The organism is Salinibacterium sp. G-O1, assembly GCF_030063305.1.
Taxonomy (GTDB): Bacteria; Actinomycetota; Actinomycetes; order Actinomycetales; family Microbacteriaceae; genus Rhodoglobus.
The window spans coordinates 1-57,671 of sequence record NZ_JASISV010000001.1 but is presented as its reverse complement, the minus strand read 5'-3'; the positions used below and the strand labels follow the sequence as shown (position 1 = coordinate 57,671).

Here is a 57,671-nt window from a genome sequence, read left to right as displayed (position 1 = left end):
ACGAAAGGCAAAGTAGCGGAACCCCACGCCCTGCACCTCGCCGCGAACGATCGCCTGTTTCCGCACCACAGGGCCATTGTGCTCTCCGGAGGAAGATCCAGCGACTCGACGCGGAGGAACTGCCCGCCCGCAGCATCCAAATGAAGGAGATTTAGCGCGAAATGCTTTTACAGGGAGGGAATTCGGCCCCTGCGCGCGAAATCTCCTTCATTTGGACGGAAGGCGCGGGCGGGGAAGGGCGCGGGGAGCTGCCCGCGGGTGGATTAGCCGAAGAGGTGGATGAGCAGCTGATCTGTGGTGTCGGCGACGGCGATAGCCCCGGACTCTTCGTGCGGCGAGCCGTAGCCCCAGCGCACAAAGATTGACGGAACTCCGTGAGCCGCGGCGCCATGCACGTCGTGCGAGCGGTCGCCCACCAGCACGGACTTGGAGGTGTCTGCACCGATGAGCACCAGTCGCGCGAGCGCCTCCTCGACGACATCCGCTTTCGCGCTGCGCACCTCGTCGTGGGACGCTCCGGTGATCACATCGAAATACTTCAGCAGGTCGTAGTGCTCGAGGATCAGCGTCGCGGGTGCCTCTGGCTTCGAGGTCGCGAGCGACAGCGGCACACCGCTGTGGCTGATGGCCCTCAGCACTTCTTCCACGCCGGGATACACGGTGGCGTTGAAGGCGCCGGCGCGCAGGTACTCGGGGCGATACACCTCGAGCGCGTGCTGCGACTCCTCGATGGTGAACCCTGCCAGATCACGAAACGAATCGAGGAGTGGCGGACCGACGTACGCGACGAGCTCCTCTTGCGGCGGGACCGGAAGGCCGAGCTGCTCGAACGTGTACGCGAGGGTCGCCGTGATTCCCGGCGCGCTGTCGACGATGGTGCCGTCGAGGTCGAACAGGATGCTGCTGAACTCGGGTTTCATGGTGAGTCAAGCCTAGGGCGGCTAGAAGAGACGGTGGTCACTGTCGTCGAGTCCGCGCATCGCGTCGTAATCCAGAAGCAGGCACCGGATGCCACGATCCTGCGCCAGCGTGCGCGCCTGGGGCTTGATCTCCTGGGCGGCGAAGACCCCGGTCACCGGGGCCAAATGCGGATCGCGGTTCATCAGCTCGAGGTAGCGCGTGAGCTGTTCGACGCCGTCGATGTCGCCGCGCCGCTTGATCTCGACCGCGACACTGCCGCCCGTGGCATCCGTCGCCAGGATGTCGACCGGGCCGATCGCGGTCATGTATTCGCGGCGCACCAGCCGGAACCCGTCACCCAGCAACTCGATCTGCTCGGCGAGCAATTTCTGCAGGTGATGCTCAGCGCCGTCTTTCTGAAGTCCCGGGTCGTGGCCGAGATCATACGAATTCTCGTGCATGATCTCGTGGATCGAGATGACGAGCAGGTCGGCAGTCTTGGCCTGGGCCACGCGCCAGATCTGGATGACCCCGGCCTCAGCCTGGTCGGCGTCGGGCTCCATCACCGCGAGGGTGCAGGGTGGGCTCATCCAGTTGAGCGGCTTGTATGACAGCGAATCGGAGTGCACCAGCACGCTGCCGTCTGCCTTCACGAGCAACAGTCGCGTGGCGAGCGGCAGGTGGGCACTGAGCCTTCCGGCGTAGTCGACCGAACACTTGGCAATAACGAGGCGCACGAGCTACGAGCCTAGGGTGCGAGACGCGACTGCACCTGCAGCAGGTCGTCGCGGTTTAGCTCGACCCACGGACCAGCAGGGTTGATGACGAGTCCTGAGAAGTTTTCACCGAGCGCATCAGACACGATGCGGCTCACATCGATGGCGGTCCAGGAATCGGTGGTGCTGCGCACCACAACCTCGGCTGCCGACGTGAACGCGAGTGCCACGTGCTGCCCGTCGGGGTTGGTGGAGGTGCGAACCTGCACGCCGTCGGGTGTCTCATTCACCGCGTAGAGCAACGTGCCACCCTTTGACAGCGCGTCGATGACGGCGGTCTTCATCCAGGTGGGGCCGTCGGTGTCGAGCGCGGTCTTGACGGCATCATTCCTGGCGGTTTTGAGCGCGAACTCGATGTCAGCGAGTTTCACTCCACACGTCGGTCCGGCGGGATCGAGGTAGAGCCATGTGTAGCCCTGTTCCACCGCGAACGCGAGGGTTGCGGCGGCGGGCTGGGCCACGGTCTGCACCGCGGCGGGGGCATCTTCGTGCATCCGCACGACCTCCGCCTGACGGGTGAAGGCGAAGAGGGCACGCTCGCCGTCAGGACCGGTTCCTTCACGGAAGGCGAAAGTTGACCCTTCGGCGATGGATGACCCATCCTCGGTCATCGCAATCTCAGAGCCGGTCGTGTCCAGAAGCAGGGAGCCGTGCAGGATGTTGCGCACGACCTCCAGATAGGTCGACTGGTCGCTCTTCTCGACGAACTGGGCGATTGCGTGCCTGAGGGGAGCGTTGTCTACGAGGTCGGCCATGCACCAAGCCTACGAGAGTCGGGTGGCGGTGTCAGGCACGGCCGGTTCACGCGCCGCGCCTGCCACGAGTGAACCGAGGACGGCAAGCACCAGCACGATGAGCAGCGCGTGCAGAACTCCGACGTACTCACCGAGCAGACCGATCACCGGCGGCCCCACCAGGAAGGCGAAGTAGCCGATGGTGGCCACGGCGCTGACCTTGGCCGCGGCCGTCTTGGGGTCATCCGCCGCCGCCGACATCCCGATCGGGAAACCGAGCGCTGAGCCGAGGCCCCACAACACGACGCCGATCACCGCGACCGGGGTGTACGGCACATAGATGAAGGTCAGCAGGCCGATGACGGCGAGCATGAACGACCCGCGCAGCACGGCGACGCGGCCGAACTTGTCGAGCAGGAACACTCCGCCCAAACGACCGGCCGTCATCGCGGTGACGAAGACACCGAAGATGAGCGCGCCGGTCTCGTTGGGCACACCGTGGCCGTCGACCGACGCGATGGCCAGCCAATCGTTGGCCGAGCCCTCGGCGAACGCGGCAGCGAGCACGACCACCCCGATGAGGAGGATGCGCGGGTCGCGCCAGATGCTCAACCTGCCGCGCCAGGTCATCGAGACGTCGTCGTGGGCGACGGGCTCTCCATTGCCTTCGATCACGTGCTCAGACTGGATGAAGCGCCTGACCAGCAACATCGCTGCCACCATGACGACACCGGCGAGGCCGAGGTGGGTGGCGATCGGGATGCCCGCGAGCTCGGCAAGGGCACCAAGCCCGGCACCGATCATGGTGCCGAAGCTGAAGAATGCGTGGAAGATCGGCATGATTGAGCGGCCGAGGGCACGCTCGTTGGCTGCCCCTGAGACATTCATCGCCACGTCGGTGATGCCGGTGGCAGCACCGAACACCATCAGGCCCACGAAGGTCAAACCAAAGCTCGGACCCAGGGTGACGCTGAGACCCGCGATCAATATGCCGACCGCCGTGACGATGACTCCCCACGTGACGGTGGTGACCGCTCCGATTTTCGCGACGATGTGGCTGGATGCGATGAGCCCCATGATCGATCCCGCTGAGATGCCCAGGATCAGAAGGCCCACCTGTGCTGGGGAGACCTCCAGGATGTCCCGAGCAGCTGGCAGCCTCGACACCCAGCTGGCCAGGGCAAGACCCGGCAGCGCGAAAACTACGAAGATAGCGTTGCGCCATGCCACGATCTGGCGGCGGTTGAGGCCGCTGGCGACAGCGGGAACGTGTGTCATGGAATTCCTTGTGGTGACGAGGTGCTGGGCGTTATCGAATCGATTCGATAATGGCGACTCGACTAAGCTACCCACTCATGGACGGCGAGGCAAGTGCGACGACCCAGCGGCCGACGCTGGCTGCGGTAGCGGCCCTCGCTGGCGTCTCGGGCTCCACCGCGTCGCTCGCTTTCAGCGGCGCTGGCCCGGTCTCCGACTCCACTCGAGCGAAAGTGCTGACCGCCGCGCAGACCCTGGGTTACGCCGGCCCCGATCCGAGGGCGCAGTCGCTGAGACGTGGGCGGTCGGGCATCATCGGCATCGTCATCGAGGAACGGCTTCAGGATGCGTTCCGCGACCCGATGTCGCTGGCCATGCTCGACGGCATCGCAGATGAGACCGGCAACGCCGGGGCCGGGCTGTTGCTCCTCTCCGACATCGGGGGCCCGCAGCTCGACATCCGGTCGGCCCCGATGGATGCGGTCATCCTCGTCGGCTGTTCCACCCGGCTCGACGAGTCGGTCGCGGTTCTCCGTCAGCGGGGAATGCCCGTCGTGGCTATCGAGGCAGACGACATGCCGGGAGTGTTATCAATCAGTCTCGACAACCGGGATGCCACGGCACGGCTGGCACGTCACCTCCTCGATCTCGGGCACGAGAGCGTGGCCGTCGTCGCGCTGCCGCTGGACGCAGCCAAGGAGCAACAGCGGCTGCCCGCGAACTGGGATGAGCTGGCAACCTCGCACACCACACGGGACCGGCTGCGCGGCCTGCGTGACGTGTACCCGGGGTTTGGCGGCATCGTCGCTACCCGAAGTTCGATCGACGCGGGTCGAGCGGCGGGGCTCGAGCTGCTGGAGGGCGCGGATCCTCCGACGGCGGTGGTCGCCCAGAGTGACCTGCTCGCGATGGGGGTCATTCGCGCCGCGGAGAGCCTCGGCATCCGGGTTCCGGAAGAGTTGAGCGTCGTGGGTTTTGACGGGGCGCAGGTCGACGCCATGGGTTCGTATGACCTGACCACGGTCATCCAGCCAGCCGTAGAGAAGGGCAGGGCGGCCGGTCGCGCCGCGGTTGAACTCGTGGAGGGCGGCTCGCCCACACCGATGGCATTCACGAGTGAGTTGCATATCGGCACGACAACGGCGGCCAGGAGTCAGCCTGAGCGCAGCCGCGCTGGATAGGCTTGCGACATGAGCTCAGAATCTCTCCAATCGTCTGGAATCGACACCGGGGAGCTTGACTCCTCCGTACGACCCCAGGACGACCTGTTCCGGCACGTCAACGGCAAGTGGATCGCCCGAACCGAGATTCCCAGCGACAAGGCCCGGTACGGATCGTTCTATGTTTTGGCGGAAGAGGCCGAGCGAGCCGTTCGCGACATCATCATTGAGTCGCAGGCCGCTGAGCCCGGTACCGAGGCGCGCAAGGTCGGAGACCTTTACGCGAGCTTCCTCGATGAGGCGCGAGTGCAGGAGTTGGGCGCTGCGCCGATAGCCGGGCTGCTGGCCGAGGCTGCCGCCGTGACATCCATCGACAGCCTGCTCTCTACCCTGGGCAAGCTGGAGCGAGGCGGTTCCAGCGGGTTCGTGCAGGTGTTCGTCGATAACGACCCCGGGCAGCCGGAGCGCTACCTCGTGTTCATCGAGCAGGGCGGGCTCGGTTTGCCGGATGAGTCGTATTACCGCGAAGAGAAGTCGGCCGCCATCCGGATCAAATATGTCGAGTATCTCGAACGCATGCTGACGCTCGCGGGGCTCGACGATGCCGCAGCGAGGGCCGATCGCATCTTCGAGCTCGAGACCGAACTCGCGTCCCACCACTGGGACAACGTCGCGACGCGCGACAGCGAAAAGTCGTACAACCTGATGCCGTGGTCCAGCGCCGATGAGTTGCTCGGCACTCTCGACCTGAACCTGTGGCTGGGCGCCATGGGTGTTCCCGAGGGATCGTTCGACGAGGTTGTCGTGCGCCAGCCCAGCTTCCTCGCCGGTCTCTCGCTCGTGCTCGTGGACGACAACCTCGACAACTGGAAAGACTGGCTGTCGTGGCAGGTCATCCGGTCGAATGCGTCGTACCTTTCCGACGATTTCGTCGCGGCCAACTTCGATTTCTACGGCAAGACTCTCACCGGCACTCCCGAGCTTCGTGCCCGCTGGAAGCGTGGCGTCTCGCTCGTTGAGGGTGCGCTCGGTGAGGCGGTCGGCCGGATCTACGTAGAACGTCACTTCCCGGAGTCCGCCAAGACCGCGATGGATGTGCTCGTCGCCAACCTCGTGGAGGCGTACCGCCAGAGCATCACCTCGCTGGAGTGGATGGGCGAAGACACCAGGACCCGCGCCATCGAGAAGCTCGAGAAATTCACGCCCAAGATCGGGTACCCGGTCAAATGGCGCGACTATTCAACCCTCGAGATGGATGCCGCCGACCTCATTGGCAACATCCGCGCCACCAGCGAGTTCGAGTTCCAGCGCGAGCTCGGCAAGATCGGCCAGCCGCTCGACCGCGACGAGTGGTTCATGACTCCGCAGACGATCAACGCCTACTACAACCCCGGTTTCAACGAGATCGTGTTCCCTGCGGCGATCCTGCAGGCTCCGTTCTTCGATGAAACATGGGATGCCGCGGCTAACTATGGAGCGATCGGCGCCGTCATCGGTCACGAGATCGGCCACGGTTTCGACGATCAGGGCTCGAAGTATGACGGCGATGGGCGGCTCACCGACTGGTGGACGCCCGCCGACCGTGCCGCATTCGAGGAGCGTACGAGCGCGCTCATCGCGCAATACGATGCACTCGCCCCGGCTCAGGTTCCCGAGCATCACGTCAGTGGCGCGTTGACGATCGGCGAGAACATCGGTGATCTGGGCGGACTCGCCATCGCGTGGCGTGCGTATCTGATTTCGCTGGGCGGCGCGCAGTCGCCGGTGATCGACGGTCTCACCGGCGCGGAGCGGTTCTTCCTGTCGTGGGCGCAGGCGTGGCAGCTGAAGGCGCGAGACGAGGAGGTCATCCGCCTGCTGTCGATCGACCCGCACTCCCCCAACGAATTCCGATGCAATCAGATCGTGCGAAACATCGACGAGTTCTATGTAACATTTGGTGTTACCGAGAACGATTCACTTTGGCTCGACCCGAAAGACCGAGTGACTATTTGGTAGAAACTGCGCGCGTTCGCGAGCGCTGGGAGCGCATACACGCCCCCAGAGCTGCCCGGCACCTGGCAACCGATGGAGCCGAAAACTTCACCGGTACCTTCAGGGCGCTCGGAAAAATCGCGTACTCGGGTTCGCGAGTGTCGGCAAGTGTCGTCGACCTCAACTCGGGCAAGACCCTGGTGGCAATCGATGACCGGATCGTGCTGCCCACCGCGAGCATCGGCAAGATCCTGCTGCTCATCGAGGTGTCAGCCCGGCTCACCGCCCGTGACCTGCCGGGGCTTGGCATCATGGACAAGACGCCGCTGGACGCCATCGGCGACTCCGGGTTGTGGCAGCACCTTCAGGTTCCCTCGTTGCCGGCGACGGACCTTGCTGCCCTGGTGGGCGCGACGAGCGACAACCTTGCGACCAACGTGTTGTTGAGGCAGGTGGGTCTCGCTGCGGTCCGCGCCAGAACCGAATCACTGGGGCTGACACGTACAGCGCTTCTCGACCTCGTGCGTGACAGGCGGGGTCCGGATGACGCTCCCCAGCTCTCCGTGGGCTCCACCGCCGAGCTCAGCTGGCTTTTCGGCGCCCTCGCGCGCAATGAAATAGTCGACCCCGTGACAAGCCAGCGCGTGCTGGGCTGGCTGTCACTGAACTCAGACACGTCGATGGTGGCCGGCGCATTTGCGCTTGACCCCCTGGCGCACCGTGGTGTTGATCACGACACTCTGCTGGTGAATAAGACGGGCACAGACACGGGAGTGCGTGCCGAGGCCGGCGCGTTGCGCGGCAGCGGTCGCGCTGTCGCCTACGCGGTGACTGTGCAATTCACCGACGACAATCTCGCGGCGCGGATGCGCGTGCTCGAAGCCATGCGTGTGGTCGGAGTCGACCTTCTGGAATACGTTCACCAGGCCCGCCCAGAGAAGACGCCGCAGAAACACTAGGTTTTGTACCCTTGCCCCCCACTCGGGGCGCCCTATACTCTTAAACAGCGCCGCTCTGGAGAGAACCCGAAACTTCGATCCAGTACCCCGAAACGGTGCATTCGAGCCTTACCCGGTTCCTGGTACGCATCCCCCGGTGTGTGCCGCTATTGCCGTGGCCCGAACTCCCCCCCCAGGAGATCGAACGTGTTTAAGAAGATCATTGCCATTGGTGGCACGCTTGCCATCGCCGCCAGCCTTTCGGTTATCGCCGTCGCTGGTGCAGCAGAAGCTACTCACCCCGTCGTCAGCGGCACCGCCGCGTGCGACACCAGCGGAGTTCCGTACATCACCTGGCGTGTGACGGGCGATACCCGCTACGCGAACGAGACAGCCACGATCAAGGTCGCTGAGCTCACCTCGACGGGCGGCGATTCACCCTCGCAGCCAACCTCGCTCCTCGAGCAGACGGTGAAGGGTGCCGGATTCGTTGAGGCCACCCAGAGCAACGCCACGGCGGGAACCGGGTACTCCCTCACCGTGAAGGTGCAGTGGACCAACCACAGCACGGGCAACCTCGTCAGCCAGAAGTCAGACGTGGTGACGCCGGCATCGTGTGCCGTGCCGACCCCGGAAGATGCAATGGCATCCCTCACCAAGACTGTTGCCACCTGTGACGTCGCCGCCGAACTCGTTCTCGGAGCCCCCAATAACTTCGCGTGGGGCGACATCACTCGCGATGGCGTCAACTACACGGTTACTGCAACCGCACTCGATGGGCACCGCTTCCCCGCGGGCGATGGGGTTTCCAGCGATGGTCTGACGATGGTGTTCACGGGCACGCTTGACCCGAAGAAAACCGGCGTCGAGTGCACCCCACCACCGGACTGCATCCCTGCCTCAGCGGTTTCGTACACCTACGACGGGCCGAGCAACAGCGGCACGATCCACGTAGAGAACGTGCCGAGCATCTCGGGCGAGCTGTGCGAGGGCTTCTGGGCTACGGCAACCAGCTGGAAGTACAAGACCGACGGGGTGTGGCCACAGACTCTTGACGTAGTCGACTACGTCAACGGCAAGCAGGAGATCACCGCCCCGGGCGACTACCCCTTCCAGGCCGTCATTACCTGCGGACAGGGCGACGTGTACGCATCATTCACCGGGCAGCCCGAGCCGGGACCGATCCTCACCGGACCGAGCACCCCCTACATCGAGAAATTCCTTCATGGAATGGGCTTCACCGGGCCGTTCCCAACCTGGTTCGCCCAGGATGCTGGTTGCAACGTTGTTGTTCCCGTCGCTCCTGAGGTAACGACGGCCACCGAATGTGGCATCGCACCGACTGTCGTCGCCAAGACGACCGAAGGCATCGACTACGTCGTCAAGCTCGATACGACGACCGGTGACTACGTTGTTACGGCAACCCCGAAGGCGAACTACTACTTCGCCGGAGATGACGACCAGGTCATCAAGTTCAAGGGCAACGTCGGCGTACTCGTCGACTGTGTGGAGCAGCCGGATGTCGTTGCGGCATTCGGGGACTGCACCCCAGGAGAGTTCGACGACGGACTGTCGCTGGAGCCGACCCGCTCTGCGACACTGACGTTCGATAACTCGGCGAGCACCAAGCCGGTGCTGTTCCAGGTCCTCGGACTCCCCGAATTCGACACGGTCGTTGCTGCGGGAGAATCCGTGGACGTGGTGATCGAGAATGCGACGGCCACCGGCACGAGCTTCGCGGTCATTGCCGCGGGCCGTTCGTTCGAGATCCCGATCCCTGCGTGTGACCTGCCGCCGCTGGCTCTGGTAACGCCGACATACTCGGTCACCCAGCCCACCTGCACCACTTCTGGTTCGTACACGCTGGGTTCGGTCGTCGGTGAACTCACCTGGACCGTCAACGGTGTTTCGGGAGTTGCCAGTGGAACCTACCCGGCTCCGTCCAACCGCTCGGATGTGACCATCTCGGCAGCACCAGCGGTGGCTGCAGACGGACTTGACCCTGACTGGGTCAACCCGGTCGTACTGACGTTCACCGCACCGTCAACGGATTGTGGCTTCAACCCGCCGACACTCTCGTATGACCCGCCCACACTGGCGTACACCGGGCTCACAGTCGGCACGGGCCTGAGTCTGGCCGGTGGGCTGCTCTTCGTCGGATTCGCCGGACTCATGGTGGCTCGTAGCCGCAAGGTCCAGGGCTAGAACCGAAACGCAGTACTCGGGAACGGGGGGTACAAAAGTACCCCCCGTTCTGGGGTGAGCTTGTACCCTTGTCCTCCAAATAGAGGACAGAATATCCTGTTACCTACGCCGGGCTGGATCTGCCCCCGAAAGTGATCCAGCGACCCGAACGGTGCTCGATCACGCGGTTTCTTGCAGACATATCCCGATTTGTGTGCAAGAGATCGTGGTGCTCGAATTCTCACTCTCGTGCAGGCGCGGCAGCGCCGCGGGAAGCCTTACGCCGACTCTGTGCGCTCGTTCTGCGCCGCCGGCCGTGGCGTGATTCCGTAGACGGCATCGAGACCGGCCGCGAATTCGGCGGCTCGCCCACCGAGAGCCAGCTCCCGACCGCGAGCAGACGGCGCGTGCAGCAGCACTCCCGCCAGGTGCCTGAGCGCCGATTCCGTTTCGTCCCCTGCACCGCGCGCGCGGGCGCGGGCGATCTCAGCCTCGAGCACGTCAAATACGTGCGTCCTCAGTGCGACGATCGCGGGTTCGATTTCGCGCTCAGCGGTGAATTCAGCTGCAGCGGACCGAACGATCGCGGTGGCGTCGTCGTGCGCCGACAGTGCATCAAGCGGAGCGTGCAGGCGCACGGTTTCCAGATCGAGTAACTCGATGCCGTCGAGATCGGCAACGACAGGCTCGATGTTGCGGGGAAGCCCAAGGTCGATGACCAGTCGCCGGGCCGCACCAACGAAGTGATCGGGCCCCAGCACCGTGTTCGCAGTGCAGGCGATCACCACATCCACCTCGAAATCGGTGCTGTTGGTGACGCCATACTTGGCGGCGAATGCTGGCCCGCGACCGGTGCGGCTGAAGACCCGGATGTCGCGGGCCCCACGGTCACGCAGAGCGGTAACAGTTGTTGCCGCATACTGGCCGGTTCCCACGATGAGAACGGATGCCTCAGACCAATCGGCTACCCGACTGGAGGCAAGTTCAAGGGCGAGCCGAACGAGCGAACGATCGCGGCCGCCGATCGACGTGAGGTTCTTTACCCCACGGCTCGTGCGGGTGGCCCGCTGAAAAAGCTGTTCCAGATCGCGGGTGGTCGTGTTGCCGGTTCGTGCCCGGTCGAGCGCGCGCCCCACCTGGCCCGCGATCTCGTCTTCGCCGATCACAACAGACTCGAGACCCGACGTAACAGAGAAGAGGTGCGCCGCGACATCCGGGCCCTCATGGACCGTGATGGAATCGCGCAGAACAGCGGTGCTGAGCCCGCTGGCGTCACTCAACGCGGCGAGAGTGGATGCCACCGCTACGGCCGACGCGGCGGTGAGAGGTTCGTCGATGTCGAGGTAAGCCTCGAACCTGTTGCAGGTGGCCAGCACGACGGCGCCTGTAACGAAATCACTGGAGCTCAGCAGCGCGGCAGTGGCACCGGGGGCAGCGAGTGAGAGGCTCTCGAGTAGCTCAAAGCTCGCGTTGCGATGATTCGAGCTGAGACACAGGAGCACGACCTAATGTTAACCCCGTGCCTCTGTCAAGCAATCATCCACTCATCGACGGCCGAACTGGCTCCTCACCGCTGATCAAGGCGTACCGAGGCGAACGACCGGAAACGACCCCGGTCTGGTTCATGAGGCAGGCGGGCCGCTCACTGCCGGAATACCGCGAAATCCGGGTCGGAAACGCGATGCTCGACGCCTGTCTCACGCCCGAACTCGCCAGCGAGATCACGCTGCAGCCCGTTCGTCGGCACAGAGTGGACGCCGCGATCTTCTTCAGCGACATCGTGATTCCCGTGAAACTCGCAGGAATCGACGTCGAAATCGTCCCCGGTCGCGGGCCCGTGATCGCCAATCCGATTCGCAGCGCGTCGGACGTCGCGGCCTTGCGCCCCATCGACCCTGCCGCCCTCGACCCGATCCGGGAGGCCGTGGGCATGACTGTTGCGCAGCTCGGATCCACACCGCTGATCGGATTCGCTGGAGCACCATTCACCCTCGCCTCCTATCTCGTTGAGGGCGGGCCGTCGAAAGACCAGCAGCGCGCGCGCACGATGATGTACTCGGATCCGCAAAGCTGGGCGATGCTGCTCAACTGGTGCGCCGATGTGTCCGGCGAGTTCCTGAAGGCTCAGATCGAAGCAGGGGCGTCCGCGGCTCAGCTCTTCGACTCGTGGGTCGGCTCGCTCAGCGAACAGCAGTACGTGCGCCGGGTGGCACCCCACTCCAAGCGCGCACTGTCCCACCTGCGCGGTTTCGACGTGCCGAAAGTTCACTTCGGGGTCGGAAGTGGCGAGGTGCTGAAGGCCATGCACAACATCGGCGCCGACGTCATGGGCGTGGACTGGCGCATCCCGCTGGATGAGGCATCGAGAAGGCTCGGTGGTGACGTGCCCTTGCAGGGCAACATCGACCCCGCCCTGCTCGGGGCGCCGTGGCACGTTCTGGAAGCCCACGTGCACGACGTGATGGACCGCGGGCGTTCGGCCCCGTCCCACGTGGTGAACCTCGGGCACGGTGTGCCCCCGGACACCGACCCTGACGTGCTCAGCCGCATCGTCACACTCGTTCACGGTGACTGACTTCACGGTGATCGGCGGCGGTGTCGCCGGCATGGTCGTCGCGCGACGGCTGGCAATGGCCGGACGGTCGGTGACCCTGGTCGAGGCATCCGATCGCCTCGGCGGAACCGTCGCCAGACACACCGTCGGCGGAATCGACCTCGACGCCGGAGCCGAGAGCTTCGCCACGCGCGGCGGCATCGTTGCCGCCTTGGCCACCGAGATTGGTCTCGGAGATGAGATCGTGAGCCCCGGCGAGGCCGGCGCCTGGCTCCAACCGCAATCAGGACCGGCAGTCCCGATGCCCGCCACCAACGTGCTCGGCATCCCCGGAACGCCGCTGGCGGCCGATGTGATCGCCGTGATCGGCCAGCGGGCCGCCATCCGCGCGGAACTGGATGCAATCATCCCGTCGCTCTGGGCCAGGAAGTCGCTCACCCTCGGTGCGCTGGTCAGGCGCAGGATGGGTTCTGGCGTGCTCGAGAAGCTCGTCGCGCCGATCGTGCACGGGGTGCACTCGCTGCATCCCGACGACATTCAGCTCGACCGGGCGGCTCCGGGTCTTCGGGCCGCCTTCGCGAGGGAAGGGTCGCTCGCCGCTGCCGTGAGGTTCATGCGCGATTCGGCCCCGGCTGGCTCGAGCGTGGCAGGAATCCGCGGGGGCATGCACCGCCTCGTCACCGAACTGACGGCGGACCTCGTGACCTACGGCGTGCAGGTGGAGCTCGGTCGTACCGTGCAACCCGGGTCGATCGACGGTGCTGTCGTCATGGCCGCGCCCGTCGACCCCACCGCCGGTCGGAAAATCGTGCTCGCGACCCTGGTGGTGGATGCGCCCGAACTCGACTCTGCCCCCAGAGGGACCGGCCTGCTCATCGCCGACGGCGCAGCCGGAATCAGCGCGAGAGCCCTTACCCATGCGACAGCGAAATGGGACTGGCTGCGCGAACGCGCCGGGGGCCGGCACGTGCTTCGGCTTTCCTATGACGTCGAACCCGAGACGCTGCACGTCACCGCGCTGCAGGATGCCTCGGCGCTGCTGGGTGTGGGCCTCGACGACTCGAGGGTGGTCGACTTCGCGCGCGTCGAATGGCGGAGGCCCGCGGCATCCGGCTCCGTTCTTGCCGTGCCGCAGGTCGGGGAGAGTGTCGCGGGCTCGGGCCTTGCCGGTGTCATCCGTCAGGCCGAGGCCACCGCTGAGGAGTTGCTCGACACCTGCCTCGGGCGGGAGTGACTCCCGCCCGGACGCCGCGACCCGGTCTGCGGAACTCACAGCCGCCTGTGAGGCTGTGGATTCGCTAACCGACGGGGCAGAAGGGAGGATAGAGACATGACTGAGAGCGTTAGCCCGCCCGTCGCAGAAACCGCCTCTGAACCCCTCGGCTACACGCTGTGGGCGGTTCTTCGACGTGATCCTGCGCGCGCGACCGGACCCGTGGATCTTGCCCCCGCTGTTGCGGCCGTCGAGTCGGCGGGTGTCACCATTCGCGGGTTCTACGACGTGTCGTCGATGAGGGCCGACGCCGACCTGATGATCTGGCTGCACGGCACAGAACCCGAAACGCTGCAGTGGGCCCTGCGTGAGCTTCGCCGCGCACTTCCCACGCTGTTGCCGACCTGGAACGCGATGGGTGTGCACCGCGACGCCGAGTTCACCGCCAACCACCTGCCGGCGTTCATGCGCGGTAAGGAGCCAGAGGCCTGGCTGACCGTGTACCCGTTCGTGCGCAGCTACGACTGGTACCTGCTTCCCGACGACGAGCGCAGGGCGATGCTCGGCGACCACGGGCGTAAGGGCAGCGAGTACCGCCAGGTTCTCGCCAACACCGTGGCGAGCTTCGCCCTCGGCGACTACGAGTGGATTCTCGCGCTGGAGGCTCCCGAGCTCGTCGACCTGGTCGACCTCATGCGGCACCTGCGCCAGACCGAGGCCCGCAGGCACGTGCGCGAGGAGGTGCCGTTCTACACCGGACGCCGCATCAGCCTCGACGAGGTAGCGGAAGTGCTGTCGTGACCGTCACCAACGGGCAGTCCGCTCTGGTGCGAAATGCGACTCCCGCCGCCCAGCAGGGTGCGGAGCACGTCGAGGAGCCAGTCGCCTACGACGCGATTCTCCTCGCCAGCTTCGGCGGACCCGAGGGTCAGGATGACGTGATCCCCTTCCTGAGGAACGTCACCCGAGGCCGTGGCATCCCCGAGGAGCGCCTCGAGGAGGTCGCCCATCACTACCGGGCGTTCGGCGGTGTGAGCCCCATCAACGACCAGAATCGGGAGCTGAAGGCGGCGCTGGAGGCGGAGTTGGCCCGGCGCGACATCGACCTGCCCGTGCTGTGGGGCAACCGCAACTGGGATCCGTACCTGCGCGATGCGCTCACCGAGGCGAACGAGCGCGGATTTACGAAGCTGATCGCCATCGGCACCAGCGCATACAGCTCATATTCGAGCTGCCGGCAGTACCGCGAGGACTACGCGATCGCTCTCGAGGAGACCGGCCTCGGCGATGTGCTGCAGATCGACAAGGTCCGCCAGTTCTTCGATCACCCCGGATTCGTCGAGCCCTTCATCGAGGGCGTGCGGCAGGGGCTGGCGGATGTCGCGGCGCAGGGCATCGCCCCCGAGCAGACGCACATCCTCTTCTCCACCCACTCCATCCCGTCCACGGACGCCGAGCGCTCAGGCCCGAAGGAACGCGGATTCGGCCCGGAGGGCGCATACGCGGCCCAGCACCTCGCCGTTGCCGAGGTGGTCGTCGCGGCCCAGGACAGTGCCGTGGGCTGGGACCTCGTGTACCAGTCGCGTTCCGGCCCTCCGACGCAGCCGTGGCTCGAACCGGACGTCAACGACCGGATCACCGAGCTCGGCGCTCAGGGTGTCACCGGCGTGGTCATCGTGCCGCTCGGGTTTATCTCCGATCACATGGAAGTGAAGTGGGATCTCGATACCGAGGCGATGGAGACCGCTGTGGAGAATGGGATCTTCGCGGTTCGCGTCCCGACCCCCGGCGTGCACGCCGCGTTCGTGACCGGCCTGGTCGACCTCGTGCTCGAGCGTCGCGACGGCATCCCCACCGCCGATCGTCCCGCCCTGACCGATCTCGGACCGTGGTACGACGTCTGCCGCTCGGGATGCTGCGAGAACGTGCGGCTCGGCTTCAAGCCCGCCGTCGCAGGGTTGGCCCCGTAATGGCGACCACGCTGCGCATTGGCACCAGGGGAAGCACCCTGGCCCTCGCCCAAACAAACTCGATGGCTAGCGCTCTCACGGCGAAGACCGGAGTCGAGTGCGAAATCGTCCCGATCAGCACCGAGGGCGACACCTCGACCGAGTCGTTGTCGAGCCTCGGCGGCACCGGCGTCTTCGCCAGCGCACTGCGTGAGGCGCTCCGCGACGGCCGCTGCGACGTGGTGGTGCATTCGCTGAAGGATCTTCCGACGGCGGAGGAGCCTGGGCTCTCCATCGGCGCTGTTCCCAAGCGGGTGGATGCCCGCGACGCCCTGTGCGCGCGCGACGGGTTCACCCTCGACACCCTGCCGGAGGGTGCCCGCGTCGGCACCGGGTCGCCCCGCCGGGTGGCCCAGCTGCTCGCGCGCAGGCCGGACCTTCAGGTCATCGATATCCGTGGCAACGTCGACACCCGGCTGCGGAAGGTCGTTGATGGAGAACTGGACGCGGTGGTGCTCGCGGCAGCCGGACTGACTCGCCTGGGGCGCCTCGATGCCGTGACCGAGTACCTCGGGCTGGACGGTTGGCCGACGGCTCCCGGTCAGGGTGCCCTGGCGCTTGAGGTTCGCTCCGGCGACGAGAAGCTCGTGAAGGCACTCGACCACGCGACATCCAGAATCATCGTGAATGCCGAACGGCAGGTTCTGGCACTGCTCGAGGCCGGCTGCTCAGCACCCCTCGGAGCGCACGGCGTCATCGACGACGGAATGCTGTTCCTGTCGGCGCGCGTCTATTCGGCCAACGGTGCCGATCGGCTCACGAGCTCGCACGCGCTGTATGTCTCAGACGCGAAAGATCCGGCGGGGGATGTCGCAGCGCGGGTTGCGAAGGAACTCTTCGATCTCGGGGCCGCCGCCCTGATGGGAGCATCGTGATCATCCGTCCGCGCCGCCTTCGGGCAACTCCTGCGATGCGCCGGCTGGTCGCCGAGACCAGGGTGCATGCGTCGCAACTGATCCTGCCCATGTTTGTGCGCGAGGGTTCGACCGAGCCGATGCCCATCTCGTCGATGCCCGGTGTCGTTCAACATTCGCTCGACTCGATGCGCAGGGCGATCGCCGAGGCGGCCGAGCTCGGCGTCGGGGGTGTGATGTTGTTCGGGGTTCCCGAGCGCAAGGACGCCCAGGGCAGCGGCGCGACAGACCCCAACGGAATTCTGAACGTGGCCACGCGCGCTGCCGTCGCCGAGGCTGGCGACGGCCTCGTGGTGCAGACCGACCTCTGCCTCGACGAGTTCACCGACCATGGCCACTGTGGTGTTCTGGATGCGCGCGGTCGGGTCGACAACGACGCCTCCCTCGAGCGCTATCGAGACATGGCGGTGGCTCAGGCCGAGTCTGGATCGCAGCTGCTCGGGCTTAGCGGGATGATGGACGGCCAGGTCGCCGCGGTGCGAGAGGCCCTTGATTCCGCGGAATTTTCTGAAACCCCCATACTCGGTTACGCCGCAAAGTACGCGTCAGCGTTCTACGGCCCGTTCCGCGAAGCCGTGCAGTCGACGCTGCAGGGCGACCGCCGCAGCTACCAGCTCGAGCCCGGCAATCGCCGGGAGGGAGCCAGAGAAGTGCTGCTCGACGTGAACGAGGGCGCCGACATCGTCATGGTCAAGCCCGCGATGAGTTACCTCGACGTGCTCGCTGACGCTGCCGCCGTAAGCCCCGTTCCGGTGTGGGCGTATCAGGTGTCCGGCGAGTACGCCATGATCGAGGCCGCGGCCGCCAATGGCTGGATCGACCGTGAGCGCGCCGTCTCCGAGTCGGTGACCAGCATCGTGCGTGCAGGGGCCGACGCCGTGCTCACCTACTACGCGAGCGAACTCGCCCGTTCGTTGAAGACACAGCCCCTTTAGCCCGTCCGGGAAGGACCGAACCATGACCACCAATGAAGAGGCATTCGCGCGAGCCAGGGCAGTGTTGCCCGGTGGAGTGAACTCGCCGGTTCGTGCGTACGGTTCCGTCGGTGGCGCACCCCGGTCGATGGTCTCGGCGCGCGGCGCCTACGTGACAGACATCGAGGGTCGCGAATACGTCGACCTCATCACGTCGTGGGGTCCCGCGATTCTCGGACACGCGCATCCCTCGGTGATCGAGGCAGTGCAGGCGGCGGCGGCCCGCGGGCTGAGCTTCGGGGCATCCACCTCGGGCGAAGCGGAACTTGCCGAAATGGTGATCGAACGCGTCGGATCCCTTGTCGAACGACTTCGACTCGTGTCGACGGGCACCGAGGCGACGATGACCGCCATCCGGCTCGCGCGCGGCGCGACAGGCCGGGACCTTCTCGTGAAGTTCGCCGGGCACTATCACGGCCACTCCGACGGCCTGCTTGCCGAGGCGGGATCGGGTCTCGCGACCCTGTCGATCCCCGGCTCGGCCGGCGTGCCCGCTGCGATCGCGGCGCAGACCATTGTTATTCCCTACAACGACATCTCAGCGGTCGAGGAGCTCTTCGCTGCGCGCGGCAGCGAGATCGCCGCCGTCATCACCGAGGCCGCCGCCGCAAACATGGGCGTGGTCGCACCCGAGCCCGGCTTCAACGCCGAGCTGACGCGCATCGCTCACGAGCACGGCGCGCTCGTCATCATCGATGAGGTGCTCACCGGATTTCGGGTTGCACCCGGTGGCTGGTGGGGGCTCGACCCGTCGTACCAGCCAGACCTCGTCACCTATGGAAAAGTCATCGGCGGTGGCCTTCCGCTCGCGGCGCTGGGCGGTCGCGCCGACGTGATGAACCTCCTCGCCCCGCTCGGCCCTGTCTATCAGGCCGGCACGTTGAGCGGCAACCCCGTGGCGGTAGCTGCGGGAATCGCGACCCTGCGGGCTGCGGATGCCGCTGTCTACAGCCACCTCGATGCGACGGCATCCACCATCTCGAGCGCCGTGTCCTCCGCGCTGACAGCGGAGGGCGTCGCGCACAGCGTGCAGCACGCCGGAAACCTGTTCTCCGTTGCCTTCCGCGAGGATGCCCCACTGAACTACGCCGACGTGAAAGCACAAGAGGCCTTCCGGTTTCCTCCGTTCTTCCACGCCATGCTGGATGCTGGCGTTTCACTGCCGCCGAGCGTGTTTGAAGCCTGGTTCGTCTCAGCCGCGCACGACGACACTGCAGTGTCGCGCATTCTCGACGCCCTGCCCGCTGCGGCGGCTGCCGCGGCAGCGGCGCAACCGGCCTGAACCACCTTCATGCCGCGGCGGGAATGCGTACCCTATCGCCGCTCGGCACAGGAGGGAACCCCAGCCTTCTCTGAGGCGGCTGAACGGCACCGGGGCTATGTTTAGAGTAGAAGTTTTCAGATTTCGTACCGCCAACAGAAATGGAGTGTACGTATGAAAGGCAAGATTCTGCTGCTCGTCGGAATGGGCATCGGGTATGTACTCGGCGCTCGTGCCGGTCGCGAGAGCTACAACAAGATCGTCAAGACTGCTGACAAGTTCTGGAACAGCCCCCGGGTGCAGAAGCAGGTCAACACTGCCGAGGATTTCGTCAAGGACAAGGCTCCGGACGTAGCCGACTTCATCGCCGACGGCGCGAAGAGGGTCGTCCGCCAGGTGTCGGGCGCTCAGTCGACCAAGACCTCGACGTCGTCGACCGGCTCGTCGACGTCACCGAAGTAGGCCCGCGATGTCCAGCGAACGCGGCGAGACTCCGAGGCGCTCGCTTTTCACCCTCATTGGCGCCATCCCGACCCTGCTGGTCGACCTCGTCCGCGACGAGATTGAGTCGTTGAAGAACGAGATCTCCGGCAAGCTCAAAGACGCGGGAATTGGCATTGGTCTGCTCGCAGGGGCCGCCGCCTTCGCGTTCTTCGCCCTTATGGTGCTAATTGCGGCCGCCATTTTGGGCCTGGCGACGGTGTTGCCGGCCTGGCTCGCTGCGCTCATCATCGGTGTGGTCATTCTGATCATCGCTGCAGTGCTGGCGCTGATCGGAATCCGTTCGGTGAAGAGGGGCGTGCCACCGGCCCCCACCGACACCATTGAGAGCATCAAAAAAGATGTCCGCACCATCAAGGGAACCGAAAAGAATGTGACCTCATGAGTGACGTTGAAAGCCGCATCCAGGCCTCCAGGGCCGAACTCGAGGCAACCCTCGACGCGATCGAAGAGAAGCTCAATGTGCCCAAGCACGTCGAGGAACTGACCGAGAAGGTGCGCACCTCCTACGAAGCCAACCCGATGCCATGGATCATCGGTGGTATCGCCACCGCTGTGGTGGCGGTCGGTGTCGTCGCATGGGCGATTCTCAGTAACGACGACTGACGGCGTCTGACCTCGATTAGCATGTGCCATCGAGGTCGGGGATGATGGTGCCATGACAGCCAAGCCTCTGCGCGGTTGGCGTGTGCTCGTTCCCCGAGGCGGAAAATGGGGCGACGGAGTCGCGGCGGACCTGAGAACTCTGGGCGCGATTCCCATCGTTGCACCGCTGATCAATTTTGCGAGCGCCGACGATGGCCCGGCCCTCGCCAACGCGATACACGAGCTATCTGACGGCCAGTTCGACTGGGTGGTCATCACGAGCGCGACGACTGTCGATGTCTTCGTAGGGCAGGGCGCAAAAATTCCGGCGGGAACGCGCATTGCGGCGGTCGGCGAAACTACCGCGGCGGCGCTCACGCTCGCGGGTTATCAGGTCGACTTCGTGCCGGCTGTCGATAATTCTGCGCGTGGACTGGTGAAGGAGTGGCCCAAGACAGCGATCAGCGGTCGCGTTCTGGTGCCCCAGTCAGACATTGCGGAGCCCAACCTCGTGACCGGACTCGGTGCCCTCGGGCTCGACGTGCAGTTCGTGGCGGCCTACCGCACGGTGGGTGTGCCGGCGTCCGACGCCGTGCGCGCAGACGTAGCATCCGGTCGCATCAAGGCGGTTCTGGTGAGCTCAGGATCGGTTGCTCGCCAGATTGCAGCCCAACTAGCTCCACTCCCTGAGGACACGGTCGTCGCCTGCATTGGCCCGCGCACCGCGTTCGATGCGCGCGCAGCAGGGCTCCGCGTGTCCGTGATTGCCGACTACAGGTCTGCGGAATCGCTCATCGCCGCGCTCGTCGAGCACGCGACTCCGGACGGCGTCGAATAGCGGCGGCTACAGCACCCCGATCGACAGCACCAGCAGGACAATCCCGATCAGCGGTGCAAGGCCCTGGATGACTGCTGCCCGGGCGAGCCGGGGCGAAGACGCGATAAGCACGATTGCTGCGAGCACCATGCTGGCTGCCGCGAAGATCGACAGGGCGAGACCGGCCTGTCCGAGCGACTCTGAACCGAGCAGGACGAGCCCAACGCCCGCCCCGATCGCGAGGAACACGTTGTAGAAACCCTGGTTGAAGGCCATCGGTCGCACGATGTCTGCATGTTCCTGCGATGCCAGTCCGAATCTCTTCCAGATCGCCGGTCGCGACCACAGCACACTCTCCATGAAGAAGATCATCAGATGGATCAGTGCTGCGATGAAGATGAAGATCGATCCGACGACCGTGAGTGCGTTCATGGCATTAGCCGAAGAGGATTGCGGCCTCGTCGTAGCGCGACTGGGGCACCATGTTGAGCTTGCCGAGCGCATCCTCGAACGCGACGTGGGTGATCGTCGTGCCACTGAGCGAGACCATTCGCCCCCAGCGTCCGTGGATCACGGAGTCGACAGCGGCCATTCCGTAGCGGGTCGCCAGCACGCGGTCGTACGAGGTTGGCGTTCCACCTCGCTGGATGTGTCCGAGGGTGGTGGAGCGCGTTTCGATGCCCAGGCGGGCCTCGATCTCCTGCGAGAGGATGTCGCCAATGCCGCCGAGGCGGGGCCGCCCAAACGCGTCGAGGCCGCGTTCGGAGTGCGCGTCATCCATCGTGTCGAGTTTGAAGCCCTCCGCAACCACCACGAGGGGGGCGCGCTTGCGGTCCATGACGGACTTCACCCACTCGCAGATCTGCTCGATGCTTGTCTTCTGCTCTGGGATCAGGATCGCGTGCGCTCCCGCAGCCATCCCGGAGTGCAGGGCGATCCATCCGACGTGGCGGCCCATCACCTCGGCGACCATGCAGCGACCGTGGGAGTCGCCGGTGGTGCGAAGTCGGTCCATCGCGTCTGTCGCGATCTGGGTGGCCGTGTCGAAGCCGAAGGTGTAGTCGGTGGCCGAGAGGTCGTTGTCGACGGTCTTGGGCACGCCGACGATCTTGATGCCGGCATCCGTCAACCTCTTGGCTGCTGCAAGAGTGCCTTCTCCGCCGATCGCGATGAGCGAATCGATGCCGAGGCGCTCCATGTTCTCGCGAATACGCTCAGGCCCGCCGTCACCCTCGAAGGGGTTGGTGCGCGAGGTTCCGAGGATCGTTCCACCCTGCTTGCCGATGCCCTGGATGTCTTTGCGTTCCAGGGGCATGATGTCGCCGTCGACGACGCCGCGCCAGCCGTCGCGGAAGCCTACGAACTCGCGGTTGTAGATTTGCGTGCCCTTAAGGACGGCACCGCGGATGACAGCATTCAGGCCGGGGCAGTCGCCCCCACTGGTGAGGATTCCGATCTTCATGGAGTCAATCATGGTGCATCCGCGGCGACACAGCGCGCCGGGTACCTCTATCCATCGCTCCGAAGGCGCTCACGCCGCTATAGTCGGGCCACTGAAAGATTTGTTCAATTTATTCTCACCTGAGGAGTGCATCATGACTACCCCGCCACCCGCATACGCAGCAGCCCCCGACACCTTCCCGGGCAAGACCCTCGGAATCGTCGCCATCCCGGTCGCTATCTTCTTCTCCGTCATCGGCATCATTCTGGGCTTCGTGGCCAAGAGCCAGTCGAAGACGGCCGGCCAGAAGAACACGCCAGCAACGATTGCCATCGTGATCGGCTTCGTCATGATCGCGCTGTCGATCATCGGTGGCATCGCGTTTGCCGCAGCCATCGCGGCGGCCTGCTCCAACGGAGCGGCTTCCTGCACCACCTACTAACGAACACCAGCGGCGCCCCGGTTTACGCCGGGGCGTTACTGCGTTAAGAGGGAGTGTTGCTCGCAGTGCACCGGTGATTCGCCGCACGTGGCGCACACGACGAATTGCTCCCGACAGGAGAGCTCGTTGCAGTTCTGCATTCTGTTTGTCGCGTCGCCGCAGGCCACGCACCGCCCGATGACGACGGTGTCCGGGCTGAAGTCGACGGCCATCCGGTTGTCGAAAACGTAGAGCGAGCCGTCCCAGAGCCCGTCGTCCCTGAAGGCGTCGCCGTAGGTGGCGATGCCACCTTCGAGCTGGTAGACCTCCCGGAAGCCGCGGTTGATCATCAGCGACGACAGCACTTCGCATCGGATGCCGCCGGTGCAGTAGGTCACGATCGGCTCGTCCTTAAGGTGGTCGTATTTGCCGCTCTCAAGTTCGGCCACGAATTCGCGAGTGTTGGCGACATCGGGCACTATCGCGTCGCGAAACTTGCCGATCCTCGACTCGAACTCGTTGCGACCGTCGAAGAAGGTCACACTCTTCTCGGCAACAAGCTCGTGTAGTTGTTCAGGGCTGACCCTCGCGCCACCGCCCACGACGCCGTTGTCGTCGACTTTCAACTCGCCCGGCGCCCCGAAGCTCACGAGCTCGTCGCGCACCCGAACGCTCAACCGGGGAAAGTCGTTTCCTGCACCTTCGCTCCATTTGAAGTCGATGCCGTGGAATGGAGCGTATTCGCGAGTCTTGCGGATGTACTTCTTGACCGCTTTCAGCTCGCCGCCGACGGTGCCGTTGATGCCGTCCTTCGACAGGATGATCCGCCCGCCCAACCCCAGCGATTCGCACAGGTCGCGCTGCCACAGCCGCACTGCCTCTGGATCGGCCAGCGGCGTGAAGATGTAGAAGAGAAGGATTTTCGGGACGGCCACCGTTCAAGGGTACGCGGCTCATATCGGTGGGCAGACGTAGGGTCGTCTCGTGACCATCACGACCTTGTACGCGCCCGATCTTCCGGTCGACCTGTCACAGACGCTGCGACCTCTGAGCCGTGGCAGGTTCGATCCCACCCTGCGGGTTGATGCATCCGGTTTCTGGAGAACCCTCCGCACGCCGCACGGCCCCGCGACGATGCACCTGCGGCGGGAGCAGCACGGCATCGGTGTCGCAGCCTGGGGCGCAGGCGCCGAGTGGGCAATCGATGGGGTGCCGGAGCTTTTGGGTAGGGGTGACGACTGGAATGGTCTGGATGTCTCGACCAGCGTCCTTCTCGCCGATTCCCTGCGTCGCAACCCGGGTTTGCGGCTGCTGCGCACCCGACAGGTGTTCGAGATGCTGCTTGCCGCGATTTTCGAGCAGAAGGTTACGAGCAAGGAGGCGCGGCACTCGTGGCGGGTGCTGATCACGAAGTACGGCGAGGCGGCTCCCGGCCCCGCGCCCGACGGGATGATGGTGTTCCCGGCGGCCGAGACCTGGCGGCGGGTGCCGTCGTGGGAGTGGCATCGCGCCGGTGTCGGGCCTGAGCGGTCGGCCACGGCGATCCGGGCTGCCGTCGTCGCTGCCTCCCTCGAGCGCACCATCGATCACGGTCGGGACGGTGCTGCGGTGGCGAAGAAGCTGCGCAGCATCTCGGGGATCGGGGTATGGACGGCGGCGGAGACCACCCAGCGTGCTCACGGCGATGCGGATTCGCCGAGCGTCGGCGACTATCACCTGCCGGCGGTCGTCGGCTGGGCGCTGATCGGCAAGCCCGTTGACGACGACGGCATGCTCGAGCTGCTCTCTCCCTGGGCTGGCCACCGCCAGCGCATCATGCGACTGATCGAGGTCAGCGGATTCGTCAAACCGCGCTTCGGCCCCAGAATGACCATTCAGGACCACCGAGGGCACTGACTCGGGCGCCATGCATTCGTTCATGGCGCGCTCACGGCGCTGGCGGAGCCGTCATCTGTGCGGCCTGCGCGCCTTCGTGAAAACGTTCTGGTAACTCAGCACATTAGGTGCGCCGTGGGCGGAATGTGCTGAGCTGCCAGAGGGGCGGAGGGGATGGGTTGGTCGGGCTCCGAATGTTCCTCCACAGCCCCGGCACGGCTTGGTTTTACACCGAAACCCCAGCGGCGAGGCGGGAGAGGTGGCGATCTACGACCATTGACCCATGAAGGCAAGCGAAGCGCTCGAGCGGCTGGGAGGCTACGCCTCACGCGCCGAACTGATCGCCGCGGGTTGCTGGCCCGAAATGGTCGACATGGGGCTGTATTACCGCCAGATCCTGAGGGTGCGCCGCGGGCATTACGCCTCGATTGACACTCCGCTGCAGGTGCTGAAGGCACTGCGAGTCGGGGGCAGGCTCGCGTGTGTGAGCGCGGTCGACTACTACGAAGGGCACCATCGACCCGAGAGACCCGTGCACGTGCTGGTGCCGTACGGTTCATCGCGGCTCGGCAGTGACCCGTGCGGGCCGGCCGTCATCCATTGGAGCCGCCTGCAACTGGAGGGCAGCCGCACCGTCGTCTCGGAGAGCATCGCCCGCTCGCAGGCGCAGCGCTGCGCTGGGGGTGAGCAACGGTGAGTTAGCGTGAAAGCGTGCACATGTTCTTCAGGACCCTCTTCCAGATGTACCGCAGTCGCGGCCGCTCGGCGCTCGGCGTGCATGACGTGGGGCGGGTGACCATGCGCGTGCTGCCAACAGATCTCGACGTGCTCGGGCACATGAACAACGGCGTGTACTTCTCGATCATGGACCTCGGACGCATGGACCTGATGATCCGCTCCGGGCTCTGGCCGAAGATGCGCGCGAAAGGCTACTACCCGGTGATGGCCAACGAGACCATGACTTTTCGCAAGTCACTGCAGCCGTGGCAGAAATTCGAACTCGAGTCGAAAATCGTCGGCTACGACGCCAAAGCAACCTATGTCGAGCAGCGATTCGTCGTCGACGGTGAAATCTTCGCGAGCGCAACGACGAGGGCGCGATTCCTGAAAAAGAGCGGAGGCACGGTCAGCATGGATGAGCTCGCAGCGCTCGCCGGGGTCGACGTGACCGCCATGCCGCCGCAGCAGTGGATCGCCCACTGGAGCGAGAACATCGCCCTGCCCCCCACACGCGGTCCCGCCCCGAGCGAGTGGGTCTGACGCGGCGCAAGCTGAACCGACTCAGGATGACTCGAGCACGGCCATAGCCGCATTGTGGCCGCCGATCGCACTCACGCCCCCTCCACGTTGGGCTCCGGCACCGCACAGCAGGATGCGCGGGTGAGCCGTCGCCACACCCCACCGCTGAGCCGGAGTCGCGAGCTCGGCATCATCCTCGGCGAACGGCCACGACAGCGGGCCGTGAAAGATGTTGCCGCCGGGAAGGTGCAGCGCATGCTGCAGGTCGAGGGTGGTCTTCGTCTCGATGGTCGGGTTGCCCGCGGCATCCACCAGCAAGAGGTCGTCAATGGGCTCGGCCAACACCGAGTTGAGCGAATCGATCGCCGCACGCTGCAACGCCTCGCGCATCGAGTCGTTGTTGGACTCCGTGACCAGCCGGTCGGGGGTGTGCAGGCCGAACACCGTGAGCGTTTGCGCGCCCGAAGACTGCAACTCTGGCGACAGGATGCTCGGATCGGTGAGCGAGTGACAGTAAATCTCGCACGGCAGCGGGGTGGGGATAGCCCCGGCGCTCGCGGCAGAGAACGCCGAATCGAGTTGCGACCACGTCTCATTGATGTGGAAGGTTCCGCCGAAGGCTGCCGCGGGATCCACGCGTGAGTCACGGAGTTTGGGCAGGCGCGAGACCAGCAGGTTGACCTTCACCTGGGCACCCTCCGGCCGACTCTCTGGCGACTCCCCCATCAGCTTCTGCAGCTGAAACGGCGCGACGTTCGCCAGTACCCAGGTGGCCCCGATGGTGATCTCGGCGTCGTTACGCACGTAGGTCACCTCGCCGTCGGGCGAGATGGCGGTGACAGTCGCATCCGTGATGATCTCGGCCCCCGCGGTGCGGGCAGCCCGCGCCAGCTCGCCGGTGACAGCCCCCATGCCGCCGACGGGAACGTCCCAGTCGCCGGTTCCCCCGCCGATCACGTGGTACGCGAAGCACCGGTTCGCGGCCAGGGATTCGTCGATGTTCGGGGCGAGGGTGCCGATCAGCGCGTCGGTGAGCACAACGCCGCGCACCAGATCATCGCCAAAGGTATCCGCGATGGTCGAGCCGATCGGGTCGTCGATGAGCGACGACCAGATGGCCGCGTCCCCCACGGCTGAGCGGGCCTCAGAGCGGGTGAGCAGCGGCTCCGTCACCGTCGGAAAGAGGGCTCGCGCCAGCGTCGCGGTACCCGAGTAGAAGGTGTTCCAGGCCGCGGAATCGCTGCCCAACGCCTCCGCTGTGGCTGCGGCATCCAAGTTGTCGATGAGCAGACCGCCCGTGCCGCCCGGCTGCGGCGTATAGGAGGAGTAGCGGCGACGGGCCAAGGTGATCGAGAGGCCGAGATCGCGGATGATCCGCTCGGGCAGAAGCGACACGAGGTAGGAGTATCGCGACAGCCGGGCATCCACCCCATCGAACGCCGATGCCGACACCGCGGCGCCACCCACGTTCGGCAGGCGCTCGAGCACCGTGACGCGCTTGCCGGCGAGGGCCAGGTACGCGGCGGCGGCGAGGCCGTTGTGTCCACCGCCGACGATCACGACGTCGCGCGCGTCAGGCATCAGCGCGCTGATCTTCGCAGATGCTCGGGTTCATGGCGCCGAGAAGCTTGCCGGAAATGATGCCGAGCGCTCGCTTCTCGTCGTCATCGAGCACGTCGAAGAAGTGCTCCCGCAGCGCCTGGCTGTGGTCGCCAGAGGCAGCGCGCACCGCACTGCTGCCCTCGGCGGTGAGCATGATCCACACTCCTCGAGCGTCATCGCCGCACTCCTCGCGTCTGACGAGTCCGCGCTGCTCCATGCGCGTGATCTGGTGCGAAACCCGGCTCTTCTCCCAGCCGATGATGTCGCCGATGTGGCCGGCGCGCAGGCCCTCCGCTGGACCCTCGCTGAGCGAAACGAGAATCTCGAAGTCTGCGCTCGAAATGCCGGCATCGGCACTCAGCCGCCGTTCGAGGGTGAGCTCAAGCTGGCGGCGCATCACAAAGAAGCTGCGCCACAGCTCGCGTTCCTGGTCAGAAATGATGCGCTCCATGGCTCAATCATGCCCGGCTCGCTGCCAGCCGGCACTGGCAGGATGTGCATTGCCCCGTCCCCGTCAGGAAGAAGCCCATGACCGTCATCAAGATCAATGCCATCACCGTCGCCGCAGATAGCGGAGATGAACTCGCGAAGCGCTTTGCGGCTCGCGCGGGAGCGGTGGATGGCCAGGCTGGTTTCGAGGGGTTCGAGCTGTTGCAGCCGACGGACGAGCGCAACACCTGGCTGGTCATCACGCGGTGGGCGGACGAAGAATTCTTCCAGGCCTGGGTGAATTCGCCCGCGTTCGGCCATGGGCACCGCAGCGAGGCCCAGCGCTCGGGTGAGAGCGCCGCCGAGCGGCCGGCGCACGTCGGAGTGAGCAGCGAACTGTGGTCGTACTCGATCGCCGGCGGCACCGGTATCCGGCCCAGCTAGGACGCGGGCGGGCCGTTTTCGGAGGCGGCCGGATCCATCCAGAAGGCTTCCCAGATGTGGCCGTCGGGATCCTCGATATCGCGCGAATACATGAAGCCCAGGTCCCGCGCCGGCTTAGCCTCTGAGCCGCCCGCTGCCAACGCCTTCTCCGCCCACTCGTCGACCGCCTCACGGCTTTCGACGTCGATCGCGTTCAGCACCTGAATGTTGGTTTTCGCGTCGATGAGCGACTTGTCGGTGAATGTCTGAAAGAACGGGGTCGTGAGCAGCATCACGTAGATGTGCTCTGACATCACGATGCAGGCGGCATTCTCGTTGCTGAACAGCGGATTCACCGCATAGCCCAGGGCCGTATAGAACGCCGTGGATGCCTCGAGATCAGCGACGGGGAGGTTCACAAAAATGGATGACGTTGCCATAGTTGACAGCGTACACATCGGCGGTCGCAAGCGGTAGGTCAGGAAAACTCGACGGCGCGCGCGAGCACCTCGCGGCATGCCTTGACCGCGGGCCGGCTCGCGCTGGCCTCTCTCGCCGCCGTGAAGATCGTCCGGCGGGGCGCGCCATCGAGGGCGAGTAGCCGGATGCTCGGCTCCCGTCCGGCCCATACCAGGCCGGGCAGCACCGCGACCGCGTGGCCGCTCTCGATGAGCCGGATCTGCGCCTGCAGGTCGGCCGTCTCGAAGCGAACATCCGGCTCAAACCCCGCCTGCCGACACAGCTGTTCGGCCCAGTGCCGTGAGGCCGTACCCCGCGGTTCCATCACCCAGGCGCTGGCGCTGGCATCCGACAGTGTTGTGCCGTCGAAGGATGAGGGCACACCGAGCCTGAGCTCGTCACGAAACAGGCTCACCCTGTCGAGATCGGCCTGATGTGGGGCCGCATGGCCGGGGTATTGTTCGGCGATGACAAGGTCGAACTCGCGCGTCCACGTCTCGAACAGGGCGTTTTCGGGCTCGCGCTGGGTCACCTCCACGCGCAGCTGCGGGTACTCCTCGTTGAACATGGTGAGCGCCTGCGGGATGATGCCGAGCGCCGCCGACTGGAACACCGCCAGCCGCACGGTACCCGTGACATCGGTCAGTGACTGGTCGAGTTCAGACTCCATCAACTCCAGCCGGTCGAGCAGCATTGTCGTGTGGCGAACGAGCAACTCGGCTTGGGGGGTGAGCTGCACCCGCCGTCCCGATTTTTCGAGCAAGGCGACCCCGGCCTCCGTCTCCAAAAGCGCGAGCTGCTGCGACACGGACGACGGCGTGTAGGAGAGAGCAGCCGCGACGGCAGCGATGGTGCCCCGCAGCTTGAGCTCGCGCAGCAGGCGCAGACGGCGCACATCGAGCATGGGGCATCCATTCGTTCATTTCTTCTAATGGATATTGTGCACTAACCATCGCTTTTCCTACCCATACGGCAAAGAGCACACTGAATGCACCAGCCGCATCCACCCGGGAGGAATATCCTCATGAGCATGTCACTCGAGCACTCCAACGCGAGCACCTCACACCCAGACCTCGCGGACGAGACGATTGCGACCGTGCGCCGCTGGCTCACCGAGAGTTCCGCCGTTCAGGCCGACGTCAGCGCCGAGCGTCTTGCCGGAGTGCTGAAAGACCCGAATGGGCTCGCCTTCACCATCGGATTCGTCGACAAAGTGGTGCGCCCGCATGACCTCAGGGTGGCGGGGCGCAACCTCGAAAAGCTGAGTCACGCCATCCCGTCGTTCCTGCCCTGGTACCTGCGCGCAGCAATCGTGGCCGGCGGCGGATTCGCGCCGCTCGTACCGTGGCCGATCGTGCCGATCTCACGCTGGGTGCTTCGCCGCATGGTGTCGCACCTTGTGGTGGATGCGACGCCCGACAAGCTCACGAAGACGCTCGAGTCGCTGCGGGGCCAGGGAGTGCGGCTCAACCTGAACCTGCTCGGCGAGGCCGTCCTCGGCGACGACGAGGCCAATCGTCGCCTCGCGGGCACCCGCGAGCTTCTGGAACGCGACGACGTCGACTACGTGTCGATCAAGGTCTCGTCCGTGGCGAGCCAGTTGTCGATGTGGGCCTTCGATGAGATGGTGGCGGAGGTCGTCGAGCGGCTGACCCCGCTGTACGAGCTCGCCGCGGCATCCCCCACCGCCAAATTCATCAACCTCGACATGGAAGAGTTCAAAGACCTCGACCTGACCATCGCGGTCTTCGAGACGCTGCTCGATCAGCCCCAGCTGCAGAACCTCGAGGCAGGCATCGTGCTGCAGGCGTACCTGCCGGATGCCCTCGCCGCCCTTCAGGGATTGACCGAGTGGGCGACCTCGCGTCGCGAACGGGGCGGCGCAGGCATCAAGGTGCGCGTCGTCAAGGGCGCAAACCTCGCGATGGAACACGTTGACGCGGCCGTGCACGGCTGGCCGGTGGCGACCTGGTCGTCGAAGCAGGAAAGTGACACGAACTACAAGCGCGTGCTGGACTGGGCGTTCACTCCGGAGCGCACCGACGCCGTTCGCATCGGGGTCGCCGGGCACAACCTGTTCGATGTCGCCTACGCGTGGCTGCTCGCAAAGCAACGCAACGTTGCCAGCAGGGTCGAGTTCGAGATGCTGCTCGGCATGGCCACCGGGCAGGCCGATGCGGTCAAGCGCGACGTCGGCGGCCTGCTCCTGTACACGCCGGTGGTTCACCCGCATGAGTTCGATTCGGCGATCAGCTACCTGGTACGCCGCCTCGAAGAGAACGCGAGCTCGGAAAACTTCATGTCCGGCGTCTTTGAGCTCGCTGACAACCCCGAGGTGTTCGCACGCGAAGAGCAGCGCTTCCTCGCCTCCCTCGCCGACATGGATGACGCGGTGCCCGGCTCGAACCGCATCCAGGACCGCGCACACACCCTCGAGGTGCCCACGGGGCGCGGGTTCTTCAACGAACCAGACACCGACCCGTCCATCGCCGCGAACCGGGCCTGGGCACGGGAGGTGCTCGAGCGCAGCGCGCACTCAACGCTGGGTGTGGCATCCATTGATCAGGCCAGGGTCACCGACCTGCAGGTGCTCAACCGTCGCATAGCTGACACCGTCAAAGCCGGAACCCGCTGGGGGTCGCTTCCCGCCGCCGCTCGTGCCCAGGTGCTTCGTGATGCCGGGGATGTGCTCGCGGCGTACCGCGGACGCCTGATCGAGGTCATGGCGAGCGAGGCCGGCAAGACCGTCGCTGAGGGTGACGTCGAGGTCAGCGAGGCCATCGACTTCGCCCGTTACTACGCCGAGCGCGCTCTCGAACTGGACGAGATCACCGATGCCACGTACACGCCGCCGCGACTGACCGTCGTCACGCCGCCGTGGAACTTCCCCGTCGCGATTCCGGCGGGCTCCGTGTTGGCGGCGCTCGCGGCTGGCAGCGGCGTCATCATCAAGCCCGCAGGGCTTGCCCGCCGCTGCGGAGCCGTGATGGTCGAGGCGCTGTGGGAGGCTGGCGTTCCCCGCGACGTGCTCACGCTGCTCGAGGTCGGGGAGCGTGAACTCGGCCAGCAGTTGGTGTCGCACCCTGCGGTCGACCGCGTCATCCTGACCGGAGGGTACGAGACGGCCGAATTGTTCCGTTCCTGGCGGGCAGACCTGCCGCTCGTCGCCGAAACCAGCGGCAAGAACGCAATCATCGTCACCCCGAGCGCCGACCTCGACCTCGCCGTCGCCGATGTGGTCAGGAGCGCCTTCGGCCACGCCGGCCAGAAGTGCTCGGCAGCTTCGCTGGTGATTCTTGTCGGATCCGTGGGCTCGAGCGAGCGGTTCCGCCGCCAGCTCGTCGACGCCGTCACCACCCTGCGGGTCGGATATCCGCAGGATCCCACGACCCAGATGGGCCCGATCGTCGAGCCAGCGCACGGCAAGCTTCTGCACGCCCTGACGACCCTGTCCGAGGGCGAGCACTGGCTGGTGCAGCCGAAGAAGCTCGACGAGACCGGTTCGCTGTGGTCGCCGGGAGTGCGCGCGGGCGTCGTCGCCGCGAGCGAGTTCCACCTCACCGAATACTTCGGCCCCGTGCTCGGTGTCATGACCGCGGCAACGCTGGACGAAGCGATCTCGCTGCAGAACGCCGTCGACTACGGGCTGACGGCGGGCATCCATTCGCTCAATGTGGCTGAGGTGGAGAAATGGCTTGACACCGTCGAGGCCGGCAACCTCTACGTCAACCGCGGCACCACGGGCGCGATCGTGCGTCGGCAGCCGTTCGGCGGATGGAAGCGTTCCACCGTCGGCACGTCGGCGAAGGCTGGTGGTCCGAACTACCTGCTCACGCTCGGAACGTGGGGCGCTGTCGAAGCCGAACCCCGCAACGACATCATGCTTCCCGGGATCTCTGAGCAGGTGGCATCCGTCATCAAGAAGGCACAGTCTGGGCTCGACTTCCCCGAGTTCGACCGGGTTCGCCGCGCAGCCCAGAGCGATGAGAACGCCTGGACTGCCGAATACGGTGTGGCGCGGGATGTCTCGGCTCTCGGCGTGGAACGCAACGTGTTCCGCTACCGCCCGGTGCCCGTCACGATCCGCCTGAGCGAGGGTGAGCCGCTCGGGCACCTCGTGCGGTTGCTCGCCGCGGCCAGCCGCGCTGGATCCGCCGTGGATATCAGCTCGGCAATCCCGTTGCCCACCGCGCTCGTGCAGACATTCGGGGACACCCTCGGTGGCAACCTCGGACCCGTGCTGGTCAGCGAGCACACCGTCGAGTCCGACGAGTCATGGCTGAACAGGGTGCGCACGCTCGACGCGTCGCGGGTGCGCCTCATCGGCGGCGACCCACTGGCGCTCGCCGAAGCACTCAACGGCAGCGTGGATATCGCCGTCTGGAGCGGCCCGGTGACGACATCTGGCCGCATCGAGATGCTGCCGTTCCTGCACGAGCAGGCGATCAGCATCACGGCTCACCGCTTCGGCAACCCGGACCCGGAAATGGCTGGCCTGCGGGTCGAGTAGCGAGGGATCGCCGCACGATCCACTGGTGTCGTGCGCTCTCTCGGTGCGCCATAAAACTGACGACTGTGCCCTAAGCAGGCTCGAGCAGGGAATCCAGCGCACTTTCCTCTTGACAGAAGTGAATGATGTATACAGAATACAATCTATCTTCTGATCACCGAAAGAGGTTCCAGCATGCGCATCTCATCGTCGAGACGCCTCATCGCCGTCCTGTCCGCCACCGCCATCGCGGTCTCACTGGCCGCGTGCAGCGGCACATCGTCCGCATCCGACCCGAATACCGTTGTTTGGTCCACCTGGGGCACCCCGGAAGAGCTAACGCGTTTTGAGGATTTCAACCAGGAATTCATGAAGCGGCACCCGGACATCTCGGTGAAGCTGCAGCCCGTCGCCTCCTACAGCGACTACCACTCGAAACTGCTCGCCCAGCTCACCTCGAACACCGCCCCCGACGTGTTCTATGTGGGGGATGACAAGATCGGCCAGTTCGTGGCATCCAATCGACTCATGCCCCTGACAGCTCTCATGGAATCCGGTGAGAGCCAGACCAAGCCTGATGACTTCTTCCCCGGTCTGTTCGGTGCCGCCCAGACCGACGACGACATCTACGCCGCCCCCAACGATGCGAACCCCGACGTGCTCTGGTACGACAAGGCCGCGCTGCAGGCTGCAGGAATTACCGAAGACCCCGCAACCCTCGCCGCGGCCGGCGAATGGACCACCGCGAAGTACCTCGAGATGAACACTGCCCTCAAGCAGGCGGGGCTGACAGGCTCGATGTTCTGGAACTACTGGGCAACCCACTACAGCTGGATCTCGGCGCAGGGCGGCTCCGCCTTTGACACGTCGGGAACGTTCGACGCCAACACTGACGTGACGAGCGTCGAGGCGATGGATGTCATGGCAAGAAACTTCCAGGACGGCACATTCGTTGTCGCAGACACCCTGCCCGAAGGAGCGGGCGCCGACAGCGTCTTCGTCACCCACAAGGCTGGCTTCTTCTCGCAGGGCCGCTACACGATCGGCACCGTCACCTCGGCCGGAGTGCAGGACGACTACGACATTGTGGCGTGGCCCACGCCGAGCGGAACTCCAGCTCCCACCGGAGTCGCCGCGTCGTACCTCGCCATCAACGCAGGCACCAAGGCGAAGGATGCCGCGTTCACCTTCTGGACCGAATTCCTGAGCGCCGAGGGCCAGACCTTCCGACTCTCCGGCGGCGGAAACGCCGTTCCGTCGATCAAGGGAGCGGATGACGTTGTGCTCGAGGACGGCTACCCCGCCCACGCCCAGACCTTCCTCGACATGAGGGACATTGGCTTCGCGGCGCCGCCGGAGGAAGCCAGGGTTCCGGGACTGTCTGGTGACGTCAGCGACCTGATGCTCAAGCTGTACCAGGGCAACGACGATGCGCAGACCGCGCTCGATGAGGTCGCCGATCTCATCATCAGCAAGTCGCGCAGCTAGCACGATCGGATGACTATCGTGCCCAGCTCACTCGTTGAGCAGCCACGACTCGCATCCCCGCCGCCAGCCGGACCCCGCAAGGAGTCCGGCTGGCGCCGGCGTGACCGACGTTGGGGCTACGTTTTCGTCGGCCCACAGCTGATCGGGATGGCCATCTTCGTGCTCGTCCCCTTCCTGGGCAGCATGGTGCTCGCCTTCGCGTCGTGGGATGGCTTGTCCGAACTCACCTGGGTGGGATTCGACAACTTCATTTCCCAGCTTCAGGATCCGCTGCTGCTGCGCAGCATCCTGAACACTCTGCTCATCGCCGCCATCACCGTGCCGATCGGGCTCGGGTTCTCGGTGGTCATTGCCGTGGCGTTGGAGAAGCTGAAGACCCGCACCCTCTACCTGGTGCTGTTCTTCGCTCCCGTGGTCACCAGCACGGTTGCGGTTGCGATGATCTGGCAGCAGATGCTGCGGGCGGACGGCGTGCTCAGTTCGAGCATCTCGAAAATCTTCGGAATCGCACCGCCCGACTGGCTCGGCGATCCGGGTCTCGCCCTCATCTCGGTGTGCATTGTTTCCATCTGGGCGTCGATGGGACTGAACGTCATCATCTTTCTCGCGGGTCTGCAAAACATTTCACCCTCCGTGATTGAGGCCGCGAAACTCGATGGCGCGGGCGCCCTCGGTATTTTCTGGAGCATTCGGCTGCCGCTGCTCTCGCCCATCATCTTCTTCTCGTCCGTGATTGCGTTCATCAGCTCGCTGCAGACTTTCGACGTTGTGTTCGTGCTCACGGCAAACGCTGGCCCGGACAACGCCACGCGCACCATCGTTTACCACATCTACGATCTCGGCTTCGGTCGCTTCGAATTCGGCCCATCGAGCGCGGCGGCGGTCATCCTGCTGCTGCTGACTCTCGTCATCACGTTCATCCAGTTCGGCGTGCAAAAGAAGGTCGTTCACTACGAGGATGGTGCCGAATGACTCTCACCCAGCGCACACGCACGTTGCTGATCCACACGGCACTGGGGGTCGCGGCTCTCGCGATGGTGTTCCCGTTCATCTGGATGCTGCTGACCTCACTGAAGACGCTCCCGCAGTTACTGCAGGACCCGCTCAGTTTCTGGCCGAACCCCTGGACGCTCAACAACTACATCGATGCCTGGAATGCGGCGCCGTTTGCCCAGGCGTACATGAACAGCGTCTACATCACGGTTCTGGCCGTGGTCGGCACCCTGCTGACGGCATCGATGGCCGGCTATGCCTTTGCGCGGATCAAGTTCCGGGGCAGCCGGTTCCTGTTCATCTTGTTCCTGGCGACACAGATGATTCCCAAGCAGGTCACACTGATTCCGTTTTACCTGCTCATGAGCAGCCTCGGCTGGGTTGATTCACACCTCTCCCTGATCGTCCCTGCCATGATGGTGAATCCTTTCGCCGTCTTCCTGATGCGACAGTTCGTGCTGTCGCTGCCCAAGGAACTGGAGGAAGCGGCGCTGGTCGATGGAGCCGGGCGCTGGCGGACGTTCTGGAGCGTCATCCTTCCAAACCTGCGCCCGGGGCTTGGCGCACTGAGCATCATCGTGGCCCTCGATGTGTGGAATGCCTTCCTGTTCCCACTGGTGCTCCTGAACACGCCCGACCTGTTCACGGTTCCGCTACTGCTCTCATCGTTCCGCGGGCAGTTCGGCTCCATCAACTATGGGTTGGTGATGGCCGCCTCGGCCGTGTCCACCATTCCGATGCTGGTCGCTTTCGTCATCGGACAGCGTCGCATCATCAGCAGCATGGCCGCGTCCGGACTGGGCGGCAGATGATGGGCACCGCCGGCGCGGGGCACCGAGCGCACACCGATGCGCTCATCGAGATGGTCAGCAGTCAGTTGGACCTGGTGGCGGCCCCCTTCACCCTCCCGCGTTCCCGAATACTGGTGCAGCGACATCCGGATTCCCCGGCAGAAGGCGGGCGAGAGCTGCGAGTGAGCCGCGCCGAGTACGAGCGCAGCCTCTCCGACTGCATCGCCATCGAGCGCCTGAGCGTGTGCGACAAGGATGGCGAACCACTCGACATCACGCGGGTGCTTCCGCACCGAATCGAGTTCGGCGGCGGACAGGTCACACTGACCTTCGCGGGAGCAGACGCTCTCAGCATCGGAGTGCGCAAGCCTGGCCCTGCTGACGGCCGAGCGAGCGCTGAGGTTCACCTCGAGCTGCGCGACCGAACGCGGCGGTCGATACCTCTGCTCCCAGGGGCCTCGGTCGTGCTCCAGGCGGCATCCGACGGGTCCGTCACGATCTCACCGATCCTCGAAGCAGGCGAATTCCAGCACGACGACCACCTGCGTTCGACCGCCAGGGTCTGGGCTGAATGGTTCGATCGTTGCCCCCGGGTTCGAGAAGACCTCCAACCGATGACCGCTCTGTGCTGGTGGGTCCTGGGCGCAAACATCGTCGAATTGCCCGGACTGGATGGCGCACGGGCCGTCGTCCCCTCCAAGATCGGCTACGTCGGCCTGTGGCAGTGGGACGCGTACTTCATCGCGATTGGACTTCGCCACGGCGATCCGGAGCTGGCGCGTGAGCAGCTCGACATTGCCTTCCGATTCCCCACCGCCACGGGTCAACTGCCGGATGTCGTCCACGACGAGGGTGTGCTGGCATCCAGCGACGACCTGCCGCCACACGATCTCGAGGTGTTGCGCGCACACGGGTCGAGCATCGCCGACCCGGCCGCTCCGGTTCCACTCACGAAGCCGCCGCTCGCGGGCTGGGCCCTTCGCAAGGTGCTGGAGTCGACTCCTGCCCAGGATCGCACCGCCGTCGCATCCTGGGCGAACGCCGCCTGGGACACCATCGCGCGCTCGCAGGACTGGTGGTTCGTGCACTCAGACCTGGACGGCGACGGCATGCCCGAGTATGGCCACCCATATTCATCCGGGCTCGACGACAGTCCCATCTTTGACGGTCCGTTCCCGCTGGCATCGCCAGACCTCGGCGCGTACCTCGTGCTTCAGGATCGTGAACTTGCGCGCCACTTCACCGAACAGGGCAACGCCGAGCGCGCTGAGGCATGTGGCCGCCGGGCCGATGCGACGCTGGCCGGACTGCTGGCGATGTGGGACGCGGCCACCGGTCGATTCCTGCCCCACGCCGGCGAGCGAATCGTGCGGTCGTACACTGCGGTCAGCCTTCTTCCCCTGCTGACGGGTGAGCTGCCGGCCGTGCGTGCAGAGCTTCTGGTGGCAGCGCTGAGCGACCCCGCTCAATTCGGAACGACCTGGGGGGTGCCAACCGTTGCGGCGAACGACCCGGACTTCTCTGACGAGCGGATGTGGCGCGGACCGGTGTGGGTGAACATCAACGCATTGCTGGTGGAAGGGCTGCGGTCATCCGGATACCCCGCAGAGGCGACCCGGCTCGCCGAGCAGACCGTAGCCCTGGTCATCCACGGTCGAGGCCCGAGCGAATACTTCAACCCCAGCACCGGCCACAAGGCTCACACCGCGACGACGTCGTTCGGCTGGAGCGCCGCGCTGTTCATCGATCTCGCCGTGACTCTCTCGCCCTGACTCCTCGCTATCCGACAGGCGTAGGACCACATTGACGTCATTCTGCCGTCCGTGTACTGTATACAATATTCTGAGCACACAGACGAAGGAGTCACCTTGCCATCCAGAAAATTGCCCGTGCCGATTGCCGCGATGGCTATAGCGGCGCTGCTCGCAGGTTGTGCGGGCGGGTCGGCTGGCGCGCCGGCGGCGCCCATCGATCCACAGGCTGACGTATCTGGCGAGATCACAGTCTGGTCGTGGGATGTCGCTGCAACAGCATTGAAGCGACTCGGATCTGAGTACGAATCGAGCCACCCCGGCACGAAGATCACGGTCGTGGACGTTGGATACGACAACGCGTACGACAAGCTGTCGGTGGGATTCAAGGCGGGAAGCGGCCTCCCCGACATCGTCTCCATCGAAACCGATCGCGCTCCCGGCTACATCACCGAATTCCCGAAAGGATTCGCTGACCTCACGCCGGTGATTGGGGATAAGCAGGCCGACTTCGATCCCTCGAAGTGGTCCGCCTCATCAAACGGCGATGGCCAGATCCTCGTCGCCCCCTGGGATTCCGGAACTGTCGGACTGTTTTACAGGTCCGACTACCTGGCCGCAGCCGGGATCGACCCCGCGAGTCTGAGCACGTGGGACGATCTGGTGGTCGCTGGCGAGAAGATCAAGTCGACGACGGGTCACACCCTCATGTCGATCGATGTGTCGTCGGGCGCAACATTCTCGATGATGCTTCAGCAGCAGGGGGAGGGGCTCTTCAACTCGGACGGTGAGATCACCGTCTCGTCGCCCCGGGCGGTGAAGGCGCTGACCCTGCTCAAGGGGATGAACGACAAGGGACTCATCAAAAACGTCAAGGGATGGGATGGTCGCGTCACCGCGACGAAGGATGGCGACTCCGCCGTGCACCCCGAAGCGGTCTGGTGGACCGGAACACTCACCGGTGAGATGCCGGAACTGGCGCAGAAGTTCGGCGTGACCGAGCTCCCCGGATTTACCGCGAGCGGTGCCCGCACGTCGAACAACGGGGGATCGGGCCTCGCCATTCCGTCGCAGGCGAAGAACCCGAACCTTGCCGCGTCGTTCGTAGCGTGGACACTGGCCGACACCACGAACCAGGTCTCGATGATGAAGACAGAAGGGTTATTCCCCTCGTACCTGCCCGCGCTTGCCGACCCCTATTTCCAGCAGCCAGACCCCTACTTCTCCGGCGAGAAGGTTTACGAGCTGTTTGCCACCGAAACGGCGAAAATACCGTCGATCAGCTACACGAGCGACAACGCGAAAGCCCAGGACATGGTGGCCAATGCGGTCGTCGCCTCGGTGATCAACGGCGCCGATCCCCAGAAGACCCTCGATGATGTCGCGAACCAGATCGCCAACGCGACCGGTCGAAAAATCGCGAACTGACGTGTCGCTCCCATCCCGGGTGACACTGTCACCTGCGGGAGCTGCACGGAGGAACCCCAGGGCGCTCGGCCATAAGCTGCAGCGCCCTGGGCTCTACTTCGCCCTCCCCGCCCTCGCCCTCTTCGCCATCTTTTTCGCCTATCCACTGGCATCGTCGTTCTGGCAGAGCATGACGAAAACCGTCGGAGGCGAAACGGTTTTCGTCGGTCTCGACCAGTACGCGCGCCTCTTCCTCGATCCCCTCATCGGCAAGAGTCTCTTCAACGCCGGAATATTGCTCGTCGTTCAGGTGCCCCTCATGATGAGCCTGGCGGTGGTGCTCGCGTACCTGCTCAACCAAAGCTGGCTGAGGTTCAGGGGCGGCTTCCGTGTGCTGCACTTCCTCCCCGCGGTGACGACCCTTGTGGCGTATTCGGTGGTGTTCCGGGTGATGCTGGCCACCGACGGCGGGGCCGTGAACCAGCTGATCGGTCTGCTGGGTATTGCTCCGGTCGATTGGCTCAACAATGAGACCTGGGCGCGCGTTGCCCTCATCGCGTCAATCACCTGGCGGTGGACCGGCTACAACATGGTCATCATTCTCGCCGGCCTTCAGGCCATCCCAGAGGAGTTGTACGAGGCCGCGCGACTCGACGGCGCAGGGCGGAGGGCCATCTTTTTCAGAATCGTCATCCCACAACTGCGCCCCGTGCTTCTTTTCACGAGCATTACCTCGACGATTGGCGCACTTCAGCTGTTCGACGAGAACTTCATTCTCACCGGGGGTGGGCCCAGCGACGCGACCCTCACGCCCGTGCTCTACCTCTACAAGGTCGGCTTCCGCCAGTTCGACTTCGGCTACGCGTCCGCCATTGGGTGGATGATCGTGGCGCTGACTGCCGTGATCGCCTTCGTCCAATTCAGACTCACGAGGGAGAAACCATGACACGTTCACAGGATGCGACGAGGCTGGGCGCTTCGCTTCGGCACGCGCCGATCTACCTTGTGCTGCTCGTCGGCTCGATCATCAGCCTCATCCCGTTCCTCTGGATGGTCGTCGCGTCAACCCATCGCACATCCGACCTGTTCGGCACGCCTCTACCCGTGCTGCCGGGTGGCGAGTTGCTGACCAACCTGGCCAGACTGCAGGAGGACGTCAATTTTGGGCGAGTGATGATCAACAGTCTTGCCGTGGCCATCGTTTACACGGCGTTCAGCTCGATCGTGAGCATCATGGCCGGCTATGGACTGGCGAAATTTTCATTTCGAGGGCGCAACGTTGCCTTCGGTCTCATCCTGGTCACGATGATGATCCCGATGCAGGTGCTGTTGGTCCCGTTGTTCCAGATGATGGCGAGCATCGGGTGGATCGACAGCTACCAGGCCGTCATTTTGCCGTTTGTCGCGAGTGCCTTCGGGATTTTCCTCATGCGGCAATCGTTTCTGGACTTTCCGGATTCGCTCATCGAGTCCGCGCGGATTGACGGCGCCAACGAATTTCGCACCTTCTATCGCATCGTGCTCCCTGTGGCGAAGCCGCAGATCGCGGCCCTGATCATCTACACGTTCATGACGCAGTGGAACTCGTTCATCTGGCCGCTGCTCATGCTCAATACGGAAGACAACTACACGGTGCCGGTGGCACTGAATACGATGATCGGTTTGTCGCGGGTGGACTACTCCGGGCTCATGCTCGGCTCACTACTGGCAACCCTGCCCTTGCTCATACTGTTTCTGATCTTCCAGCGCCAGTTCATCGCGGGTCTGCTGGGCGGGGCCGTCAAGGGTTAGCTGCGCTCCTGGAGTGCGATGTGCTCGCTGGTGGCGTTCGCAAGGATTCGCCGCGCGCCATTGATCCAGTTGGCCTTCAGCGCCTTCTGGGCGAGCGGGATGTCTCCGGCAATGAGAGCATCGGCGATCTCCAGGTGTTCGGCAGCCACGCGATCGACCATGACCTCATTGGGGACGAGCAGTGACTCATACCGGTGGAACAGGGCGCGCACCCCTTCGATCGTCTCGAGGAGACGCGCATTGGGGCACTCGCTGAGCATGACGCTGTGCCATTCATCATCTCGCTGGGCGATGACGCCGTGCTCGGCGATGTTTTGACTGAAGTCGTCTGCCAGCACCTTCAGCTCACGCCCAATGCTTCTCATCACATCAGCGGGAGTCAGCTCGATTGCGAGGCTCTCCAGGGCCGCCATGATGGGCCCAAGTTCCTCGAACTCTGACGCGCTCAGCTTGACGAAGCGAAAACCCTTGCCGTTCTCGCTGGTGATCTGACCTTCGCTCTCAAGTCCAATCAGTGCCTCGCGCAGTGGCGTACGGCTCACGCCCAGTTCTGAGGCGAGCTGAACCTCGTTGATCCCCTCACCGGGTTGGGCCTCACCCGAGCGCATGCGGGCGAGAAGCTCGTCGCGCACTTGGGAGCGGAGCGTTTTGCGTTCGATTGCCAAGGGGCCCTCCGAGGGTGTGCGTAGTGAGCATAAGTTTAGGTCGCGCTTGGAGTAGCATGATTCGACTACGGCCTGTATACAGAATACAGAGTATTCGCCTTTCGGCACCCCTCCCTGTGAAAGTGAGTTGATGTGACAACGACGCCATCCCGACCCATCCGTCTCGACGCACTTGCTTACGGTGGCGACTACAACCCTGATCAGTGGCCAGAAGAGGTGTGGGTCGAGGATGCCAGACTCATGCGCGAGGCGGGTGTAAACCTTGTGTCGCTGCCGGTATTCTCCTGGCCGCGCATCGAGAAAACTCAGGGAACCTACGATTTCGACTGGCTTGACCGGGTCATCAATCTGCTGTGGGAGCACGGGATCAAGGTGGATCTGGCTACCGCCACGGCGACGCCGCCCGCGTGGCTCATTCGGGAGCATCCCGAGATCTTGCCGCACAATGTTCACGGCCAGCGCCTGGAGTTCGGTTCCCGTCAGGCGTACTGCCCGAGTTCACCGGTCTTCCGTTCCCATGCCCTCCGGCTCACCGAAGCCATGGCGGTGCGCTACGCAGAACACCCGGCGCTCGCTCTGTGGCACATCTCGAACGAGTACGGAGACCACGTGCCGCGATGCTGGTGCCCTGTCTCCGGTGCGCACTTCCGTCGCTGGCTCGAGAGCCGGTACGGCGACATCGACGGCCTCAATGAGGCCTGGGGCACAAGTTGCTGGGGTCAGCACTACCTGTCGTTCGATCACATCGAGCCACCCCGCACATCGATGGGACCCATCAACCCCTCGCAGTTGCTCGATTTTGAGCGATTCGGATCTGACGCGCTGCTTGAGCTGTTCCAGTCGGAAATAGACGTCCTACGACGAGTGACCCCCGACATTCCGGTCACCACGAACTTCATGAGCCTCTTCAAGGAGCTCGACTATTGGGATTTCGCCGCGGTCGAAGATGTAGTGACCGACGATGCCTATCCCGACCCCGGGGATCCACTGGCCCACGTGCCAGCCGCGCTCAACTATGGGCTCATGCGCTCATTAAAGAGCGGCCAGCCCTGGTTGCTGCTCGAGCAGGCCCCGAGCGCGGTCAGTTGGCGTGACGTCAATGTGCCCAAGGCGCCCGGTCGGATGCGTCTCGACAGCTATCAGGCGATCGCGCACGGTTCGGACGGCGCGATGTTCTTCCAGTGGAGGCAGGCCAGGTTCGGGCCCGAAAAATTCCATTCGGCGATGCTCGGACACCGTGGCGAAAAGAGCCGCACCTTTGCCGAGACCGCGGCGCTCGGCGCCGAGCTGAAGAAGATAGACGCTGTACGCGGCAGCAGGGTGTCGGCGCGAGTCGCCCTGGTCGTCGACTGGGACTCGTGGTGGGGCAGCTCCGCAAATGATTCCCTTCCCTCACAGCGACTGGACTGGCTGGAGCAGGCCAGAGCCTGGCATGGTGCCCTCTTTGCGCTGGGTCAGACGGTCGACGTAGTGAAGGCCGGCGGCGGATTCGAGAGTCCGTTCGCCCGATATGACGTCGTGGTCGTGCCGAATCTCTATGTCGTCACCCAGGAGCAGGCCGAGGCTCTCACGTCGTTTGTGGAGGGCGGCGGTCACCTGGTGGTCGGTCCGTTCAGCGGGGTCGTAGACCCGACGGAGAAGATCCACCCCGGTGGGGCTCCCGGTCCGCTCCGGAACCTGCTCGGTGTCGAGGTCGACGAGTGGTGGCCGTTGGCCGATGGTGACACCGGGGCGATCACGCTCGCCGGCTCCGATCACGAGATCGAGACCTGGAGTGAATGGATCGACGTCGCCGACTCCGCAGAGGTCGTCGCGACCTACTCGACGGGGGTGCTGGATGGACGGGCAGCTATCGTGCGCAACGCCTCGGGGGCCGGGGCGGCGTGGTACCTCAGCGCTGCGCTGCGGGAGAACGGGCTCGAGGCGGTGCTCGGCCAGATCCTCGATGCTGCGAGCGTCGATCGCCGCCAGCACCCCAATCGGCTGCTGGAGGTGGTCACGCGAGTCGGTGACGACGAGTCGTTCACGTTCTTCCTAAACCACGGGGCCGACGAGATCCTGGTTCAAGCGCCGGCGGCAGCGGTCGACCTTCTGTGCGGTGCGGATATCCCCATCGGCGCTGACATCCGACTGCCAGGATTCGGCGTCGCGGTGCTCGCTCATCGCACCCTTGACCTGACGCCGACTTCGTTATAGCTTTTCTGTATACAAAATACAGTACTCAGTACTGAACCGACGACAGAAACCGGGGTTGGACCACGTGCCAGATTCCTTTGTCCATCCGTACATCCCGAATAGTGCTCCCGCGACGAAGGCCGCGATGCTTGCGGCCGTCGGGGCAGGCAGCACCGAGGATTTCTACGCGGACATCCCTGCCAGCCTTCGACTGAACCGCCCGCTCGACCTGCCGGCGCCGCTGGTGGCCGAGCAAGACCTGGTTCGCCACGTCGAAGGCGAGTTGAATCACAATGTCTCCACCAAGGAAAGACTGAGCTTCCTTGGCTTCGGCACATACAACCACTTCGTTCCCGCCGTCGTTGACGAGGTGATCAATCGCAGTGAGTTCCTGACTGCATACGCTGGCGAACCCTACGAAGACCACGGTCGGTTCCAGGCGTTGTTCCAGTACCAGTCGCTCATGGCGGAGCTGCTGAACATGGAGGTCGTGAACGTGCCGACCTACGACGGGTTTCAGGCCACGGCAACGGCGTTGTCGATGGCGGGACGCATCACGGGGCGTCGCGGCGTGGTGGTGTGCAGCGACGTGCTGCCAGACAAGGTGTCACGCGTCGACGACTTTGTGCGGCCGAACCTCGACCTCACGTTCGTGCCCACGATCGACGGCACCGCGCACGTCGAGGCGATCATCGCGTTGTTGGGCGCGGACACCGCAGCCGTCTGGGTGGAAACCCCGAGCTGCACCGGAGCCGTAGAGACCGCCATCCGGCAACTTGCCGACGCAGCCCACGCGGTCGGTGCGATTCTCGTTGTCGGTACCGACCCCATCGGTTACGGCGCACTGACGCCGCCCGCTGACCAGGGCGCCGACATCGTGTGCGGAGACATTCAGGCATTGGGATTGCATCAGTGGTTCGGTGGGGCCCACGGGGGATTCATTGCCGTTCACGACGATCCCAGGTTCGTAATGGAGATGCCGTCGCGGCTGTTCGGGCTCGCGTCGACCGATGTCGCCGGTGAATACGGATTCGGGGATGTCGCCTACGACCGCACCTCCTTCGCGCTTCGCGAGGAGGGAAAGGAGTGGGTCGGAACCGCAGCAGCCCTGTGGGGTATTGCTGCCGGCGTCTACCTTGCCCTGATGGGACCGCAGGGCATGGCCGAGCTGGCCGAGACCATTCTTGCGCGCACCACCTACGCGCAGGCACGGCTCGGCGCGCTCGCCGGCGTGACCCTCAACGACAACGCTCTGCACCTGCGCGAATTCGTCATCGATCTCAGCGCCACCGGCGTCGACAGCCGCACCGTTGTCGATCGGCTTCGACCGCTCGCGATCGACCCCGGTGTCGTGGTCGGGGAGTACGAGCTGCTCGTGTGCGTCACCGAGATGACGACCCAACATGACATCGATCGTCTGACGGATGCCATCGCGTCTGCCACAGCGTCCAGCACCACCCAGGAGAAGAGCGCATGAGCCTCCCCATCGCACCCAAGCCAGCCCAGCGCCGTTTTCACCAGGCCAGGTGGGATGAGCCCATCATTTTCGAGCTGACCAATCCGGGCGAGCGCGGGGTTCTGGTTTCGCAGGTCGAATCCGGCATCCGCGATGCGGTGGGCGACGTTCTCGCCGATCTGCCAGCGGGCATGAGACGGGCAAGCCCGCCAGCCCTGCCGGAGATGGCCCAGATGCGCGTACTTCGTCACTACCTTCGCCTCAGCCAGGAAAACCTGGGCGCAGACCTGAACGTCGACGTGGGTCAGGGCACCTGCACGATGAAGTACGCCCCCAAAGTGAACGACGCCCTGATTCGCACGACGAAGCTGGTAGACCTGCACCCGATGCAGAACGAAGCCGATGTGCAGGGGGTACTCGGCCTGATCTGGAACCTCGAAAGGATGCTCGCCGAGATCTCCGGAATGCACAGCGTCTCCCTGCATACGAGTGGCGGTTCGACCGCGATCTGGACCAACATCTCGATGATCCGCGCGTTCCACGAGGCAAACGGTGAAGGTGATCAGCGCACCGAGGTGGTAACCACGATCTTCAGCCATCCGTCCAACGCCGCCACCGCGAAGGCCGCCGGTTACAAGGTCATCACCCTTTACCCCGACGCAGACGGATATCCCGATGTGGAAGCCCTCCGAGCCGTCATCGGCCCGCAGACCGCGGCGATCATGATCACGAATCCGGAGGACACGGGAATCTTCAACCCGGGGGTGACCGAATGGGTCTCGTTGGCACATTCCGTGGGGGCCCTCGCGTCGTACGATCAGGCGAACGCCAACGGCATCCTCGGAATCACTCGTGCCAGGGACGCCGGATTCGATGTTTGCCACTTCAATATCCACAAGACCTTCGGCACCCCCCACGCCTGTGGCGGGCCCGGCAGCGGGGCCAACGCAGTCTCGGAGCAACTGGAGCCGTTCCTGCCCGGCCCGGTCATCACGAAGAACGGCGATCATTTCGCTCTGGACTCTGACCGTCCGAACTCCATCGGGAAGGTTGCCCCGTTCTACGGCGTCATCCCGAACCTGGTGCGCGCCTATTCGTGGATCATGGCCCTCGGAGGCGAAGGGCTGCGCGCCGTCGCCGAGACCGCAGTGTTGAACAACAACTATCTGATGAAGAAGATCCTTGAAATTCCGGGGGCTTCCGCCCCGTATGCCACGGGCCGACGCCGGATCGAACAGGTGCGCTACTCCTGGGAGGAACTTTTCCAGGAGACGGGCATCACCTCCGAGGAAATTGGCGTGCGCGCCTCCGACTTCGGGATGCACTACTGGACCAGCCACCACCCCTACATCGTTCCGCAGCCTTTCACTCTGGAACCGACGGAGTCGTACTCCATGGCCGAACTCGATGAGTACGCGGCCGTGCTCGCCGAGGTGGCGCGGGAGGCCCGAGAGACCCCGGAGATTGTCCGCACCGCACCGCACAACCAGACCGTGCACCACATCCACCACGACGACCTCGATGACCCAGAACGATGGGCGATCACCTGGCGGGGGTACCAGCGCAAGTATTTCGGCGCATGACCCGGAGTATCGGCCTGCTCATCAATCCGGTAGCGGGGATCGGCGGGCCGGCCGGGCTTAAGGGCAGCGACGGCATCGTCGTGCAGGCCACCGCTCGCGAACGGGGTGCGCGCCAGAACGCCAGAGAGCGGGCTCTTCTCGCACTGCAGGTGCTGGCCACCCGTCATCCGGCGGCTGAGATCATCACGGCAGACGGAGCCATGGGTGCCGATGCGGTGAGGCTGAGCGGCTTGCGCCCTCAGGTCGTCTATCGGCCTGCCGGTGCGGCTGCGACGACGGGGGCGGACACGACCGCCGCAACGGCGGCGCTGGTCGACGCTGGCGCGAGCCTCATACTGTTCGTGGGCGGCGATGGCACAGCGCGGGATGTCGCGGCCGGACTCGGCGCGGAGCAGCCCGTTGTCGGCGTACCGGCGGGAGTGAAGATGTACTCGAGTTGCTTCGCCGTGAGCCCGGCAGCGGCCGGAGCTCTGGCCGCTCAATGGGCGGAGGGAGCGCTGCCGCTCGAACAGCGCGAAATCCTCGATGTGGATGAGGACCAGATCCGGGAGGGTCGGGTGGATCCCCGGCTCTTCGCCATGGTCCCCGTGCCGTTCATCGCTGGCCGCACGCAATCCCGCAAGAGCGCGACGCCCGCCTCTGACGCCGCCGCCGTGCGCGTTGCGGCCGCTGGCGCGATTGCGCGGATGACGCCCGGATGGTTGTACCTGCTCGGCCCCGGGGGCACGATGATGGAGGTCGCCCGGCAGCTCGGTGTACCCAAGACTCCGCTCGGCGTCGATGTCGTGCGGTTCGAGGGTGCGGCGGGCAACGCATGCACGCTGCTTCTCGCGGATGCCTCCGAGAAGCAACTTCTGGAGCTCATCGCGACCTTCACCCGAGCTCGCCCGACTGAATCCACCTTGCGAATCAGGGCGGTCGTCACTGTCATCGGCGGCCAGGGTTTTCTGCTGGGCCGCGGGAACCAGCAGATCTCGGGGCGAGTCATCGAAGCCCTCGGTACTGATCCTCTCCTCGTTGTCGCGACCGAGGGAAAACTGGCGAACCTCGCCGGTCGCCCCTTACTCGTCGACACCGGCAGCCGGGATGTCGACCTGCGGCTTTCCGGCCACATCTCTGTCATCACCGGCGCTCGAAGTTCCGGCGTCTACCCCGTAACAGCCCCACAATAAGAAATGGAAACTCACATGCGTCTCGCGAACAAGAATGCAATTGTCACCGGCGGAGCGGGCGGCATAGGCCGTGCCTCAGCGCTCGCCTTCGCCGCGGAGGGGGCTCAGGTCGCTGTGGTCGATCTTCGAGAGGATGCCGCGGTGGCAGTGGCGGACGAGATCAGGGCCGCCGGCGGGACGGCCATCGCCATCGCGGCGGACGTCTCGGATGAGGCCGACATCCAGCGTGTCATCGCGACCACGATCGAGGCGTTCGGCGGCGTCAATGTCGTCTTCAACAACGCCGGGATCATTCGTCGCACCACCGCCGTCGAGACCACGGCCGAGGAATGGGACCGGGTCTTCGGGGTCAACGTGAAATCGATCTTTCTCATGTGCAAGCACATCGTGCCGATCATGGCAGCCGCCGGCGGCGGATCCATCGTCAACACCGGATCGGGGTGGGGGCTGAAGGGTGGCGGCCAGGCCATCTCGTACTGCGCCTCGAAGGGTGCAGTGGTCAACATGACGCGGGCTCTCGCCATCGACCACGGACCACAGGGCATTCGTGTCAACTCGGTCAACCCGGGTGACGTCAACACGGGAATGCTCAGGGACGAAGCTGCCCAGCTCGCGGTCGACGCAGACGCCTTCCTCGCCGAGTCCGCCGATCGTCCGCTCGGTCGGATGGGTGAGCCCAGCGAAATTGCCGCGGCCGTCGTCTGGCTCGCCAGCGACGAGGCCAGCTACGTGACCGGGACGGCGCTCGTCGTTGATGGGGGAGGGATCGCGTAGCGCGCTGGCACGGCTTGTATGGTGGCAAGATGATCCCCTCCATTCCGCTCAACGACGGTCACAGCATCCCTCAGGTCGGTCTCGGCACCTGGCCGCTCGCGGGTGACGAGGCACGAGATGCGGTTTCGGCAGCGATCGGGCTGGGCTACCGCCACATCGACACCGCCGTGCGCTACGAGAACGAGGACGGGGTCGGAGCAGGCGTAAAAGCCAGTGGCGTCGACCGGTCAGAGTTGTTCATCACGACGAAGCTGGACGGAGAGTTTCAGGGCGAGGACCGTGCGATCGACGGGTTGCGCAAGTCTCTCCGGCGCCTCGGGCTCGACTACGTCGACCTGCTGCTGATCCACTGGCCGTTGCCAGCCCGCGGGGAGTTCGTCTCAACCTGGCGCACCTTCGAGAAGCTGAAGGCCGACGGGCTGGTGCGCTCCATCGGTGTCTCCAACTTCCTGCCGGCCCACCTCGGGGTACTCGCCGCAGAGACGGAGACGGTGCCCGCCGTGAACCAGATCCAGCTTTCTCCCGCCATCACGAGGGTCGAGCAGCGCGCCTATAACGCGGCCCACGGCATCGTCACCGAATCGTGGAGCCCAATCAAGGGCATCCTGGATGAGGCGCCCATCGTCGAGGCTGCCGAGAAGCACGGGAAGACCGCAAGCCAGGTTGCGCTTCGCTGGCACGTGCAGCAGGGGCTTGTGGTGATTCCCAAAACCGCTCACCCTGCGCGGATGGTCGAGAACATCTCCATCTTCGACTTCGAGCTGGATGCCGATGACCTCGCCGCACTGGCGACCCTCGACCTCGGACCGGGCGCCGGCGTCAACTCCGACAGCGACGGGCACTGACCCGGCGGTTTAGAGCCCAAGCGCTGATTGTGCGAAACGCAGCGCATCGGAGGAGGGAACACCAAGCTCTGTCGCGCGCACCGCGTACGCGCTCGCGGCGGCCTGCAGCGACTCTTCCGCCGTGCCCTTCGTGCCGCTGATCACGGTGCCGTTGCGCCCGCGAGTCTCCACGAATCCGTCATTCTCGAGAATTCGATAAACGCGGGCCACCGTGTACGGTGCCACGCCCAGCTCGCTCGCCAGCTGGCGCACGGTGGGAAGCTTCGCCCCGACAATGAGATCTCCGCTCTCGATCTGTTCGATGATCTGCGTGCGCACCTGCTCGTAGAGGGTTACCCCAGACTCCGGATCGACTTTCACAGCATCACGCTACTCCCGCTTCGGGGAGCACGGGGGCGCATCTCTGTCGCACCGTCAGTCGTACTGGCGGTGGACGAGGCGCGACAGCACGATCGCGCTGCGGGTGTGATCGACGTTTGGGGCCAGGCGCAGCCTCTCGAGGGCGACCTCGAGCGAGGCGATGTCCCTCGATCGCATGTGCACGATCGCATCGGCTGACCCGGTGATCGTGCCGGCATCCACCACCTCGGGAATGCTGGACAGGATTTGCTTGAGTTCGTCCGGTGCCACAGTGCCGCGGCAGAATAGCTCGACGTACGCCTCGGTCGCGAGCCCGTCGACGGCGGGATCCACCTGAATGGTGAAACTGCGGATGACGCCATCGGCGACCAGGCGGTCGACGCGGCGTTTAACTGCGGAGGCAGAGAGGCCGATCACGTCGCCGATATCGCCGTAGCCGGCGCGCGCGTTGAGCCTCAACAGGTCGATGATGCCGTAGTCGAGATTGTCCATCCGATCAGACTACGGCGAATATCGCAGACAATGGCGGTGCAGACGCGAGTTTTGTGCGCGACAAGCTCTGAAAGTGCGGATAGATGCGTGAAACACTGGAGAAATGACTTTGACCGATACGAACCAGACCCCGGCTCGCACCGCCACCCCGCGCACAGTGCTCATGTGCCGCCCCAGCCACTTCACCGTCGTGTACCGCATCAACCCGTGGATGGATCCCGAGATGCCGACCGACACCGCGCTTGCGGTGCGCCAGTGGGAGACCTTGTACCAGACGTACGTCGACCTCGGCTTCGACGTGCAGCTCATCGACCCCGTCGAGGGGCTTCCGGACATGGTGTACGCGGCCAACGGTGGCTTCGTGATCGACAACATCGCCTACGGTGCGAGTTTCACCCACCCCCAGCGCCAGCCCGAAGGTCCCGCCTACATGGACTGGTTTGGGGCCAACGGCTTCGACGTGCGGGAGCCCGTCGAGGTGAACGAGGGTGAGGGCGACTTCCTGCTGGTGGATGGCGTCATCCTCGCCGGCATGGGCTTCCGCAGCGCATCCAACAGTCACAAGGAACTCGCCGAGATCTCAGGGCGCGAAGTGATCTCACTCAACCTGGTCAACCCCAGTTTTTATCACCTCGACACCGCGATGGCGATCCTGGATGACTCGAGCATCGCCTACCTGCCGTCGGCGTTCGACAAGCCATCGCTGGAAATTCTTCGCGAACGATTCCCCGACGCGATCATCGTGACCGAGGAGGACGCGGCCGTGCTCGGCCTCAACTCGTTCAGCGACGGCTACAACGTGGTCATCGCGGCACGGGCCACCAACTTCGAAGCGCAGCTGCGCGAGCGCGGATACAACCCGATCGGCGTCGACCTGTCCGAGCTGCTGCTCGGCGGCGGCGGCGTGAAGTGCTGCACGCTGCAGTTGCGCCGCTAGTCGCTCAACTCCGCCTGCTCGACCGCGGGGGTCCAGCCGATCGGCACAGACGCCCTGATGACGCTGCCGTCGGCTCGACGGGCGCCCTCCACAGTGCTCACGGTGGGTGCTCCCGCGATCCTGAGCCCGTGGTGGGCGAGGCTAACCGTGACCGGCGTGCCCGCGCTCGCGTCGACGTCGACGCCGCGCACGGCGAAGTGCACGGAGGTGCCTACCTCGACGGTCAACGTGATCTCGGGCTGCGTGACATCCACGCGCACACGGGTGCCGTTGACCATGATTCGGTAGGTGAGACCGGTCCAGCCCTCGGGCAGTCTCGGGTCGATGGTGAACCGACCTTCGTGGTCGCGCAGACCGCCGAAGCCGAACACGAGAGCGCTCCACATTCCGCCGGTCGACGCGATGTGCACGCCGTCTGACGCGTTGCGGTGCAGGTCTGCGAGGTCGACGAACAGGCCGTCCATGAAGTACTTGACGGCGAGGTCGCTGTAGCCGACCTCCGCCGCGATGATGGACTGCACAACCGCCGACAGCGTGGAGTCGCCCGTCGTGATCGGGTCGTAGTAGTCGAAGTCCGACTTCTTCTGCTCTTCTGTGAACTTGTCACCCTGCAGGAAGAGGGCGAGCACGACGTCAGCCTGCTTGATGACCTGGAAGCGGTAGATCACGAGGGGGTGATAGTGCAACAGCAGGGGGCGCTTATCCGGACCGGTTGCCGCCAGATCCCACAGCTCCTTCTCGAGGAACTGCGCATCCTGCGGGTGGATGCCCAGCGACGGGTCGAACGGAATGAACATCGCGTCTGCAGCCGCGCGCCATGCGTCCACCTCATCCTGCTCGAGCGAGAGCCGTGCCACCAGAAGTTCGTGGCTGGCCGGATCGCCCTCGCGCATGGCCTCGACCGCCAGGGCGGCCGAGCGCAGGTTGGCTCTCGCCATCACGTTTGTGTACAGGTTGTCGTTCACCACGGTCGTGTACTCGTCGGGCCCGGTCACCCCGTAGATGTGGAAGCTGTCGCCGCCATTCGAACGCCAGAAACCGAGGTCGGCCCACATGCGAGCGGTCTCGACGAGGATGTCGATGGCGCCACGAGTGAGCAGGCCGTGGTCTCCCGTCGCCGCCACGTACTGCGTGAGCGCGAAGGCGATGTCTGCATCGATGTGGTACTGCGCCGTGCCCGCGGCGTAATACGCGGATGACTCCTCGCCGCTGATCGTGCGCCAGGGGAAGAGTGCCCCCACCTGGTTGAGCTCCTTGGCCCGCAGGCGCGCGTGCTCGAGGATTGAATGCCGGAATCGAAGCGCATTCCTGGCCGCCGTCGGTGACGTGTACGTGAGCACCGGCAGTACGTAGATCTCGGTGTCCCAGAAGTAGTGGCCGCCGTAGCCGGTCCCGCTGACACCCTTGGCGGCAACGCCCTGACCGTCAGCGCGTGCGGACGCCTGCGCCAGCTGGAAGAGATTCCACCGCACCGCCTGCTGCACGATCGGCTGGTCGTGAACCTCGACGTCGGTGCGCTCCCAGTATTCCGTGAGCCAGTCGCGCTGTTGCTGCGCGGCGAACTCGAAACCCTCGGCCGCTGCCCGATCCAGCGTGCGATCGCTGCGGTCGGCGAGCTCGCGCGTGGGCACCTCCCGGGAGCTGTGGTAGCTGACGGTCTTCACGATCCGGATGCGTTGACCGGACTTCGCCTTCACGCGGTAGACGTGTTTGGCGAGATCGTCGCTAAGTGAGCTGGTTTCTTCCCACTCGTTGGCGGTCTCGATGATGTGGTCGATTCCGGCAACCACCGTCATCCCGGAGTTGGCGCAGCGGTAGCCGAGTGTGTAGCGGCTGTCGACGGCTCGCTTGAGCTTCGGCAGCAAAACCCGCTCGGTCAGCGTCTCCGCCTTGCGGGGGTCGAAAGCAGTGGTGACACCTCGGCCACCGTTGAACTCGATGGGCGGCTGGTCGAACTCGTCGATGCCGTCCTGTCGGTTGAAGAGCTGGCTGGAAATGGCGACGGATGCGTCGGCGTCGAGCACGGTGACGTCGTAGACGATCACCCCGAGGTGGCGGTCGACGAACGAGATCATGCGGCGGGAATCCACCTGCACCTGCTTGCCCGATGGCGTGCGCCACAGTACGGAGCGCGTCAGCGCACCCTCGCGGAAGTCGAGCCGGCGACTGAAGCTCAGCAGGTCTGCTTCCGGCAGGATGAATGGCTCGTCGTCCACGTAGAGGCGGATGATCTTGGCATCCGGAACATTGACGATCGTCTGTCCCACGCGCGCGAAACCGAACGCCTCCTCCGCGTGACGGATGGCCCAGGTCTCGTGCAGGCCATTGATGAAAGTGCCGTGCACATGACCGGCACGCCCCTCATCCATGTTTCCGCGCATGCCGACATAGCCGTTGCCGACCGCGAAGAGAGTCTCGGTGCGGCCCATGTCATCAGAGCTCGGGGTGTTCTCGACGAGTGCCCAATCGTCAACGGGGAAGCGATTGCGGTCGAGCGGATCGCGCGAGTTGGTCGACATCATGATCGTGCTCCTGCTGGATAGGTGTCCAGGGGCAGCATGTCCTGGAGGTCGGATACGACGATGTCAGCGCCGGAGTCGAGCAACTCCTGCGCGCCGGCGCCGCGGTCCACCCCGAGGACAAGGCCAAAGGTGCCGGCGCGACCGGCCTGAACACCGGAGTGCGCGTCCTCTATGACTACGCACTCCGCAGCCGTGAGGCCCAGGAGCGTCGCGGCGTGCAAATACGTGTCTGGGGCCGGTTTCCCGGCGATGTTTCCGGCCGCGGCGACCACGCCATCGACGACGATCTCGAAACGATCGGCCAGTCCGGCGGCCTCGAGCACGGCCGGGGCATTGCGTGAACTCGAGACGACGGCGACCTGGAGACCGGCTTTCGTCACGGCATCCAGAAAGAGAATCGAGCCTGGGTACGCAGAGACGCCCTCCTCGGCGAGCACGCGGCTCACCGTGTCGTTCTTGCGATTGCCGAGCCCGCAGACGGTGTCTGCAGAGGGGTCGTCGGTGGGAGCGCCCTCGGGCAGCTCCAACCCGCGGGCCGCAAGCATCGAGCGGACTCCGTCGTAGCGTGGCTTTCCATCGATGAAATCGAAGTAGTCCTGCTCGGTGTATGGGGCGACACCATGCTCGTCCAGGTACGGCGTGAACAACCGTGCCCACGCAGCCATGTGCGCGTCGGTGGTCGGCGTAAGCACACCGTCGAGGTCAAACAGGACGCCGCGAATGCCGTTCATGGGTGGAGCAAGGGTGCAGGGCAGGATGTCGGCCATGGGCACGCCTTCCGTGTTGAGTGAAGAGTCGTGTTGGTCAGAGGCGGCGACATCAGCGGGCCGTATGTGCTATTGAACAGCATTCAGGGCCCTAATCAAACACGATATATCGTCGCTATGAGTAGATTCGACCCATGAACTCTTTCCCCACAGTGTTTCCGGCGTCCACAGCCATCCCCTTGCGGGGCGGCGCCACGCTGAAATGGGGGGTGCTCGGGCCGGGCACCATCGCGAACACTTTCGTCACCACGCTGCACGCCAACAGCGACCAGCGGATGCTCGGAGTCGGCTCCCGCTCACTGGAACGTGCGAGCGCTTTTGCTGCGAAGCACGGCATCCCGAACGTCTACGGGTCATACGAGGCACTCGTCGCCGATCCCGACATCGACGTCGTCTACATCGCCGCGCCCCACAGCGAGCACCGTGACCTCGCGCTGCTCGCCCTCGCAGCAGGCAAGCACGTGCTCGTCGAGAAGCCGATCGCGCTCAGCGCGGCCGAGGCGCGCGAGATCGCCGCGGCAGCGACGGCAGCCGGGCTCTTCGCCGCCGAAGCAATGTGGACGAGATTCCTGCCCAAGTCGACGGTGATCCGGCAGTTGCTTGACGACGGTGTACTCGGAGACGTGCGACTGACCAGCGCCGAGCTGAGCTTCAAATTCGGCTTCGATCCAGAGCACCGCCTCTACAACAGGGAGCTGGGCGGCGGCGCCCTGCTCGACCTCGGTGTGTACCCCCTGTCGTTCATCCACTTCGTCATGGGCGCTCCGGATGCCGTTCACGCCTCCGGTTCACTCTGCTCGACGGGTGTCGACGAGCAGGCAGCGATCACCCTCGAATATGCGGGAGGCGCACAGGGGTTCGCCGCGACCACCGTGTTGGCATCCGGGAGCAACGGAGCCGTGATCACGGGAACCTCGGCGCGCATCGAGGTGCAACCGAACTTCATCGCCCCCGGCGGCTTCACCCTCATCTCGGCCGATGACGAGCGCCTCGACTGGCATGACGAGCCCTCAAGCGGGAACTTCACCGAAGGGCTGGTGTGGCAGGCGGCCGCGGTCGCGCAGCACATTGCGGATGGGCGCACCGAAGCCCCCGAGCATCCCATGTCCACCGCGATCGCCGTGCTCGAAACTATCGATGACGCGCGCACCCAGCTGGGCTACCCGCCGCGGTGAGGCGCGACATAGCCTGAGTGCATGACAGTTCTCACTCAGGATCTGCTCGACCGAATTCGCTCGAGGGCGGCCGGCTACGACCGCGACAACGCGTTCTTCACCGAAGACCTCGACGAGCTGCGGGCCGCGGGATATCTGACACCGCGCAGCCTGCTCGACACGGCTCGCGACCAGCGGCTGCTCGCCGCCTATGCCCCGGCCACCGCCCTCGGCGTCAACATGCATCACGTGTGGGTTGGGGTAGCGCGCGTGCTCGCCGAACGTGGTGATCACAGCCTCGACTGGGTGCTTGAGGATGCCGCGGCCGGGGAACTGTTCGCGTTCGGGGTGAGCGAGCCAGGCAATGACGCGGTGCTCTGGGACTCGACAACTGTCGCGGCGCCAGTCGAGGGTGGCTTCACCTTCACCGGCACGAAGATCTTCACCTCCCTCTCGCCGGCCTGGACCCGCCTCGGGGTGTTCGGCCGTGACGGCGACACTCTCGTGCACGGGTTCATCACGCGCGATACACCGGGGTGGCGCTCGCTGGACGACTGGGACACCCTCGGCATGCGTGCCACGCAGAGCCACACGACCGTACTCGATGGCGCTTTCGTGCCCACCTCGCGCATCGCCAGGACCTTGCCCGTCGGGCCTAATGCTGACCCGTTTGTGTTCGGCATTTTCGCCAACTTCCTGCTGCTGATCGGCTCGGTCTATGCCGGGATCGCAGACCGTGGGCTCGAGCTCGCCGTCGAGGCTGTGACGCGCCGCACATCCATCCACACCGGTGAGTCGTACGCCCAGAATCCGGACTTCCGCTGGCGAATCGCGGATGCTGCCATCGCCCTCGACGCCATCGCCCCGCAGCTGGAGCGCCTCGCGGCCGATGTCGACCGGGTCGTCGACCACGGGGCATCCTGGTTCAGAAAGCTCACGGGCGCACGGCACAGGTCGACCGAAACCGCGCGGTATGTGATCGACCAGGCCATGCGGTCGGCGGGCGGCGGCGGATATCGCGCCACCGGCGAACTCGCGCGGCTGCAGCGAGACGTGCTCGCGGGCATCTACCACCCGAGCACCGCGGAGGCCGTGCACTCGACGGTGGCCGCGAACCTGCTTGACTAGCTGAGCCGCCCGCCGCCGCCCCCGCGCCGCCGGCTGTCGGCCCCGCTGCCCCCGCCGCGCTGTCCGCCCTCGCCCCCACTTCGCCGAGATTGCGCAAACTGCCGCTATCCCGGTCGCCGTAGCGACCGTTTGCGCAAACTCGCCGGTAGGTGGGGGGACCGGGAGGGTGACGGGGACGGGGGGTGACGCTCGCCGAGGTCACCCCAGCCGCCGCCACGCCGCTCTCGCCCCGTAGCCGAGCTTGCGCGAACTGCCGTTATGCCGTCTACGTAGCGACAGTTTGCGCAAGGT

At 64.9% G+C, this 57,671-nt stretch carries 55 protein-coding genes (1 of these 55 running past the window's edge); 37 read left to right on the top strand and 18 right to left on the bottom strand.

The window, feature by feature from the left end:
- From QMG83_RS00275 to QMG83_RS00255, 5 genes are all read right to left on the bottom strand, one after another.
- On the bottom strand, positions 1–69 hold the 5' end (the start) of the coding sequence (locus tag QMG83_RS00275; RefSeq protein ID WP_283503372.1) for an acylphosphatase. The gene continues 201 nt to the left of window position 1, outside the view; 69 of the gene's 270 nt are visible here — the first part of the coding sequence; its start codon is at positions 67–69; its stop codon lies off the left edge, out of view.
- A gap of 194 nt (positions 70–263) precedes the next feature.
- Positions 264–920: an HAD hydrolase-like protein gene (locus QMG83_RS00270; RefSeq protein ID WP_283503371.1), complete on the bottom strand. Its 657-nt coding sequence runs from the start codon at positions 918–920 to the stop codon at positions 264–266.
- 21 nt (positions 921–941) lie between these two features.
- A complete protein-coding gene (gene nucS, locus QMG83_RS00265) occupies positions 942–1,637 on the bottom strand; it encodes an endonuclease NucS (protein WP_283503370.1) in 696 nt (231 codons plus the stop codon).
- Between the two features lie 11 nt (positions 1,638–1,648).
- The gene (locus QMG83_RS00260; protein WP_283503369.1) at positions 1,649–2,431 is read right to left on the bottom strand and encodes an SseB family protein; all 783 of its coding nucleotides are present in this window, start codon (positions 2,429–2,431) and stop codon (positions 1,649–1,651) included.
- A 9-nt stretch (positions 2,432–2,440) separates the two neighbouring features.
- On the bottom strand, positions 2,441–3,688 hold the full coding sequence (locus tag QMG83_RS00255; protein ID WP_283503368.1) for an MFS transporter: 1,248 nt from the start codon (positions 3,686–3,688) through the stop codon (positions 2,441–2,443).
- Positions 3,689–3,738: 50 nt separating this feature from the next.
- On the opposite strand from QMG83_RS00255, the gene QMG83_RS00250 reads away from it, so the two are divergent.
- The 4 genes from QMG83_RS00250 to QMG83_RS00235 all read left to right on the top strand — a co-directional run bounded on the left by QMG83_RS00250 (position 3,739) and on the right by QMG83_RS00235 (position 9,944).
- Entirely contained in the window at positions 3,739–4,848 is a 1,110-nt protein-coding gene (locus tag QMG83_RS00250) for a LacI family DNA-binding transcriptional regulator (protein ID WP_283503367.1), read from the top strand.
- A gap of 9 nt (positions 4,849–4,857) precedes the next feature.
- Positions 4,858–6,825: a M13 family metallopeptidase gene (locus tag QMG83_RS00245; RefSeq protein WP_283503366.1), complete on the top strand. Its 1,968-nt coding sequence runs from the start codon at positions 4,858–4,860 to the stop codon at positions 6,823–6,825.
- On the top strand, positions 6,819–7,760 hold the full coding sequence (locus tag QMG83_RS00240; protein ID WP_502948982.1) for a serine hydrolase: 942 nt from the start codon (positions 6,819–6,821) through the stop codon (positions 7,758–7,760). Before QMG83_RS00245 ends, QMG83_RS00240 begins: the two co-directional genes overlap by 7 nt.
- Positions 7,761–7,946: 186 nt before the next feature.
- The gene (locus QMG83_RS00235) at positions 7,947–9,944 is read left to right on the top strand and encodes a hypothetical protein (protein WP_283503364.1); all 1,998 of its coding nucleotides are present in this window, start codon (positions 7,947–7,949) and stop codon (positions 9,942–9,944) included.
- Positions 9,945–10,201: 257 nt separating this feature from the next.
- Here QMG83_RS00235 and QMG83_RS00230 read toward each other — a convergent pair whose 3' ends face one another.
- A complete protein-coding gene (locus QMG83_RS00230; protein WP_283503363.1) occupies positions 10,202–11,425 on the bottom strand; it encodes a glutamyl-tRNA reductase in 1,224 nt (407 codons plus the stop codon).
- Positions 11,426–11,442: 17 nt separating this feature from the next.
- Between QMG83_RS00230 and hemE the strand changes: the two genes are divergently transcribed.
- From hemE to QMG83_RS00175, 11 genes are all read left to right on the top strand, one after another.
- Positions 11,443–12,498 carry a uroporphyrinogen decarboxylase gene (gene hemE, locus QMG83_RS00225; protein ID WP_283503362.1) on the top strand — a complete coding sequence of 352 codons (1,056 nt, stop codon included), beginning with the start codon at positions 11,443–11,445 and terminating at the stop codon, positions 12,496–12,498.
- The gene (locus QMG83_RS00220) at positions 12,491–13,711 is read left to right on the top strand and encodes a protoporphyrinogen/coproporphyrinogen oxidase (RefSeq protein ID WP_283503361.1); all 1,221 of its coding nucleotides are present in this window, start codon (positions 12,491–12,493) and stop codon (positions 13,709–13,711) included. The genes hemE and QMG83_RS00220 overlap by 8 nt, the downstream gene beginning before the upstream one ends.
- A gap of 96 nt (positions 13,712–13,807) precedes the next feature.
- Positions 13,808–14,491, top strand: a complete 684-nt coding sequence (hemQ, locus tag QMG83_RS00215) for a hydrogen peroxide-dependent heme synthase (protein ID WP_283503360.1) — start codon at positions 13,808–13,810, stop codon at positions 14,489–14,491.
- Positions 14,488–15,660 (top strand): ferrochelatase, encoded by a 1,173-nt coding sequence (locus tag QMG83_RS00210; protein ID WP_283503359.1) that lies wholly within the window; start codon positions 14,488–14,490, stop codon positions 15,658–15,660. The genes hemQ and QMG83_RS00210 overlap by 4 nt, the downstream gene beginning before the upstream one ends.
- Entirely contained in the window at positions 15,660–16,574 is a 915-nt protein-coding gene (gene hemC / locus QMG83_RS00205; RefSeq protein WP_283503358.1) for a hydroxymethylbilane synthase, read from the top strand. The genes QMG83_RS00210 and hemC overlap by 1 nt, the downstream gene beginning before the upstream one ends.
- A complete protein-coding gene (gene hemB / locus QMG83_RS00200; protein WP_283503357.1) occupies positions 16,571–17,548 on the top strand; it encodes a porphobilinogen synthase in 978 nt (325 codons plus the stop codon). Before hemC ends, hemB begins: the two co-directional genes overlap by 4 nt.
- Positions 17,549–17,570: 22 nt before the next feature.
- Positions 17,571–18,869 (top strand): glutamate-1-semialdehyde 2,1-aminomutase, encoded by a 1,299-nt coding sequence (gene hemL / locus QMG83_RS00195; RefSeq protein ID WP_283503356.1) that lies wholly within the window; start codon positions 17,571–17,573, stop codon positions 18,867–18,869.
- Between the two features lie 153 nt (positions 18,870–19,022).
- A complete protein-coding gene (locus QMG83_RS00190) occupies positions 19,023–19,310 on the top strand; it encodes a YtxH domain-containing protein (RefSeq protein WP_283503355.1) in 288 nt (95 codons plus the stop codon).
- Between the two features lie 7 nt (positions 19,311–19,317).
- Entirely contained in the window at positions 19,318–19,734 is a 417-nt protein-coding gene (locus QMG83_RS00185; protein WP_283503354.1) for a phage holin family protein, read from the top strand.
- Positions 19,731–19,955: a DUF3618 domain-containing protein gene (locus QMG83_RS00180; protein WP_283503353.1), complete on the top strand. Its 225-nt coding sequence runs from the start codon at positions 19,731–19,733 to the stop codon at positions 19,953–19,955. The genes QMG83_RS00185 and QMG83_RS00180 overlap by 4 nt, the downstream gene beginning before the upstream one ends.
- A gap of 52 nt (positions 19,956–20,007) precedes the next feature.
- Positions 20,008–20,772: a uroporphyrinogen-III synthase gene (locus QMG83_RS00175; RefSeq protein ID WP_283503352.1), complete on the top strand. Its 765-nt coding sequence runs from the start codon at positions 20,008–20,010 to the stop codon at positions 20,770–20,772.
- Positions 20,773–20,778: 6 nt separating this feature from the next.
- Here QMG83_RS00175 and QMG83_RS00170 read toward each other — a convergent pair whose 3' ends face one another.
- Positions 20,779–21,183, bottom strand: a complete 405-nt coding sequence (locus QMG83_RS00170; RefSeq protein WP_283503351.1) for a DUF1304 domain-containing protein — start codon at positions 21,181–21,183, stop codon at positions 20,779–20,781.
- 4 nt (positions 21,184–21,187) lie between these two features.
- Positions 21,188–22,213, bottom strand: coding sequence for a 6-phosphofructokinase (locus tag QMG83_RS00165; RefSeq protein ID WP_283504492.1), 1,026 nt, complete (start codon positions 22,211–22,213; stop codon positions 21,188–21,190).
- 133 nt (positions 22,214–22,346) lie between these two features.
- Here QMG83_RS00165 and QMG83_RS00160 point away from each other — a divergent pair, with 133 nt between their 5' ends.
- The gene (locus QMG83_RS00160) at positions 22,347–22,634 is read left to right on the top strand and encodes a DUF4190 domain-containing protein (RefSeq protein WP_283503350.1); all 288 of its coding nucleotides are present in this window, start codon (positions 22,347–22,349) and stop codon (positions 22,632–22,634) included.
- Positions 22,635–22,669: 35 nt separating this feature from the next.
- On the opposite strand, the gene trhO is transcribed toward QMG83_RS00160, so the two are convergent.
- The gene (gene trhO / locus QMG83_RS00155) at positions 22,670–23,548 is read right to left on the bottom strand and encodes an oxygen-dependent tRNA uridine(34) hydroxylase TrhO (protein WP_283503349.1); all 879 of its coding nucleotides are present in this window, start codon (positions 23,546–23,548) and stop codon (positions 22,670–22,672) included.
- 49 nt (positions 23,549–23,597) lie between these two features.
- Between trhO and QMG83_RS00150 the strand changes: the two genes are divergently transcribed.
- The 3 genes from QMG83_RS00150 (at position 23,598) to QMG83_RS00140 (ending at position 25,748) form a co-directional block, all read left to right on the top strand.
- Positions 23,598–24,509 (top strand): DNA-3-methyladenine glycosylase family protein, encoded by a 912-nt coding sequence (locus tag QMG83_RS00150; protein WP_283503348.1) that lies wholly within the window; start codon positions 23,598–23,600, stop codon positions 24,507–24,509.
- A gap of 262 nt (positions 24,510–24,771) precedes the next feature.
- Complete coding sequence (locus QMG83_RS00145; protein ID WP_283503347.1) at positions 24,772–25,185, top strand: hypothetical protein; 414 nt, start codon at positions 24,772–24,774, stop codon at positions 25,183–25,185.
- A 20-nt stretch (positions 25,186–25,205) separates the two neighbouring features.
- On the top strand, positions 25,206–25,748 hold the full coding sequence (locus tag QMG83_RS00140) for an acyl-CoA thioesterase (RefSeq protein ID WP_283504491.1): 543 nt from the start codon (positions 25,206–25,208) through the stop codon (positions 25,746–25,748).
- A 21-nt stretch (positions 25,749–25,769) separates the two neighbouring features.
- Here QMG83_RS00140 and QMG83_RS00135 read toward each other — a convergent pair whose 3' ends face one another.
- Positions 25,770–27,308 carry a phytoene desaturase family protein gene (locus QMG83_RS00135; protein WP_283503346.1) on the bottom strand — a complete coding sequence of 513 codons (1,539 nt, stop codon included), beginning with the start codon at positions 27,306–27,308 and terminating at the stop codon, positions 25,770–25,772.
- On the bottom strand, positions 27,301–27,780 hold the full coding sequence (locus tag QMG83_RS00130; protein WP_283503345.1) for a MarR family winged helix-turn-helix transcriptional regulator: 480 nt from the start codon (positions 27,778–27,780) through the stop codon (positions 27,301–27,303). Before QMG83_RS00130 ends, QMG83_RS00135 begins: the two co-directional genes overlap by 8 nt.
- Before the next feature lie 77 nt (positions 27,781–27,857).
- Between QMG83_RS00130 and QMG83_RS00125 the strand changes: the two genes are divergently transcribed.
- Positions 27,858–28,202: an antibiotic biosynthesis monooxygenase family protein gene (locus tag QMG83_RS00125; RefSeq protein ID WP_283503344.1), complete on the top strand. Its 345-nt coding sequence runs from the start codon at positions 27,858–27,860 to the stop codon at positions 28,200–28,202.
- Here the strand turns inward: QMG83_RS00125 and QMG83_RS00120 are convergent.
- The gene (locus QMG83_RS00120; RefSeq protein ID WP_283503343.1) at positions 28,199–28,621 is read right to left on the bottom strand and encodes a VOC family protein; all 423 of its coding nucleotides are present in this window, start codon (positions 28,619–28,621) and stop codon (positions 28,199–28,201) included. The two genes, QMG83_RS00125 and QMG83_RS00120, sit on opposite strands and share 4 nt — an antisense overlap.
- Before the next feature lie 38 nt (positions 28,622–28,659).
- Positions 28,660–29,544, bottom strand: coding sequence for a LysR substrate-binding domain-containing protein (locus QMG83_RS00115; protein WP_283503342.1), 885 nt, complete (start codon positions 29,542–29,544; stop codon positions 28,660–28,662).
- Between the two features lie 120 nt (positions 29,545–29,664).
- Between QMG83_RS00115 and QMG83_RS00110 the strand changes: the two genes are divergently transcribed.
- From QMG83_RS00110 to QMG83_RS00075, 8 genes are all read left to right on the top strand, one after another.
- Entirely contained in the window at positions 29,665–33,150 is a 3,486-nt protein-coding gene (locus tag QMG83_RS00110; RefSeq protein ID WP_283503341.1) for a proline dehydrogenase family protein, read from the top strand.
- 174 nt (positions 33,151–33,324) lie between these two features.
- Entirely contained in the window at positions 33,325–34,617 is a 1,293-nt protein-coding gene (locus tag QMG83_RS00105) for an ABC transporter substrate-binding protein (RefSeq protein ID WP_283503340.1), read from the top strand.
- Positions 34,618–34,626: 9 nt separating this feature from the next.
- Complete coding sequence (locus QMG83_RS00100; protein ID WP_283503339.1) at positions 34,627–35,589, top strand: carbohydrate ABC transporter permease; 963 nt, start codon at positions 34,627–34,629, stop codon at positions 35,587–35,589.
- Positions 35,586–36,422, top strand: coding sequence for a carbohydrate ABC transporter permease (locus QMG83_RS00095; protein WP_283503338.1), 837 nt, complete (start codon positions 35,586–35,588; stop codon positions 36,420–36,422). The genes QMG83_RS00100 and QMG83_RS00095 overlap by 4 nt, the downstream gene beginning before the upstream one ends.
- On the top strand, positions 36,419–38,173 hold the full coding sequence (locus QMG83_RS00090; protein WP_283503337.1) for an amylo-alpha-1,6-glucosidase: 1,755 nt from the start codon (positions 36,419–36,421) through the stop codon (positions 38,171–38,173). The genes QMG83_RS00095 and QMG83_RS00090 overlap by 4 nt, the downstream gene beginning before the upstream one ends.
- Before the next feature lie 96 nt (positions 38,174–38,269).
- Positions 38,270–39,580 (top strand): ABC transporter substrate-binding protein, encoded by a 1,311-nt coding sequence (locus QMG83_RS00085; protein ID WP_283503336.1) that lies wholly within the window; start codon positions 38,270–38,272, stop codon positions 39,578–39,580.
- Positions 39,581–39,599: 19 nt separating this feature from the next.
- Entirely contained in the window at positions 39,600–40,505 is a 906-nt protein-coding gene (locus QMG83_RS00080) for a carbohydrate ABC transporter permease (RefSeq protein WP_283503335.1), read from the top strand.
- Positions 40,502–41,350, top strand: coding sequence for a carbohydrate ABC transporter permease (locus tag QMG83_RS00075; RefSeq protein ID WP_283503334.1), 849 nt, complete (start codon positions 40,502–40,504; stop codon positions 41,348–41,350). Before QMG83_RS00080 ends, QMG83_RS00075 begins: the two co-directional genes overlap by 4 nt.
- On the opposite strand, the gene QMG83_RS00070 is transcribed toward QMG83_RS00075, so the two are convergent.
- Entirely contained in the window at positions 41,347–42,015 is a 669-nt protein-coding gene (locus tag QMG83_RS00070; RefSeq protein ID WP_283503333.1) for a GntR family transcriptional regulator, read from the bottom strand. The two genes, QMG83_RS00075 and QMG83_RS00070, sit on opposite strands and share 4 nt — an antisense overlap.
- A 132-nt stretch (positions 42,016–42,147) precedes the next feature.
- On the opposite strand from QMG83_RS00070, the gene QMG83_RS00065 reads away from it, so the two are divergent.
- The 6 genes from QMG83_RS00065 (at position 42,148) to QMG83_RS00040 (ending at position 50,020) form a co-directional block, all read left to right on the top strand.
- The gene (locus QMG83_RS00065; RefSeq protein ID WP_283503332.1) at positions 42,148–44,211 is read left to right on the top strand and encodes a beta-galactosidase; all 2,064 of its coding nucleotides are present in this window, start codon (positions 42,148–42,150) and stop codon (positions 44,209–44,211) included.
- A gap of 64 nt (positions 44,212–44,275) precedes the next feature.
- Complete coding sequence (gene gcvPA / locus QMG83_RS00060; protein WP_283503331.1) at positions 44,276–45,667, top strand: aminomethyl-transferring glycine dehydrogenase subunit GcvPA; 1,392 nt, start codon at positions 44,276–44,278, stop codon at positions 45,665–45,667.
- Positions 45,664–47,229: an aminomethyl-transferring glycine dehydrogenase subunit GcvPB gene (gene gcvPB / locus QMG83_RS00055; RefSeq protein ID WP_283503330.1), complete on the top strand. Its 1,566-nt coding sequence runs from the start codon at positions 45,664–45,666 to the stop codon at positions 47,227–47,229. Before gcvPA ends, gcvPB begins: the two co-directional genes overlap by 4 nt.
- On the top strand, positions 47,226–48,401 hold the full coding sequence (locus QMG83_RS00050) for an ATP-NAD kinase family protein (protein WP_283503329.1): 1,176 nt from the start codon (positions 47,226–47,228) through the stop codon (positions 48,399–48,401). Before gcvPB ends, QMG83_RS00050 begins: the two co-directional genes overlap by 4 nt.
- Before the next feature lie 15 nt (positions 48,402–48,416).
- Positions 48,417–49,175, top strand: coding sequence for an SDR family NAD(P)-dependent oxidoreductase (locus tag QMG83_RS00045; RefSeq protein ID WP_283503328.1), 759 nt, complete (start codon positions 48,417–48,419; stop codon positions 49,173–49,175).
- A 29-nt stretch (positions 49,176–49,204) separates the two neighbouring features.
- A complete protein-coding gene (locus QMG83_RS00040) occupies positions 49,205–50,020 on the top strand; it encodes an aldo/keto reductase (protein WP_283503327.1) in 816 nt (271 codons plus the stop codon).
- 9 nt (positions 50,021–50,029) lie between these two features.
- Here the strand turns inward: QMG83_RS00040 and QMG83_RS00035 are convergent, their stop codons facing one another.
- Together QMG83_RS00035 and QMG83_RS00030 are read right to left on the bottom strand one after the other, a co-directional pair.
- Positions 50,030–50,380, bottom strand: a complete 351-nt coding sequence (locus tag QMG83_RS00035) for a GntR family transcriptional regulator (protein WP_283503326.1) — start codon at positions 50,378–50,380, stop codon at positions 50,030–50,032.
- 54 nt (positions 50,381–50,434) lie between these two features.
- Entirely contained in the window at positions 50,435–50,872 is a 438-nt protein-coding gene (locus QMG83_RS00030; protein WP_283503325.1) for an Lrp/AsnC family transcriptional regulator, read from the bottom strand.
- A gap of 103 nt (positions 50,873–50,975) precedes the next feature.
- On the opposite strand from QMG83_RS00030, the gene ddaH reads away from it, so the two are divergent.
- The gene (ddaH, locus tag QMG83_RS00025) at positions 50,976–51,809 is read left to right on the top strand and encodes a dimethylargininase (RefSeq protein WP_283503324.1); all 834 of its coding nucleotides are present in this window, start codon (positions 50,976–50,978) and stop codon (positions 51,807–51,809) included.
- Here the strand turns inward: ddaH and QMG83_RS00020 are convergent.
- A complete protein-coding gene (locus QMG83_RS00020; protein ID WP_283504490.1) occupies positions 51,806–54,328 on the bottom strand; it encodes a glycoside hydrolase family 65 protein in 2,523 nt (840 codons plus the stop codon). The two genes, ddaH and QMG83_RS00020, sit on opposite strands and share 4 nt — an antisense overlap.
- On the bottom strand, positions 54,328–55,098 hold the full coding sequence (locus tag QMG83_RS00015; protein ID WP_283503323.1) for an HAD family hydrolase: 771 nt from the start codon (positions 55,096–55,098) through the stop codon (positions 54,328–54,330). Before QMG83_RS00015 ends, QMG83_RS00020 begins: the two co-directional genes overlap by 1 nt.
- Positions 55,099–55,232: 134 nt before the next feature.
- On the opposite strand from QMG83_RS00015, the gene QMG83_RS00010 reads away from it, so the two are divergent.
- A complete protein-coding gene (locus tag QMG83_RS00010; protein WP_283503322.1) occupies positions 55,233–56,273 on the top strand; it encodes a Gfo/Idh/MocA family protein in 1,041 nt (346 codons plus the stop codon).
- A 21-nt stretch (positions 56,274–56,294) separates the two neighbouring features.
- A complete protein-coding gene (locus QMG83_RS00005) occupies positions 56,295–57,380 on the top strand; it encodes an acyl-CoA dehydrogenase family protein (RefSeq protein ID WP_283503321.1) in 1,086 nt (361 codons plus the stop codon).
- The last annotated feature ends 291 nt before the right edge of the window (positions 57,381–57,671 follow it).

Excerpts from the sequence above, each read along its gene's own strand:
- QMG83_RS00270 (WP_283503371.1), bottom strand. The coding sequence starts at position 920 with ATGAAACCCGAGTTCAGCAGCATCCTGTTCGACCTCGACGGCACCATC.
- QMG83_RS00260 (WP_283503369.1), bottom strand. The coding sequence starts at position 2,431 with ATGGCCGACCTCGTAGACAACGCTCCCCTCAGGCACGCAATCGCCCAG.
- QMG83_RS00255 (WP_283503368.1), bottom strand. The coding sequence starts at position 3,688 with ATGACACACGTTCCCGCTGTCGCCAGCGGCCTCAACCGCCGCCAGATC.
- QMG83_RS00250 (WP_283503367.1), top strand. The coding sequence starts at position 3,739 with ATGGCGACTCGACTAAGCTACCCACTCATGGACGGCGAGGCAAGTGCG.
- QMG83_RS00245 (WP_283503366.1), top strand. The coding sequence starts at position 4,858 with ATGAGCTCAGAATCTCTCCAATCGTCTGGAATCGACACCGGGGAGCTT.
- hemQ (WP_283503360.1), top strand. The coding sequence starts at position 13,808 with ATGACTGAGAGCGTTAGCCCGCCCGTCGCAGAAACCGCCTCTGAACCC.
- hemC (WP_283503358.1), top strand. The coding sequence starts at position 15,660 with ATGGCGACCACGCTGCGCATTGGCACCAGGGGAAGCACCCTGGCCCTC.
- hemL (WP_283503356.1), top strand. The coding sequence starts at position 17,571 with ATGACCACCAATGAAGAGGCATTCGCGCGAGCCAGGGCAGTGTTGCCC.
- QMG83_RS00190 (WP_283503355.1), top strand. The coding sequence starts at position 19,023 with ATGAAAGGCAAGATTCTGCTGCTCGTCGGAATGGGCATCGGGTATGTA.
- QMG83_RS00185 (WP_283503354.1), top strand. The coding sequence starts at position 19,318 with ATGTCCAGCGAACGCGGCGAGACTCCGAGGCGCTCGCTTTTCACCCTC.
- QMG83_RS00180 (WP_283503353.1), top strand. The coding sequence starts at position 19,731 with ATGAGTGACGTTGAAAGCCGCATCCAGGCCTCCAGGGCCGAACTCGAG.
- QMG83_RS00175 (WP_283503352.1), top strand. The coding sequence starts at position 20,008 with ATGACAGCCAAGCCTCTGCGCGGTTGGCGTGTGCTCGTTCCCCGAGGC.
- QMG83_RS00170 (WP_283503351.1), bottom strand. The coding sequence starts at position 21,183 with ATGAACGCACTCACGGTCGTCGGATCGATCTTCATCTTCATCGCAGCA.
- QMG83_RS00165 (WP_283504492.1), bottom strand. The coding sequence starts at position 22,213 with ATGAAGATCGGAATCCTCACCAGTGGGGGCGACTGCCCCGGCCTGAAT.
- QMG83_RS00160 (WP_283503350.1), top strand. The coding sequence starts at position 22,347 with ATGACTACCCCGCCACCCGCATACGCAGCAGCCCCCGACACCTTCCCG.
- QMG83_RS00145 (WP_283503347.1), top strand. The coding sequence starts at position 24,772 with ATGAAGGCAAGCGAAGCGCTCGAGCGGCTGGGAGGCTACGCCTCACGC.
- QMG83_RS00140 (WP_283504491.1), top strand. The coding sequence starts at position 25,206 with ATGTTCTTCAGGACCCTCTTCCAGATGTACCGCAGTCGCGGCCGCTCG.
- QMG83_RS00135 (WP_283503346.1), bottom strand. The coding sequence starts at position 27,308 with ATGCCTGACGCGCGCGACGTCGTGATCGTCGGCGGTGGACACAACGGC.
- QMG83_RS00130 (WP_283503345.1), bottom strand. The coding sequence starts at position 27,780 with ATGGAGCGCATCATTTCTGACCAGGAACGCGAGCTGTGGCGCAGCTTC.
- QMG83_RS00125 (WP_283503344.1), top strand. The coding sequence starts at position 27,858 with ATGACCGTCATCAAGATCAATGCCATCACCGTCGCCGCAGATAGCGGA.
- QMG83_RS00120 (WP_283503343.1), bottom strand. The coding sequence starts at position 28,621 with ATGGCAACGTCATCCATTTTTGTGAACCTCCCCGTCGCTGATCTCGAG.
- QMG83_RS00115 (WP_283503342.1), bottom strand. The coding sequence starts at position 29,544 with ATGCTCGATGTGCGCCGTCTGCGCCTGCTGCGCGAGCTCAAGCTGCGG.
- QMG83_RS00110 (WP_283503341.1), top strand. The coding sequence starts at position 29,665 with ATGAGCATGTCACTCGAGCACTCCAACGCGAGCACCTCACACCCAGAC.
- QMG83_RS00105 (WP_283503340.1), top strand. The coding sequence starts at position 33,325 with ATGCGCATCTCATCGTCGAGACGCCTCATCGCCGTCCTGTCCGCCACC.
- QMG83_RS00100 (WP_283503339.1), top strand. The coding sequence starts at position 34,627 with ATGACTATCGTGCCCAGCTCACTCGTTGAGCAGCCACGACTCGCATCC.
- QMG83_RS00095 (WP_283503338.1), top strand. The coding sequence starts at position 35,586 with ATGACTCTCACCCAGCGCACACGCACGTTGCTGATCCACACGGCACTG.
- QMG83_RS00090 (WP_283503337.1), top strand. The coding sequence starts at position 36,419 with ATGATGGGCACCGCCGGCGCGGGGCACCGAGCGCACACCGATGCGCTC.
- QMG83_RS00075 (WP_283503334.1), top strand. The coding sequence starts at position 40,502 with ATGACACGTTCACAGGATGCGACGAGGCTGGGCGCTTCGCTTCGGCAC.
- gcvPB (WP_283503330.1), top strand. The coding sequence starts at position 45,664 with ATGAGCCTCCCCATCGCACCCAAGCCAGCCCAGCGCCGTTTTCACCAG.
- QMG83_RS00050 (WP_283503329.1), top strand. The coding sequence starts at position 47,226 with ATGACCCGGAGTATCGGCCTGCTCATCAATCCGGTAGCGGGGATCGGC.
- QMG83_RS00045 (WP_283503328.1), top strand. The coding sequence starts at position 48,417 with ATGCGTCTCGCGAACAAGAATGCAATTGTCACCGGCGGAGCGGGCGGC.
- QMG83_RS00040 (WP_283503327.1), top strand. The coding sequence starts at position 49,205 with ATGATCCCCTCCATTCCGCTCAACGACGGTCACAGCATCCCTCAGGTC.
- QMG83_RS00030 (WP_283503325.1), bottom strand. The coding sequence starts at position 50,872 with ATGGACAATCTCGACTACGGCATCATCGACCTGTTGAGGCTCAACGCG.
- ddaH (WP_283503324.1), top strand. The coding sequence starts at position 50,976 with ATGACTTTGACCGATACGAACCAGACCCCGGCTCGCACCGCCACCCCG.
- QMG83_RS00020 (WP_283504490.1), bottom strand. The coding sequence starts at position 54,328 with ATGTCGACCAACTCGCGCGATCCGCTCGACCGCAATCGCTTCCCCGTT.
- QMG83_RS00015 (WP_283503323.1), bottom strand. The coding sequence starts at position 55,098 with ATGGCCGACATCCTGCCCTGCACCCTTGCTCCACCCATGAACGGCATT.
- QMG83_RS00010 (WP_283503322.1), top strand. The coding sequence starts at position 55,233 with ATGAACTCTTTCCCCACAGTGTTTCCGGCGTCCACAGCCATCCCCTTG.
- QMG83_RS00005 (WP_283503321.1), top strand. The coding sequence starts at position 56,295 with ATGACAGTTCTCACTCAGGATCTGCTCGACCGAATTCGCTCGAGGGCG.